Origin of the sequence: Streptomyces sp. NBC_00637 (genome assembly GCF_045161545.1) — a bacterium.
In the GTDB taxonomy this organism is placed as follows: domain Bacteria; phylum Actinomycetota; class Actinomycetes; order Streptomycetales; family Streptomycetaceae; genus Streptomyces.
This window is the reverse complement of record NZ_CP109046.1, coordinates 1,658,813-1,716,483: the sequence shown is the minus strand read 5'-3', so window position 1 is coordinate 1,716,483 and position 57,671 is coordinate 1,658,813. Positions and strand designations below refer to the sequence as shown.

At 74.3% G+C, this 57,671-nt stretch carries 34 protein-coding genes and 1 riboswitch (2 of these 35 running past the window's edge); of the genes, 15 read left to right on the top strand and 19 right to left on the bottom strand.

All coding sequences use genetic code 11. The features are described 5' to 3' along the window. From OG440_RS07320 to OG440_RS07310, 3 genes are all read right to left on the bottom strand, one after another. Window positions 1–41, bottom strand: the start of a protein-coding gene (locus OG440_RS07320) for a hypothetical protein (RefSeq protein WP_406006010.1). 796 nt of this gene lie to the left of the window's left edge; only the first 41 of its 837 coding nucleotides appear in the window; it begins with the start codon at window positions 39–41; its stop codon lies off the left edge, out of view. Further along, entirely contained in the window at window positions 41–1,303 is a 1,263-nt protein-coding gene (locus OG440_RS07315; RefSeq protein ID WP_406006009.1) for a VWA domain-containing protein, read from the bottom strand. Before OG440_RS07315 ends, OG440_RS07320 begins: the two co-directional genes overlap by 1 nt. 102 nt (window positions 1,304–1,405) lie before the next feature. Then, entirely contained in the window at window positions 1,406–2,932 is a 1,527-nt protein-coding gene (locus tag OG440_RS07310; RefSeq protein ID WP_406006008.1) for an IucA/IucC family protein, read from the bottom strand. 101 nt (window positions 2,933–3,033) lie between these two features. On the opposite strand from OG440_RS07310, the gene OG440_RS07305 reads away from it, so the two are divergent. Together OG440_RS07305 and OG440_RS07300 are read left to right on the top strand one after the other, a co-directional pair. Continuing rightward, on the top strand, window positions 3,034–4,587 hold the full coding sequence (locus OG440_RS07305; protein WP_406006007.1) for an IucA/IucC family protein: 1,554 nt from the start codon (window positions 3,034–3,036) through the stop codon (window positions 4,585–4,587). Window positions 4,588–4,692: 105 nt separating this feature from the next. After that, complete coding sequence (locus OG440_RS07300; protein ID WP_406006006.1) at window positions 4,693–6,195, top strand: amidohydrolase; 1,503 nt, start codon at window positions 4,693–4,695, stop codon at window positions 6,193–6,195. A 101-nt stretch (window positions 6,196–6,296) separates the two neighbouring features. Here the strand turns inward: OG440_RS07300 and OG440_RS07295 are convergent, their stop codons facing one another. Continuing rightward, on the bottom strand, window positions 6,297–7,604 hold the full coding sequence (locus OG440_RS07295; protein ID WP_406011288.1) for a lysine N(6)-hydroxylase/L-ornithine N(5)-oxygenase family protein: 1,308 nt from the start codon (window positions 7,602–7,604) through the stop codon (window positions 6,297–6,299). A 96-nt stretch (window positions 7,605–7,700) separates the two neighbouring features. Between OG440_RS07295 and OG440_RS07290 the strand changes: the two genes are divergently transcribed. Beyond that, the gene (locus OG440_RS07290; protein WP_406006005.1) at window positions 7,701–8,654 is read left to right on the top strand and encodes a methionyl-tRNA formyltransferase; all 954 of its coding nucleotides are present in this window, start codon (window positions 7,701–7,703) and stop codon (window positions 8,652–8,654) included. A gap of 96 nt (window positions 8,655–8,750) precedes the next feature. On the opposite strand, the gene OG440_RS07285 is transcribed toward OG440_RS07290, so the two are convergent. The 3 genes from OG440_RS07285 to OG440_RS07275 are packed head-to-tail and all read right to left on the bottom strand — an operon-like array spanning window position 8,751 to window position 11,879. Further along, window positions 8,751–9,731, bottom strand: coding sequence for an ABC transporter ATP-binding protein (locus OG440_RS07285; RefSeq protein ID WP_406006004.1), 981 nt, complete (start codon window positions 9,729–9,731; stop codon window positions 8,751–8,753). Between the two features lie 4 nt (window positions 9,732–9,735). Continuing rightward, the gene (locus OG440_RS07280; RefSeq protein ID WP_406006003.1) at window positions 9,736–10,857 is read right to left on the bottom strand and encodes a FecCD family ABC transporter permease; all 1,122 of its coding nucleotides are present in this window, start codon (window positions 10,855–10,857) and stop codon (window positions 9,736–9,738) included. After that, complete coding sequence (locus tag OG440_RS07275) at window positions 10,854–11,879, bottom strand: FecCD family ABC transporter permease (RefSeq protein WP_406006002.1); 1,026 nt, start codon at window positions 11,877–11,879, stop codon at window positions 10,854–10,856. Before OG440_RS07275 ends, OG440_RS07280 begins: the two co-directional genes overlap by 4 nt. Before the next feature lie 248 nt (window positions 11,880–12,127). On the opposite strand from OG440_RS07275, the gene OG440_RS07270 reads away from it, so the two are divergent. Both OG440_RS07270 and OG440_RS07265 read left to right on the top strand, forming a co-directional pair. Continuing rightward, complete coding sequence (locus OG440_RS07270) at window positions 12,128–34,363, top strand: non-ribosomal peptide synthase/polyketide synthase (protein ID WP_406006001.1); 22,236 nt, start codon at window positions 12,128–12,130, stop codon at window positions 34,361–34,363. Continuing rightward, on the top strand, window positions 34,360–34,563 hold the full coding sequence (locus OG440_RS07265; protein WP_406006000.1) for an MbtH family protein: 204 nt from the start codon (window positions 34,360–34,362) through the stop codon (window positions 34,561–34,563). The genes OG440_RS07270 and OG440_RS07265 overlap by 4 nt, the downstream gene beginning before the upstream one ends. A 69-nt stretch (window positions 34,564–34,632) precedes the next feature. On the opposite strand, the gene OG440_RS07260 is transcribed toward OG440_RS07265, so the two are convergent. The 3 genes from OG440_RS07260 to OG440_RS07250 all read right to left on the bottom strand — a co-directional run bounded on the left by OG440_RS07260 (window position 34,633) and on the right by OG440_RS07250 (window position 39,461). After that, a complete protein-coding gene (locus OG440_RS07260; protein ID WP_406005999.1) occupies window positions 34,633–35,703 on the bottom strand; it encodes an iron-siderophore ABC transporter substrate-binding protein in 1,071 nt (356 codons plus the stop codon). 132 nt (window positions 35,704–35,835) lie between these two features. Further along, window positions 35,836–37,641, bottom strand: coding sequence for an ABC transporter ATP-binding protein (locus OG440_RS07255; protein WP_406011287.1), 1,806 nt, complete (start codon window positions 37,639–37,641; stop codon window positions 35,836–35,838). Between the two features lie 59 nt (window positions 37,642–37,700). Beyond that, the gene (locus tag OG440_RS07250; RefSeq protein WP_406005998.1) at window positions 37,701–39,461 is read right to left on the bottom strand and encodes an ABC transporter ATP-binding protein; all 1,761 of its coding nucleotides are present in this window, start codon (window positions 39,459–39,461) and stop codon (window positions 37,701–37,703) included. Window positions 39,462–39,668: 207 nt separating this feature from the next. Between OG440_RS07250 and OG440_RS07245 the strand changes: the two genes are divergently transcribed. Further along, window positions 39,669–40,424, top strand: coding sequence for a cobalt-precorrin-6A reductase (locus OG440_RS07245; RefSeq protein WP_406005997.1), 756 nt, complete (start codon window positions 39,669–39,671; stop codon window positions 40,422–40,424). Between the two features lie 19 nt (window positions 40,425–40,443). Here the strand turns inward: OG440_RS07245 and OG440_RS07240 are convergent, their stop codons facing one another. From OG440_RS07240 to OG440_RS07230, 3 genes are read right to left on the bottom strand one after another with little or no spacing between them, the layout of a single operon-like run. Continuing rightward, window positions 40,444–41,292 (bottom strand): ABC transporter ATP-binding protein, encoded by an 849-nt coding sequence (locus tag OG440_RS07240; RefSeq protein WP_406005996.1) that lies wholly within the window; start codon window positions 41,290–41,292, stop codon window positions 40,444–40,446. After that, the gene (locus tag OG440_RS07235) at window positions 41,289–42,338 is read right to left on the bottom strand and encodes a FecCD family ABC transporter permease (protein ID WP_406005995.1); all 1,050 of its coding nucleotides are present in this window, start codon (window positions 42,336–42,338) and stop codon (window positions 41,289–41,291) included. The genes OG440_RS07240 and OG440_RS07235 overlap by 4 nt, the downstream gene beginning before the upstream one ends. Beyond that, window positions 42,335–43,429, bottom strand: a complete 1,095-nt coding sequence (locus OG440_RS07230) for an ABC transporter substrate-binding protein (protein WP_406005994.1) — start codon at window positions 43,427–43,429, stop codon at window positions 42,335–42,337. The genes OG440_RS07235 and OG440_RS07230 overlap by 4 nt, the downstream gene beginning before the upstream one ends. Before the next feature lie 60 nt (window positions 43,430–43,489). Continuing rightward, window positions 43,490–43,615, bottom strand: a riboswitch (cobalamin riboswitch). Window positions 43,616–43,773: 158 nt separating this feature from the next. Between OG440_RS07230 and OG440_RS07225 the strand changes: the two genes are divergently transcribed. Continuing rightward, the gene (locus tag OG440_RS07225; protein ID WP_406005993.1) at window positions 43,774–44,688 is read left to right on the top strand and encodes a HipA family kinase; all 915 of its coding nucleotides are present in this window, start codon (window positions 43,774–43,776) and stop codon (window positions 44,686–44,688) included. Continuing rightward, a complete protein-coding gene (locus OG440_RS07220) occupies window positions 44,685–44,972 on the top strand; it encodes a SelT/SelW/SelH family protein (protein ID WP_406005992.1) in 288 nt (95 codons plus the stop codon). The genes OG440_RS07225 and OG440_RS07220 overlap by 4 nt, the downstream gene beginning before the upstream one ends. 28 nt (window positions 44,973–45,000) lie before the next feature. On the opposite strand, the gene aceB is transcribed toward OG440_RS07220, so the two are convergent. After that, the gene (gene aceB / locus OG440_RS07215; RefSeq protein WP_406005991.1) at window positions 45,001–46,635 is read right to left on the bottom strand and encodes a malate synthase A; all 1,635 of its coding nucleotides are present in this window, start codon (window positions 46,633–46,635) and stop codon (window positions 45,001–45,003) included. Between the two features lie 183 nt (window positions 46,636–46,818). Then, a complete protein-coding gene (locus OG440_RS07210; RefSeq protein WP_406005990.1) occupies window positions 46,819–47,430 on the bottom strand; it encodes an NTP transferase domain-containing protein in 612 nt (203 codons plus the stop codon). A 218-nt stretch (window positions 47,431–47,648) separates the two neighbouring features. Here OG440_RS07210 and OG440_RS07205 point away from each other — a divergent pair, with 218 nt between their 5' ends. Further along, window positions 47,649–47,936 carry a DUF5955 family protein gene (locus tag OG440_RS07205; protein WP_406005989.1) on the top strand — a complete coding sequence of 96 codons (288 nt, stop codon included), beginning with the start codon at window positions 47,649–47,651 and terminating at the stop codon, window positions 47,934–47,936. A gap of 73 nt (window positions 47,937–48,009) precedes the next feature. Here OG440_RS07205 and OG440_RS07200 read toward each other — a convergent pair whose 3' ends face one another. After that, on the bottom strand, window positions 48,010–48,807 hold the full coding sequence (locus tag OG440_RS07200; RefSeq protein ID WP_406005988.1) for an IclR family transcriptional regulator: 798 nt from the start codon (window positions 48,805–48,807) through the stop codon (window positions 48,010–48,012). Window positions 48,808–49,075: 268 nt separating this feature from the next. Here OG440_RS07200 and allB point away from each other — a divergent pair, with 268 nt between their 5' ends. Then, complete coding sequence (gene allB / locus OG440_RS07195) at window positions 49,076–50,413, top strand: allantoinase AllB (protein WP_406005987.1); 1,338 nt, start codon at window positions 49,076–49,078, stop codon at window positions 50,411–50,413. 78 nt (window positions 50,414–50,491) lie between these two features. Then, on the top strand, window positions 50,492–51,607 hold the full coding sequence (alc, locus tag OG440_RS07190) for an allantoicase (protein ID WP_406005986.1): 1,116 nt from the start codon (window positions 50,492–50,494) through the stop codon (window positions 51,605–51,607). A gap of 99 nt (window positions 51,608–51,706) precedes the next feature. Here the strand turns inward: alc and OG440_RS07185 are convergent, their stop codons facing one another. After that, window positions 51,707–52,453 (bottom strand): SDR family oxidoreductase, encoded by a 747-nt coding sequence (locus OG440_RS07185; protein WP_406005985.1) that lies wholly within the window; start codon window positions 52,451–52,453, stop codon window positions 51,707–51,709. 159 nt (window positions 52,454–52,612) lie between these two features. On the opposite strand from OG440_RS07185, the gene OG440_RS07180 reads away from it, so the two are divergent. Next, complete coding sequence (locus OG440_RS07180) at window positions 52,613–53,443, top strand: AIM24 family protein (protein ID WP_406005984.1); 831 nt, start codon at window positions 52,613–52,615, stop codon at window positions 53,441–53,443. Window positions 53,444–53,593: 150 nt separating this feature from the next. Here OG440_RS07180 and OG440_RS07175 read toward each other — a convergent pair whose 3' ends face one another. Next, entirely contained in the window at window positions 53,594–53,980 is a 387-nt protein-coding gene (locus tag OG440_RS07175; RefSeq protein ID WP_406005983.1) for a ribonuclease domain-containing protein, read from the bottom strand. Between the two features lie 347 nt (window positions 53,981–54,327). Here OG440_RS07175 and OG440_RS07170 point away from each other — a divergent pair, with 347 nt between their 5' ends. Both OG440_RS07170 and OG440_RS07165 read left to right on the top strand, forming a co-directional pair. Next, window positions 54,328–55,602: a histidine kinase gene (locus OG440_RS07170; protein WP_406005982.1), complete on the top strand. Its 1,275-nt coding sequence runs from the start codon at window positions 54,328–54,330 to the stop codon at window positions 55,600–55,602. A gap of 85 nt (window positions 55,603–55,687) precedes the next feature. Further along, a complete protein-coding gene (locus tag OG440_RS07165) occupies window positions 55,688–56,368 on the top strand; it encodes a response regulator (RefSeq protein WP_406005981.1) in 681 nt (226 codons plus the stop codon). Window positions 56,369–56,409: 41 nt separating this feature from the next. Here the strand turns inward: OG440_RS07165 and OG440_RS07160 are convergent, their stop codons facing one another. After that, the gene (locus OG440_RS07160) at window positions 56,410–57,435 is read right to left on the bottom strand and encodes a Gfo/Idh/MocA family oxidoreductase (protein ID WP_406005980.1); all 1,026 of its coding nucleotides are present in this window, start codon (window positions 57,433–57,435) and stop codon (window positions 56,410–56,412) included. A 128-nt stretch (window positions 57,436–57,563) separates the two neighbouring features. On the opposite strand from OG440_RS07160, the gene OG440_RS07155 reads away from it, so the two are divergent. Further along, window positions 57,564–57,671, top strand: the beginning of a protein-coding gene (locus tag OG440_RS07155) for a GntR family transcriptional regulator (protein WP_406011286.1). The gene runs 630 nt beyond the window's last position; the window shows 108 of its 738 coding nt (coding positions 1–108); it begins with the start codon at window positions 57,564–57,566; its stop codon lies off the right edge, out of view.

Genomic DNA, 57,671 nt, shown 5'->3' with positions numbered 1-57,671 from the left:
AGCGCCAGCAGGGTGCTGCTCAACACACGTGTGATACGCATCAGTTGGTCCTCCAGACCGCGACCCGCCAGCGGGACACCCAGCCCCACAGCACACCCGCGAGGAAGCCGAACAGCACCAGGACGCCCAGCAGCCACCAGCCGCGTCCGAGGCCGAAGGAGGCCACATCGGTCGCCTGTGACGGACCGTCGACCACGTCCACGGTCAGCTCCAGCGGCATTCCCGGCGTGGTCTTGACGCCCGCCGCCGCCGAGTAGGAGTTGGTCACCTGCACGCACACCGTCTCGGCGGGAGCCTCGTCCTCGTCGCTCTCCGCCTTCGGGTAGCGCAGACCGGTCGAGATGACGTCGGTACGCCCGTTTCCGGCCGCCTCACCGCGCACGATCTCCCGGCCGTGCACCGTCACGGCGCGCAGCAGCACCCCGTAGTCGGGGTTCATGGTCCGGTCCGCCGACACGCTCACCGAGGCGCGCAGCTCCTGGCCCGGTTCGACGTCCACCTTGTACCAGCGCTCCTGGCCGAACTCCTCGCGGTCGGTGTACAGCCCGGACTTCAGGGCCGGGGCCGCGGAGCAGGAGGCCGCGCCCTCGGTGGCCACCGGCGTGACCACGGGGTCGGCGGCGCGGTCGACCAACTGGTTGACACGGTCGGTGAGTTCGTCGGTGTGCTCCACCGAGGTGTAGGTGCCGCCGGTCGCCTCGGCGATGCAGCTGAGCTGCTGACGCATCTTGACGTTGGGCACCAGGCCGAGCGTGTCGATCGTCAGGCCGATGCCCTTCGCCGCGATCTCCCGGGCCACCTCGCACGGGTCGAGCGGGGCGCAGGTGTCCTCGCCGTCGCTGATCAGTACGATGCGCTTGGAGCCGGTGCCGCCGTCGAGGTCGCCGGCCGCCTTCAGCAGGGCCGGGCCGATCGGCGTCCAGCCGGTCGGCGACAGGGTCGCCACCGCGGTCTTGGCCTCGGTCCGGTCCAGCGGGCCGACCGGATAGAGCTGCGCGGTGTCCTTGCAGCCCGTCTTCTGGTCGTCGCCCGGGTAGTTGGCGCCCAGGGTGCGGATGCCCAGGAGGACGTTCTCCGGGGTCGCGTCCAGCACCTCGTTGAACGCCTGCTTGGCCGCGGCCATCCGCGTCCCGCCGTCCATGTCCTTCGTCCGCATCGAACCGCTGACGTCGAGGACCAGGTCGACCTTGGGCGCGGTGGCGGTGGTCTCGTCGGCCACCGCCCCGGCCGGGAAGGCTATCCCCGCCGTGAGCGCGGCGAGCAGGGCGCAGACGCCCGCCGCCAGCCGTTGTGTTCTGATCATCGGCGGATCCTATTGATCAGAGGCGTCCGGCCACAAAACGGCGGCGGAACCGGTGTCGACATCGAGGCCGGACCCCGCCCCCGCCGCTGTCCCACCCCAGGGTCAACAAGCCTTGCCGGTCAGCGGGTTGGGCAGCAGGGCCCACTGGTCACCCGGTACCCCCGCCGACAGCCGCATCAGCGTCAGCGCCTTGGCCGGCAGCGGTTCGCCGCACAGCGCCGCGAGGTCCGGCGAGGGCGGGAGGTCCCGAACGGCCGTCTCCAGGGCCGCCCGCAGGGCCGGGCGGCTGCCCGCCGTCCCGGCCAGCGCGCCCGCGACCAGCGAGCCGAACAGCTTGCGCCGTAGCGCCGTCACGTCGTCCGTGCGGATCCGCTCGGGCAGTTCGTCCGGCAGTGCGACGCCGTGCCGGGCCAGCCGGGCCGGACTCACCCGGATGTCGGCCAGATCGCGGTAGACCAGCCGCAGCGGGGCGCCCGACGCCGACAGCACGACCAGCAGGTTCTGGCCGTGCGCCTCCAGCGCCACGCCCCGTTCCAGCAGGCCCAGCCCGACGGTGAGCGCCAGGCGCGCGAACTCCGCCAACCAGGCCGGTGAGGCGGGCAGTCGGGTACCGGCGAGGGCGGCGACCGGGACGACGTGTTCGCCCGGCGCCCCGAAGACCCGCGGCGACTCCCGGAGCACGGCCGCGAGATCGGGGGAGTTCGCGGTGGCCGCGCCCAGGGTGCGGGTCGTGTGCAGCAGGCCGTCCGTGTGCGGGGTCAGGGTCTGCGCGAACGCCGAGAGGGCGGCGGAGGAGGCGATGGACCCGACGGAGATGTCCCGTACGGAGGACGTCAGCCGGGTGCTCAGCGCGGTCTTGACGTGCGGACCGCCGGGAAGCGCGAGGGTGCGCAACGACATCAACGGATGTGCGGCGACCCCCTGTTCGCAGGAACGCCCGAGTACGTGCTCGGCCTGCCACGGATGCACCGGGATCACCAGCCGGGTCCCGTCCCGCAGCTCGCGCGGCCACTCGCCCGACACCAGGCACTCACCGGCGGGCACCGGCAGCAGCCCCAGCCGCACCGAGGGCCGGTGCTCGGGCCCGTACGCGAGCTGCTCGGCCACCGAGAAGCCGGGCCGCGAACGGCAGCCCGGATGGAAGGGATGCCCGTCGACCACCCGCTGCTCCCACTCCCAGTCGTGCGCGGGCCACGAGCCCGGATCGTCCAGCGAGGCGGATCCGGGCTCCTGTCCGGCCCGTGAAAGCGCCAACGACGAGACACTGTCGGCTAGTTCACCGGCGAAGTCCGCGCCGTGCGGCACCCCGAGCGCCGTCATCAGCCGGGCCGGATCGTCGTACGCCACGCGGTCCAGCCGTACCTCCGTCACATAGGCGGCGGTCGCGTACGGATCCGCGCGCGGGCCGTGCAGGCGGCGTCCGTCGCGCAGTCCCAGCAGGCTCTCCCCGCCGGACTCCGCGCGGTGCGCGATCCACGGCAGGGGTTCGTGGACGAGCGCCCGCCACAGCCGGGTCAGCACGGCCGCCCTCGCCCCGGGCAGCGCGGCCGTGAACCGCGGGCCGAGCGAGGGACGTACGGCGGCCAGTTCCGTGGCCGGCTCGGCCTCGGCGGTGGGGGGACGGTGCACGGGTGGGCTCCTGAGGGTGCGGGTACGACGTCACGTAGGGGCCGTGACGACGCGATAATGATCGTCTCCGCCCGGAAGAACCGTAGGGAACCAGGGAACCAGTGGATCGCGTGGACCTCATCCCCCCGCCCGCCGACGCCGAGGCGTCCGCCGACGGCGTCGCCGAGCGCGCCGACGCCTACGCGGCGGCGCCGCTGCTGAACTGTCTGCTGCGGGAGGTCGCCGAGCCGCTGCCGGGCCCGCCGGGCGGCGACGGCCGGTTCGTGTTCCGGCTGCCCGGCGACGGGTCGTCCGGCCGGTTGCTGCGCGTGCGCGGCGAGCGGCGGCCCGCCGAGCCCGAGGTGTACACGGCGGGCGCCTGGCACCGCCTCGGGCACGGCGGACTCGTCGAACTGGCCGCCGAGGCGCTGCGCGGGCACACCGGGCTGGACAACCACGAACTGCCCGCCGAGATGACCGACAGCCGGGACGTGGTGGCCGCGATGCTCAGCGCACGCGCGCGAGCCACCCCGCCGCCCGGCCCCTATCTGCGCTCCGAGCAGTCGCTCCTCACCGGCCACCCGCACCATCCCGCCCCCAAGGCGCGCGGCGGCGGCCCGCCGGCCGGCTGGCTGCCGTACGCCCCGGAGGCCCACGCCCGCTTTCCGCTGGTCCTGCTGGGGCTGCGCGAGGACGCGGTCGTCGAGGAGGGCGACACCCGCGCGCTCGACTCCCTCGGTACGGCCCCGCCCGGCTACCGGCTGCTGCCCGCCCACCCCTGGCAGCTCGACCTGGCCGCACCGGAGCTCGCCCCGGCCTTCGCCGACGGCCGGCTGGTCCGGCTCGGCGCGACCGGCTTCGACGTCTGGCCGACGGCCGCCGTGCGGACGGTCTACGCACCTGAGCGGGACCTGTGCCTGAAGTTCAGCCTCGACGTCCGCATCACCAACGACATCCGCCGGCTGTGGCGACACGACCTGCTGAAACTGCGCCGGACCGACGAGGCGGTGGTGCGGGCCTTCGCCGCGGGCGGCGGCCGCGCGGCCGGCGGCCCGGCGGTCTGGCTGAGCGACCGCGGCTACCGCACCGCCGCGTTCGCCTTCGAGGCGCTCGCCGTCCTGGTCCGCGACGGGCTGGCGGGCGCGCTGCCGCCCGGCGCCACCCCGCTGCTCGCCGCGGGACTCGTCGAGGGCTTCGACGGCAGCCCGCTGGCCACCACGGCGGACCCGGCCGCCTGGTGGGGTGCCTACCTGGACGTCGTCGTCCCCCCGGCCCTGACCGCCTTCGCCGACCACGGGGTCGTCCTCGAGGCCCATCTGCAGAACACGCTGATCGCCGTGGACGCCCACGGCATCCCCGTGCGGGCGCTGTTCCGGGACGCCGAGGGCGTGAAGCTGCTGCCGGACGTGGAGCGGGCGGCCGGCTGGGAACGGCTGGTGTACTGCCTGGTCGTGAACCATCTGTGGGAGGCCGCGGCGGCGCTCGCCGAGTGCCACCCCGGCTTCGATCCCTGGCTCGCCGTCCGCCGTGAACTGGACCGCCACGGCCTTCCCGAGGCCGCCGCCCTGCTGACGGCACCCACCCTGCCCGGCAAGACGAACCTGTTGCTGCGCTGGACGGGCGCGGACGGCGCCGACGCCCGCTACCTGCCGCTGCCCAACCCGCTCGTCCGGTGACGCCGGCCCGGGGGCGGAAGCGCGATCACGAGATAAGGTAAGCCTAACTTGATCGGGCGGGGGGTTCCGGGTGCGGAGCCGTTCCCGTCGCACAGGGAGGCTCATATGGCGGACCACGCGAGCGCCCCGCTGACGCTCGACCGGGTGCGGCTCGGCGCCGGCGGGCCGCTCACCCGGCTGCGGATCGCGGACGGCAGGATCACCCATGTCGTCGCTACGGCCGAGACCGGGGTACGGGCGGTGCGGACCGGGGTCGAACGGGTCCTCGACCTCGACGGGCGGGTGCTGCTGCCCGGCCTCTGGGACGCCCACGTCCACATGGCGGAGTGGGCGAGCGCCCGGCACCGCCTGGACCTGGCCGGGACCGGCTCCGCGCGGGCCGTGGCCGACCTGGTGCGCGAACGCGGCGACGCGGAGCCCGACGGCACGGTGCTCTTCGGGTACGGCTTCCGGGACGGGCTGTGGCCCGACGCCCCGCACAAGCGTCTCCTCGACGCGGTCCTGCCCGACCGGCCGGTCGCCCTGGTCAGCGCCGATCTGCACGCCGCATGGCTGAACTCCGCCTGTCTCGCCCTCGTCGGCCGGGGCGACCACGCCACCGGCCTGGTCAGGGAGACCGAGTGCCACGAGGTCCTGTCCGCGCTTCCCAAGGCGCCGGCCGAGGTCGTCGACGGCTGGATCGCGGACGCCTGCCGGGCCGCGGCGGCGCGCGGGGTCACCGGTGTCATCGACTTCCAGTTCGGCGACACGGTCGCGGACTGGGAACGCCGCGCGGCCGCGTTCCGGCCGGCCGTGCGGGTGGCGGCCGCGATCTACCCGAGCCGCCTGGACGCGGCAGTGAAGCGCGGACTGCGCACCGGGGACGAGGTCGGCGCGCCCGGCGGCCTGGTGCGGGTGGGACCGCTGAAGCTCTTCACCGACGGCTCGCTCAACACCCGCACCGCGCTGTGCCGCGACCCCTATCCGGGGCTGGAGGGGACGGACGGCTCGCACGGCATCGAGGAGACGGCGCCGCACGAGCTGGTGCGGCTCATGCGCCGGGCCGCCGCGCACGGAGTCGTGCCCGCGGTGCACGCCATCGGCGACCACGCCAACACGCTGGCCCTGGACGCCTTCGAGGCGGTGCGCTGCCGGGGCCGCATCGAACACGCGCAGCTGCTGAGCCCCGAGGACGTCCCGAGGTTCGCGCGGCTGGGCGTCACGGCGGGCGTGCAGCCCCGGCACGCCACGGACGACCGTGACGTGGCGGACCGGCACTGGGCGGGACGCACCGGACGCGCCTTCGCCTACGCCGATCTGCTCGCCGCCGGCGCCCGTCTGGAGTTCGGTTCCGACGCCCCGGTCTCGCCGCTCGACCCCTGGCTCGCCCTCGCGTCGGCCGTCAGCCGTACCGATGACGAACGCCCCGCCTGGCACCCGGAGCAGCGCCTGTCCGTGCGGGACGCGCTGGTCGCGTCGGCCCGCGGACGCCGGCTCATCCGGGTCGGCGACCCGGCCGACCTGGTGGTCGTGGACGTGGACCCTTCGGAGGCCGGCCCCGACGCCCTGCGGGCGATGCCCGTGCACGCCACGATGACGGACGGCCGCTGGACCCACGGGCCGTACTGAGCCGGACGGCGGCGGCGGCCCGGGAGCGCGCCGCCCGCCGGCGGAGCGGACCCCGGATCCGGAAGGGACCGTACCCTGCGGACCCGGGGCGTTCGCACGGGTCAGACCGCCTGCCTCGCGGCCAGCACGGAGCGGTGGATCTCGTCCGCCCGGACGGCGACCGTCGACAGCAGGGTGCTGGTCAGCCCGTGGGTGTGCTCGGTCCCGCCCTGGAGGTAGAGGCCTGCCGTCACCTCCGGCACGGTCTCCACCCGGTGGTCCCGGCTCACGCGGACCGCGTCCCCGTCGTCGCGGAGGCAGAGCTTCGCCGCCTCGCCGAGCAGCGACGCCAGATCTCGCGGCCGGTATCCGGTGGCGAGCACCAGCACGTCGGCGCAGAGCACCTGCCGCTCACCGGTGGGCAGGAACTCCACGGCGACCTCCAGTCCGCCGTCGGCGCCGCGGTCCACGGAGCGCACCCGGGAGACGTTGAGGAAGCGCAGCCGCTCCCGGCCCGCGACCTTCTCCCGGTACGAGGTGGCGTACAGGGCCTCGATCAACTCCATGTCGACCACCGAGTAGTTGGTGGAGCGGTGGTAGTCGATCAGCGACTGCTTGACCTCGGAGGGGGCCGAGAAGTAGACGTCGACCGCCTCCGGGTCGAAGATGCGGTTGGCGAACGGGCTGTCGTCGGCCGGGGTGTAGCCGTACTTGGCGAAGACCGAGCACACCTCTGCCTCGGGGAAGGTGCGGTGCAGGTAGTCCACCGCCTCGGCGGCGCTCTGCCCGGCGCCGAGCACCACGGCCCGCCGCACCGGGACACCCGCCTCGCCCAGTCGCGTGGCGCGCGGGATCAACTCGCTGTTGTGCCAGACACGTTCGGCGAGCTCCAGACCCGGAGGCACATGCGGCTCCAGCCCCATGGCCACGCTGACGTTGCGGGTCCTGTGGGTCACGGTCTCTCCCGCACCCGTGGTGTCGCGGCAGGTGACGTCGAAGAAGGCCACCTCCGCGTCGTCGCCGCGCACCGGCACCACGGAGACCACCTCGCTGCCGTACGAGACCAGGTGGGAGACCCGCGCCGCGGCCCACTCGAAGTACTCGTGAAACTCCATCCGCAGCGGGAAGAGGGTTTTCTGGTTCAGGAAGTCGATCAGTCTGCCCCGCTCGCGCAGGAAGCACAGGAAGCTGTAGTCGCTGGTCGGGTTGCGCAGGGTGACGAGGTCCTTGAGGAAGGACACCTGCATCGTGGCGTCGTCGATGAGCATGCCCCGGTGCCAGCCGAAGCGCGGCTGGCGCTCCAGGAACAGGGCGTTGAGGCGGCGCTCTGCCGGAAGGTCTGAGTTGTGCTCCTCAACCGCTATGGAAAGAGCGAGATTTGATGGACCGAATCCGATTCCGATGACGTCGTGTACGACGTCGGCACCCATGAGCGGTGACTTCACCTTGGCATCGCCTCCTCAGGCAGGCCCATGCTAGATAAGGTAAGGCTTACCTTGCAATGAGTCGTTGAAGGGGAGGACGTCATGCGGGTCGTCATGCTCGGCTACCAGACCTGGGGTCACCGCACGCTGCAGGCGCTGCTGGACTCCGACCACGAGGTGGCCCTCGTCGTCACCCATCCGAAGAGCGAGCACGCCTACGAGAAGATATGGGACGACAACGTCGCCGAACTCGCGGAGAAGAACGACGTCCCCGTGCTGCTGCGCAACCGTCCCGACGACGCCGAACTCCTGGCCGCGGTGGCGGACGCCCGGCCGGACATCATCGTCGCCAACAACTGGCGGACCTGGCTGCCCCCGGAGCTGTTCGACCTGCCGCCGCACGGCACCCTCAACATCCACGACTCGCTGCTGCCGTCGTACGCGGGGTTCTCGCCGATCATCTGGGCGCTCCTCAACGGCGAGGAGCGCGTCGGCGTCACCGCGCACCGCATGAACACCGAACTCGACGCAGGGGACGTCCTGGTGCAGCGTTCGGTGCCGGTGGGGCCCACCGACACGGCGACCGACCTGTTCCACCGGACCGTCGACCTCATCGCCCCCCTCGTGCGCGAGTCGCTCGACCTGATCGCCTCCGGCCGGGACGCCGGCCGGTGGGTGCCGCAGGACCGGGCCCGGGCCAGCTTCTTCCACAAGCGGTCGGCGGAGGACAGCCGCATCGACTGGAGCTGGCCCGCGGAACGCCTGGAACGGCTCGTGCGGGCCCAGTCGGACCCGTACCCGAACGCGTACGCCTTCCACCGCGGCCGGCGGCTGAGGATCGTCTCGGCGGCCGTGTCGCAGGGGTGCTACGGCGGCACCCCCGGCCGGATCTTCATCCGGGAGGGGGACGGCGTCGTCGTGGTGGCGGGAGCCGATTCCTGGTCGGGCCGCGCCCGGGGTCTCCTCGTACGGCGGGTACGCACCGACGACGGCACCGAGTACGCGGCCGGCGACTACTTCCGCACCATGGGCGGGTATCTGACGTCCCGCCCGTGAGCGTCCGAAGGGAAACGTAGGCGGGAAAGGGGACGGGGACGGGCACGGCTGCTCCGGACCGGACCCCGGGCCCGCGTGACGGGGGCCGGCGCCGGGTCAGTCGACGATCGCCGCCGGCCGCGTCCCGCCGGCCCTGACCCCGTCGTCCTGGTGGTGCCTGCCCAGCGGGATGACCAGCGGGGTCCCGCTGACCGGGTCGGGGGTGATCCGGCAGCGCAGGGCGAAGACGTCCTCGACGGTGGCCTCGGTGACCACCTCGGCGGGCGTGCCCTCGGCGACGATCCGGCCCGCCTTCATGGCGATGACGTGATCGGCGTACCGGCACGCCTGGTTGAGGTCGTGCAGCACCATCACCACGGTGCGTCCCTCGCGCCGGTTGAGGTCCGTGATCAGGTCCAGCACGTCGATCTGGTGGGCGAGGTCGAGATAGGTGGTCGGCTCGTCCAGGAGCAGCAGGGGGGTGCCCTGGGCGACGGCCATCGCGATCCACGCGCGCTGCCGCTGGCCGCCGGAGAGCTCGTCGACGGGCCGGTCGGCGAGGTCGGTCAGCCCGGTTGCCGCCAGCGCCCCGTGCACGGCCTCCTCGTCCGCCGCGGACCACTGCCGCCACCAGGTCTGGTGCGGTGAACGGCCCCTGCCCACCAGGTCGAAGACGGTCAGCCCCTCCGGCGCCACCGGCGTCTGCGGCAGGATGCCGAGGGTGCGCGCGAGCTCGCGGCCCGGCACGGACCGCAGGGCGACGCCGTCCAGTTCGACGACGCCCCGCCGCGGTGCCAGCAGCCGGGCCAGCGCGCGCAACAGGGTCGACTTGCCGCAGGCGTTGGCCCCGACGATGGCGGTGATCCGGCCGGTCGGCACGGCGAGGTCCAGATCCTCCACCACCGACCGTCCGTCGTAGGCGAGATGCAGGCCCCGGGCCCGCAACCGGGGCTCCGTGGACGGCGGACGGGCGGTGACCGGGCCCGCCGTGTCGGCGTGGGCGGCCGTGTCGGTGGCGGCCGGGCGCGGGACGGCCGCGCCGGGCTTCGGCGCGGACGGCCGTGGGGTGCGCGGGGCGCGCGGGTCGGTGGTCGACATGGGATCAGCCTCCAGAGCCCGCGCGGTTGGCGCGGATGAGCAGCCACAGCAGGACCGGCGCGCCGAGGGCGCCGGTGACGATCCCGACCGGCAGTTCCGTCCCCGGGACCGCCTCGCGGGCGAGGAGATCCGAGCCGAGGACGACCAGTGCGCCGGTGAGACCGGAGACGACGGGCGGCGGCGACGCGGTGCCCGCCAGCCGCTGGGCGATCTGCGGGCAGGCCAGGGCCACGAAGGCCACCGGACCGGCCGCCGCCGTGCCGAAGGCGACCAGCCCCACCCCGGCCAGCAACAGCGCCAGCCGGACGGACTGGACGGGCGTGCCGAGCCCCGCGGCCACGTCGTCGCCGAGTTGGAGGGTGCGCATCCAGCGGCCCATCGCCAGGGTGACCGGCAGGAGCACGGCCAAGGCGAGGGCCAGCGAGTCCACCTGGTCCCAGGTCCGGCCGTTGAGGTTGCCGACCAGCCAGCCGATGGCCTCCTCCGCCTGGAACCGGCTGCCGCGCGCCACCAGGAAGTCGGTGGCGCTGGTGCAGATCCAGGACACGCCGATGCCGACCAGGATGATGCGGTATCCGGTGGTCCCGCCCTTCCACGCCAGCGCGTACACGAGCAGCGCGGTCGCCAGCGCGCCCAGCAGCCCCAGCGTCGACAGTCCGATGCCGCCGGGCAGGCCGAGGACCACGGCCGCCACCACGGCCGTTCCGGCGCCCTCGGTCAGCCCGATCATGTCGGGGCTGGCCAGCGGGTTGCGGGTCATCGTCTGGAACACGGCCCCCGAGACGCCGAACGCGAGGCCGACCAGCAGCCCGGTCAGGGCGCGCGGCAGCCGCAGATCCCGGACGACGACGACCGTGCCGGGGTCGCCAGCGCCGCCCAGCGCCCTGACGACGTCGGTGAGGGGCACGGGGTAGTCGCCGAGGGTGAGGCCCCAGCAGAACAGCAGGGACGCGCCCGCCGCGACCAGCACCCCGGTCAGTACCAGGCGCGGGCGCAGCACGCCGGACACCGGGGGGAAGGCCAGCCGGAACGGCCGCACGCGCGGCGCGGAACGCGCGGGGACGGCGGGGGACGTGTGGACGGCCGGTGTGGCCTGCGGGGCCGGGGACTGTGCGGGCACGCTCACACCTCCGCGAGCTTACGGCGGCGGACCAGGGCGATGAAGAACGGGCCGCCGAGGAAGGCGACGAGGACGCCGGCCTGGATCTCGGTGGGCCGGGCCAGCGTCCGGCCCAGGATGTCCGCGGACAGCAGCAGTACGGGCGCGAGGGCGGCCGACAGCGGCAGCAGCCAGCGGTGGTCGGGGCCGAGGCCGGCGTACTGGGCGAGGACGCGCGCGATGTGCGGGACGACCAGGCCGAGGAAGACCACGGGACCGATGACGGCGACCGAGGCGCCCGTCAGCAGCATCACCGCGGTGACGCCCTGGAGGCGGACCAGGCCGAGCCGCCGGCCCAGCGAGGCGGCCACGTCGTCGCCGAGGGCCATGCTGTTGAGGGCGGGCGCGCAGGACAGGGCGAGGACGGCGCCGACCGCCAGGAAGGGCGCGATGCGCAGCAGTTCGCCGGAGTCCCGGTCGGCCAGCGAGCCGGCCGACCAGAAGCGGTAGCGGTCCAGGGCGTCCTGGTCGGTCAGCACCACGGCACTGGTGAGCGACGACAGCAGCGAGGTGACGGCGACCCCGGCGAGCGCGAGCTTGACGGGCGTGGCCCCGGAACGGCCCAGCCGGCCCAGGCAGAAGACCAGGACGCTCGCGGCGAGAGCCCCGGCGAACGCGAACCACACGTAGCCGTAGAGCGATCCGACCCCGAACACCGCGACCGCCAGCACGATCGCGAAGGACGCCCCCGCGCTGACGCCGAGGATGCCCGGGTCCGCGAGGGGGTTGCGGGTGAGGGCCTGCATCAGCGCGCCGGACAGGCCGAGCGCGGCGCCCGTCGTCAGGCCCAGCAGGGTGCGGGGCACCCGCACCGACCAGACGACGTTGTCGACGAGGCGGCTGGGCGGACGGCCCAGGACCGCGCGGACGACCTGGTCGAGCGGAACGTTCAGCGCGCCCAGCGCCACGGACAGCAGGGACAGGGCGATGAGGAGGGCGACGACGAGGGTCACCAGCACCGCGGTGCGAAGCCTTCTGCCTGAAGCCACGTGCCGTTCTCCCTGTCGCGGTCCCGGGTGTCGCCGGGGTGCGTTCGGCCCATCGTCCGTCGCGCAGACCCCTGTTGCGGACCGCCGGACGATCCTGTCAGCAGGTTAGGTGAGCATAACCTCAGCCGCGGTGAGGGGGTACGGGCTTCGCTCGGGGGTCTATCAAGTTAGGCAATGCTTACCTTACTATTCGACCGGTCGCGGCTCCGCTGAGTCGTTCCACACCGCACCGGGAGGCACGGGCAGCTGTGTCGGGCAACAGGCGTTCTTCTGCACAGGCGACGGCGACGGACTACTGGCGGGGGCGGTTCGCCGAACCGGCCCCGCAACCCGCGCTGCCACTGGACTTTCCGCACCCGTCCCGCCAGGAGGGGACGGCGCCACGCGCCCTGCGCACGGCCGCACCGGCGGCGATGGCGCCGGAGACGGCCCGACTCGCGGCATTCGTGGCCCTGTTGCACCGCTACGGCGGCGCGGCGGCGACCGGGACGGCGGTGGCGCACGAAGGGCTGCCGCTGCGCGTGGCGGTGGACGGCGACACCCCGTTCGCCGAACTGTGCGCACGGGTCGCTGCCGCGCACGAGGAGGCCGCGGCCCACCGGCTGCCGACCGCCGAGCTGCTGGATCTCCTCGCCCCCGAACCCTTCCGCGGCGGCGGGCTGTTGTGCGCCACGGGCTTCGGCGGCGCGCCCTGGGACGAGGGCGGCCCGCTGGACCTCGCCCTGACCGTGACCGACGCGCGGGTGTCGGCGGAATACCGGACCGACCTCTTCGCACCCGCCACCGTCGACCGGATCCTCGGCCACTACCGCACGCTCCTCGCCGACGCCGTCGCCCGTCCGGCCACCCCGGTCGCCGACCTGGAACTCCTCGACGGGGCGGAACGGCACCGGATCCTGCGCGACTGGAACGACACCGCGCACGACGTGCCCGCGCTCACCTGGCCGCGGATGTTCGCCGACCAGGTCGCCGCCCGCCCGCACGAGGTGGCCCTCGTCCACGAGGACGTCCGCCTCACCTACGCCGAACTCGACGCCCGCGCCGCCCGGTTGGCGCACGCCCTGGTGGCCCGGGGCGCCGGCCCGGAGACCGTGGTCGCCCTCGCCGTGCCCCGCTCGGCCGACATGATCGTCGCGGAGGTCGCCGTCCTGAAGGCGGGCGCGGCCTATCTGCCCGTCGACACCGACTACCCGGCCGACCGCATCGCCTACATGCTCGCCGACGCCCGGCCGGTCTGCCTCGTCACCACCGCCGAGATGCTGCCCGACCTCCCGCCCGACATCGAGCCCTTGGTCCTCGACGCCCCGGACACCCTCGCCGAACTGGCCGCCCACCCCACGCAGGGCCCGTCGGCCGCCGACGGGCTGACGGCAGCGCACGCCGCCTACGTGATCTACACCTCGGGTTCCACCGGCCGTCCCAAGGGCACCGTGCTCTCCCACGCGGGCGTGGCCAAGCTGGTCGCCACCCAGCGGGAGCGCTTCGGGATCGGCCCGCACAGCCGGGTCCTCCAGTTCGCCTCGCCCGGCTTCGACGTGGCGTTCTGGGACCTGTGCCTCGGACTGCTGTCCGGCGGCCGGCTGGTCGTCGTGCCCGCCGACCGCCGGGTGCCCGGCGCGCCGCTCGCCGACTACGCGAACGAGCACGGCGTCACCTTCATGATCCTGCCGCCCGCCCTGCTCGCGGCGATGCCCGACGACGTGCGACTCCCGCCGCGGGCCACCCTGCTGGCCGGCACGGAGCGGGTCTCGCCCGAACTGGTCGGCCGCTACGCGCGCGGCCGGATGATGTTCAACGCCTACGGCCCGACCGAGGCCACCACCAACTCCACGCTGGGCCTGTGCGATCCGGACACCCCGCCCGGCACCATCGTGCCGATCGGCGTGCCCGACCCCGGCACCCGCGCCTACGTCCTCGACGACCGGCTGGGGCCGGTGCCCGCCGGTGTCACGGGAGAGCTCTACCTCGCCGGGGCCGGACTGGCCCGCGGCTATCTGGGCCGCCCCGCGCTGACCGCCGAACGCTTCGTCGCCGCCCCCGACGAACTCGCCGCCGCACCCGGCGACCGGCTCTACCGCACCGGCGACCTGGTGCGCTGGAAGGCCGACGGACGACTGGAGTTCCACGGCCGCGTCGACAGCCAGGTCAAGATCCGCGGCTTCCGCGTCGAGCCCGGCGAGATCGAGTCCGTCCTGCGCTCCCACCCGGCCGTCGACCAGGCGGCGGTCGTCGTCCGCGAGGACCGCCCCGGCGAACGGCGCCTCGCCGCCTATGTCGTGCCCTCGCTGGACGCCGGACCGCACGCGGACGCCGAGGCCGGCGTCGCCGACTGGAAGGACCTGCACGAACTGCTGTACTCCGCGGCGGGTTCGGAGGGCTTCGAGGAGAACTTCGCCGGCTGGAACAGCATGTACGACGGGCTGCCCATCCCCCTCGCCGACATGCGCGAGTGGCGGGCGGCGACCCTCGACCGGATCCGCGCCCTGCGGCCCCGGCGCGTCCTGGAGATCGGCGTCGGCTCCGGCCTGCTGCTGTCCCGGCTCGCCCCGGACTGCGAGACGTACTGGGGCACCGACCTGTCCGAGGAGGCCGTACGGGCCCTGGACGCCCAGGTGTCCGCCGTCCCCGGCCTCGCCGACCGGGTCACCCTGCTGGCCCGGCCCGCGCACGACCTCACCGGACTGCCCGAGGGCCACTTCGACACGATCGTCGTCAACTCCGTCGTCCAGTACTTCCCCGGCGGCGACTACCTCACCGGTGTGCTGCGCGCCGCCGCCACGCTGCTCGCGCCCGGCGGCGCCCTCTTCGTCGGCGACGTCCGCAACCTGCGGCTGCTGCGCACCCTGAGCGCGGCCGTCGAGAGCGGCCGGGTGCGGGACGAGGGGGAGGAGGCGGGCGACAAGGAGGCCCTGCGCGCCGCCGTCGACCGGGCGCTGGCCTGGGAGGGCGAACTCCTCGTCGATCCCGACTACTTCACCACCCTCGACGGCCTCGGCGCCGACATCCGGATCAAGCGCGGCACGCATCCCAACGAACTCACCCGCTACCGCTACGACGTGGTGCTGCGACCGCGGGCCGACCGGTTGGAGGAGGTGCCCGAGTCGCCCTGGTCCGCCCTCGGTTCGCTACCCGCCCTCGACGCCCTGCTCGCCGGGCACCCGGGCCGGCTGCGGGTCACCGGCATCCCCAACGCCCGGCTCGCCGACGACCTGGCCGCCCTCGACGCCCTGCGGGACAGCAGCAGACCGGCCGACGCCACCCACGGAGTGGACCCCGAGTCCCTGCACGAGGCCGCCGCCCGGCACGGCTACGAGGCGGCGCTCACCTGGAACGGCGACGCCGAGGACGGCAGCCTGGACGCCGTGTTCGCGCCCGCCGGCGACGACCTCGCCGTCCGGTACCGCGCCGGCGGCGGCCGCCTGCTCACCAACCGGCCGGCACCGTTCCGCAACGTCACCGCGCTGATGACGGCCCTGCGTCGGCATGCCGCCGCGTACCTGCCCGACTACATGGTCCCGGCCGCCTTCGTCCCGCTGGACCGGCTGCCGGTCACCCCCAGCGGCAAGCTCGACGCCGCCGCCCTGCCCCTGCCCGACCCGACCCGGACCGGCACCGGCCGGGCGCCCGGCACGGAACGTGAGCGGCTGCTGTGCGAGCTGTACGCACGGGCGTTGAAGGTGCCCTCGGTGGGCATCGACGACGACTTCTTCGCACTCGGCGGCGACAGCATCCTCGCCGTCCAGCTGCTGGTCCTGGCCCGCCGGGCCGGCCTGGAGCTGACCCCGCGCGACGTGTTCCGCCACCGTACGGTCGCGGAACTGGCCGGCGCTGCCCGCACCCCGGTGGCGGCCGACCCGGTGGACGACACCTCCTGGCAGCCAAGCGACGCCGAACTCGTCGCGCTCCAGGGCGAGTCCGCCGTCACCGTCGAGGAGACGCTGCCCCTCGGTCCGCTCCAGGAGGGCTTCTTCTTCCACGCCCTGATGGACGGGGCCGAACACGACACCTATGTCGTCCAGCAGGTCGTCGAGCTGTCCGGACCGGTCGACGCCGCCCCGCTGCGCCGGGCGGCGCAGCGGCTCCTCGACCGGCACGCCCCGCTGCGCGCCTGCTTCCGGCAGACGCCCGACGGCCGCCCCGTCCAGATCATCGCGTCCGGACTCGCCCTGCCCTGGCGCGAGGTCGACCTGGCCGCACAGGACGACCTCGCGGTCCGGCGCGCCCTCGCCGAGGCGGTCGCCGCCGACGAACGCGCCCACCGCTTCGACCTCGCCCGGCCGCCCCTGCTCCGCTGCGCGCTGATCCGCCTCGGCGAGGAGCACAGCCGACTGGTCCTGACGTTCCATCACATCGTGGCGGACGGCTGGTCGCTGCCGATCCTGCACCGCGAACTGCTCGCCCTGTACGGCGACGATCCGGCGCCGCTGCCCGAAGTCGCCCCGTATCGCGGCTATCTCCGCCGGATCGCCGGCGCCGACCGCGAAGCCGCCCGAGCGGCCTGGGGCGCCGCGCTCGCCGGGGTCGAGGAGCCCACCCGGCTGGTCGAGGCGCCCGCCCCCGCCGGACCGGTCGAGCCCGCGCAGATCCGCGTGGAGCTGTCCGAGCGCGTCACCGCCCGGCTCGCCGCCCGCGCCCGGGAGCGCGGCGTCACCCTCGGCACCCTCGTGCAGGGCGCGTGGGGACTGCTCCTCAGCCGCATGACGGGCCGTCAGGACGTGCTGTTCGGCACCACCGTGGCCGGACGGGACGCCGCCGTCGACGGCATCGAGTCGATGATCGGTCTGTTCATCAACACGCTGCCCACCCGGCTGCGCTGGACGCGGGACGACACCCTGGGCGCTCTCCTCGACCGGCTCCAGGAGGAGCAGAGCGCGCTGCTCGACCACCAGCACCTCGGCCTCGCGGACATCCAGCGGGCCGCCGGGCACACCGGGGGCGGCGAACTCTTCGACACACTCGTGGTGTTCGAGAACTATCCCGGCGGCGAGGGGGCCCCGGGCATCACCGATCCCACCGGCGCGATCGCCGTCACCGGGCACGCCTTCCACGACGCCGTGCACTACCCCCTGGCCCTCGTCGTCAAGCCCGGCCGCCGTCTCGACCTGCGGTTGAAGCATCACGCCGGCCGCCTGGACGCCGACGCCGCGCGGTCCCTCGCCGACCGGCTCACCCTCGTCCTGAACGCCCTGGCCGACGACCTCGCCGTCCGGGTCGCCGACCTCGGACTGCTCACCGCGCGCGAGCTGGCCGGCGCCCACCCGAGGGGGGAGTCCCGGCCGGTCCCGGACACCACACTCGCCGCCGCGTTCGCCGCGCGGGCGGCGCGCACCCCGGACGCCACCGCCGTCGTCTTCGACGGCACGGTCACCCTCAGCTATGCCGAACTGGACGCACGAGCCGAGGAGTTGGCCGGTCGGCTGCGCTCCCGGGGCGCGGGCCGCGAACGGTTCGTCGCGGTCGCGGTACCGCGCTCGGCCGAGCTGATGGTGGCGCTGCTGGCCGTCCTGAAGTCGGGCGCCGCCTATCTGCCCCTGGACCTCGACCACCCGGCCGAGCGGCTGGCGTACATGCTGGCCGACTCGGGGGCGACCATGGTCGTCACCACGGCACGGGACGCGGCGCGGCTGCCGGCGGCCGAGGGCCTCGACGTCATCGACGTCGGCGCCGTCGAGGTGAGCGCCACGACCGGCACGGACCCGGCCGCGGGCGGCGTCCGGCCGGCCGACCCCGTGGACCCGGCCCGCCCCGACGACCCCGCCTACCTCATCTACACCTCGGGCTCCACCGGCCGGCCCAAGGGCGTCGTCGTCACCCACCGCGCCATCGTCAACCGGCTGGCCTGGATGCAGGGCGCGTACGGCCTCGGCCCCGACGACCGGGTGCTCCAGAAGACGCCCGCCGGCTTCGACGTGAGCGTCTGGGAGTTCTTCTGGGCGCTGTGCGAGGGCGCCGCCGTCGTCCTCGCCGCGCCGGACGGCCACCGCGACCCCGCCTACCTGGCCCGCCTGATCCACGCCGAGGGGGTCACGACGACGCACTTCGTGCCGTCGATGCTGGCGGCGTTCCTCGCGTCCGAAGAGGTCACCGCCGACCCCGCGTGGGCGGGCAGCCTGCGCCGCGTGTTCAGCAGCGGCGAGGCGCTGTCCGGAGCGGCGGCCCGCCGCTGGCACGACCTCACCGGGGTGCCGCTGCACAACCTGTACGGCCCCACCGAGGCGGCCGTCGACGTGACGTACCACGCCTACGACGGCGCGTCCGACACCACCGTGCCCCTCGGCCGCCCCGTGTGGAACACCGGCCTGCGCGTGCTCGACGCCTGCCTGCGCCCGGTCCCCGACGGGGTGCCCGGCGAGCTGTACCTGACCGGCGTCCAGCTGGCCCGCGGCTACCACCGGCGCCCCGCGCTCACCGCCGACCGGTTCGTCGCCGACCCGTACGCAGGCGAGCCCGGCTCCCGGATGTACCGCACCGGTGACCTGGTGCGCCGCCGGCCCGACGGGATCCTCGACTACCTCGGCCGCACCGACCGGCAGGTCAAGCTGCGCGGCAACCGGATCGAACCCGGCGAGATAGAGGCGGCGCTGACCCGCCACCCGGCCGTGGCCCGGGGCGCGGTCGTCGTCCGCGACCGGCGTCTGGTCGCCTACGCGGTCCCGGTGGCCGGCGCCACCGTCGACGTCGCCGAGCTGCGCGCCGCCCTCGCGGACGCGCTGCCCGCACCCCTGGTCCCGGAGGCCTACGTCCTCCTGGCCGACCTCCCGCTCACCCCCAGCGGCAAGCTCGACCAGGCCGCGCTGCCCGCCCCCGAGGCCGGGCGTGCCGCCCGCCGGGAGCCCGCCACACCGCTGGAACGCCGACTCACCGAGATCTTCGCGGCCGTCCTCGGCATCGCCGACGCCGGCCCCGACGACGACTTCTTCCAGCTCGGCGGCGACAGCATCAGTTCCATCGGCGTCGCCGGCCGGGCCCGGGCCGCCGGTCTCGGCCTCAGCCCGCGCGACGTGTTCACCCACCGCACCCCGGCGGCCCTGGCGGCGGCCGCGGTCGCGACGGCGGCCCCCGAAGCCGGCCGGGCCCCCGCGGCCCCCTTCACCCTCACCGACGCCGAACACGCCCGCGTCCGCGCCCTGGCCGCCCCGGCGGCGGTCGCCGACGTCTGGCCGCTGGCCCCCCTCCAGGAGGGCCTGTTCTTCCACTCGGCGTACGACGAGGGCGCGCTCGACGTCTACACCGTCCACGAGACCTTCGACTTCGCCGGCCGGCTCGACACCGTACGGCTGCGCGCCGCCGTACGCACCCTCCTCGCCCGTAACCCGGGGCTGCGGGCCGGCTTCACCAGCGAGGGCCTCGACCGGCCGGTGCAGTTCATCGTCGAGGACCCGGGAATCCCGCTGGAGGAGGTCGACCTCTCCCACCTCCCCGCGGCCGAACAGGACGCGAGGCTCGCTGAGTTGACCGACGCCGAGCGCGACCGGCGGTTCGACCTCTCGGCGCCCCCGCTGTTCCGGCTGCTCCTGCTGCGCCTGGGCGCGCGGCGCGGCGACCGGCTCGTCATCGGGCGTCATCTGATCCTCTGGGACGGCTGGTCGGCCTGGCTGTTCCTCGACGAACTGTTCGCCCTCTACGCGTCGGGCGGCGACGCCGGCGCTCTGCCGGCCCCCGGCAGCTACCGCGACTACCTGAGCTGGCTGGAGCGGCAGGACGACACGGCCGCCACGGCCGCCTGGCGCACCGCCCTGGCCGGTCTCGACGAGCCCACGCTGCTGGCCCCGGCCGCGGCCGACGGCCTCGAACCGGTCATCCCCGACCAGCTCGACCTGCGCCTGCCCGCCGAGCTCGGCGACCGGCTGCGGGAGGCGGGCCGCGACCACGGGCTGACCCTGAACACGCTCCTCAACGCGGCCTGGGGGCTCACCCTCGCCTCCGCCACCGGGCGCCCCGACGTGGTGTTCGGCACCACCGTGGCCGGCCGGCCCAGCGAGGTCCCGGACGTCGGCGACATCATCGGCCTCTTCCTCAACACGGTTCCCACCCGCATCGTCCTCGACCCCGCCGAGCCGGTCCTCGCCCTGCTCCGCCGCATCCAGGGCGAACGCCTCGACCTCATGCCGTACGAGCACCTCGGGCTCGGGGTGCTCCAGGCCGAGACCGGACACCGCAAGCTCTTCGACACGCTGTTCGTGCTGCGCAACAACGACACCGAGGAACGGCTGGCGGACCTGCGCACCCGGCACGGCGCCACGGCCGTCGCCAACGTCGACGCCACCCACTATCCGGCCAACCTCGTCGTCACCCCGGGCCGCCGGATCGCCGTCACCCTCACCCACCGCCCCGACCTCGTCCCCGCCGACCGGGCGCGCTCCCTGCTCGACCGGTTCGCGCTGCTGCTCGACCGCCTGAGCGCCGACCTCACGGTCCCCGTCGGTTCCCTCGACCCGCTGCTGCCCGCCGAACGCGCGGCGCTGCGCGCCCGGTCGGCGGCGAGCCGGGTGCCCGACCCCGAGGACACCGTCGCCGACCTGCTGGCCGCGCAGGCCGCACGCACCCCGCACGAGCGAGCCCTCGTCTTCGGCGAGCGCACCCTGACGTACGCCGAACTCGACGCGGCCGTCAACCGCATGGCCGGGCTGCTCATCGACCGGGGCGCGGGCCCCGAGCGGGTGGTCGCCCTCGGTCTGCCGCGCTCGCTCGACATGGTGGTCGCGCTCTTCGCGGTGCTGCGCACCGGCGCCGCCTACCTGCCGCTGGAGCTGGACCATCCGGCCGACCGGCTGTCCCTGATGCTGGCCGACGCCCGCCCGCTGCTGCTGCTCACCACCGCGGCCGTCTCCGCCACGCTGGACGGCGACATGACCCGGGTTTTGCTCGACGACCCAGGCACCGAGCGGGAGTTGGCGCAGCGGTCGGACGCTGCCGTCCGGTTCCGCTTCAGCCTCGAACACCCGGCGTACGTCATCTACACCTCCGGCTCCACCGGCCGCCCCAAGGGCGTCGTCACCCCCTACCGGGGTCTGACGAACATGCAGCTCAACCACCAGAAGGAGATCTTCGCCCCGGCCATCGCCTCGGCCGGCGGGCGGCGGCTGCGCATCGCGCACACCGTGTCCTTCGCCTTCGACATGTCGTGGGAGGAACTGCTCTGGCTGGTCGAGGGCCACGAAGTGCACGTGTGCGACGAGGAGTTGCGCCGTGACGCCGAGGCGCTCGTCGCCTACTGCGAGCGGCACCGCGTCGACGTCGTCAACGTCACCCCCACTTACGCCCGGCTGCTGATCGAACAGGGACTGCTGACGGGCCATGTCCCGCCGCTCGTGCTGCTGGGCGGCGAGGCCGTCCCCGAGACGGTGTGGACGGCCCTGCGCGACACCGAGGGGACGTACGGCTACAACCTGTACGGGCCGACCGAGTACACCATCAACACCCTCGGCGGCGGCACCCTCGACAGCGCCACGCCCACCGTCGGCCGCCCGATCCGCGGCACCCGCGCCCACCTCCTCGACGCCTGGCTGCGCCCGGTGCCCGACGGCGTCCCCGGCGAGCTGTACATCGCCGGGATCGGCCTGGCCCGGGGCTATCTGGACCGGCCCGCGCTGACCGCCGAACGCTTCGTCGCCGACCCGTTCGGTGAGCCCGGGACGCGCATGTACCGCACCGGCGACCTGGTGCGCCGGGGCCCCGACGGCAACCTCGACTTCCTCGGCCGCACCGACGACCAGGTCAAGATCCGCGGCTACCGCATCGAACCCGGCGAGATCGAGACCGCCCTCAGCCGCCATCCGCTGGTCGCCCAGGCCGCCGTCGTGGTCCGCGACGAACGCCTCGTCGGCTATGTCGTGCCCTCCGGCGCCGACTCCGCGGAGCGCTCCGCTGCCGAGGCCGCCCAGGTCGGCGAGTGGCAGGAGATCTACTCCGACGAGTACGAGGAGATCGGGACCGCCGTCTTCACCGAGCGGTACGACGGCTGGGACAGCTCCTACGACGGCCGGCCCATCCCGTTCGAGGAGATGCACGAGTGGCGCGAGGCCACCCTCGCCCGCATCGACTCCCTGCGCCCCCGCCGGATCCTGGAGATCGGCGTCGGTTCCGGCCTGCTGCTGTCCCGGCTCGCCCCGGACGCCGAGGCCTACTGGGCCACCGACTTCGCCGCCCCCGTCATCCGCAAGATCGGTGAGGAGGTGCGGCGCGACCCCGCCCTGGCCGCCAAGGTCGAACTGCGCTGTCGGCCGGCCGAGGACCTGAGCGGCCTGCCGACCGGCTACTTCGACACGATCGTCATCAACTCCGTCGTCCAGTACTTCCCGAGCATCGACCACCTCACCGCCGTCCTGCGCGGCGCCATGGACCTGCTCGCGCCCGGCGGCGCCCTGTTCGTCGGCGACGTCCGCAACCTGCGCCTGGCCCGCACCTTCCACACGGAGATCCAGCGCGCCCGCGGCACCGCCGAGGCCGACCTGGCGGCGGCGGTGGAGCGCGGCCTGCGGCTGGAGAAGGAACTCCTCGTCGACCCCGACTTCTTCACCACCCTCGGATACGGGGTCGACCTGCGCACCAAGCGCGGCCACCACCACAACGAGCTGACCCGGCACCGCTACGACGTCGTCCTGTACGCCGGCGAGCCGGACGTGCGGCTGGACGCTGTGCCGGTCGTCGACTGGGCCACGGCCGACACCGTCGGCGAACTCGTGCGCGGGGACCGGTCCGGCCCCGAGAGCATCGGCGCCCTGCTCGACGGCAACCGGTCCGTGACCGGCGGCGCCGGCCGGCACCCGCGCGACGAACGGCCCGCGGGCCTTCGACTGACCGGCGTGCCCGACGGCCGTACCTCCGAGGCGGGCGTCGACCCCGAGCAGCTGCACCGGCTCGGCGCGGCCGCCGGTTACCGGGTCCTGACCACCTGGTCGACGCTGCCCGGCACGTTCGACGCGGTGTTCCTGGCCTCCGACGCCTCGCCCACCTCCTCGCTCGCCGCCGCCCCGCGTCTCACCGGCGGGCTGTTCCGTGCCGGCGGCGGCACCCACCCCTACGCCAACGACCCCACGGCCGCCCGTGAGGCGAGCGCCCTGGTGCGCCGCCTGCGGGAGGACCTGGGCCGCGAACTGCCCGACTACATGGTCCCGGCCGCCTTCGTCACCGTCGACGGCCTGCCGATGAACGCCAACGGCAAGCTCGATGTGCGCGCCCTGCCCGACGCCGAGCCCGCCGTCGCCCTCGGCGGCGGACGCGGCCCGCGCACCCCCCGGGAGGAGGTGCTGTGCCGGCTGTTCGCGGAGGTGCTGGGGCTGCCCGAGGTCGGCGCCGAGGACAATTTCTTCGACCTCGGCGGACACTCGCTGCTCGCCACCCGGCTGGTCAGCCGCGCCCGCACCGAACTGGGCGCCGAACTCGCCATCCGTGACCTCTTCGAGGCGCCCACCCCGGCGCTGCTCGCGGCCCGCGCGGACGGGGCGAAGCCGGCCCGTCCGGCGGTCACGCCCGTCGCCGACCGGCCCGCCCGTGTCCCGCTGTCGGCCGCCCAGCGGCGGCTCCTGCTGGTGGAACAGATCACCGGCACCGGCGTCGCCTACAACTTCCCGCTGGTCTTCCGCCTGCGCGGCGGCCTCGACACCGAGGCCCTGGCCGCCGCCCTGCGGGACGTCGCCGGGCGCCACGAGGCGCTGCGGACGGTCTTCCCGCTGCACGAGGGCGAGCCCTACCAGCGGATCGTCCCGGCCACCGAGGCGGTGCCCGCCTGCACGGTGAGCGACTGCGCCGAGGACGCGCTGCCCGCCCTGATCGAGGCCGCCCAGCGCCGTCCGTTCGACCTCACCACCGAACTCCCGCTGCGCTGCGAGGTGTTCCGGCTGGAGCCGGACGACCACGTGGTAGCCGTCGTCCTGCACCACATCACGACCGACGAGTGGTCCGACCGCCCCTTCCTCGCCGACCTCACCGCCGCCTACGCGGCCCGCCGCGAGGGGCGGCCGCCCGGGTGGGCGCCGCTGCCGGTGCAGTACGCCGACTACACCCTCTGGCAGGACGACCTGCTCGCCCGGACCGGTGAGAGCCAGCTCGCCCACTGGACGGACGCCCTGCGCGGCCTGCCCGAGGAACTCGCCCTGCCGGCCGACCGGCCGCGTCCGGCCGAGCCGTCCGGCCGCGGCGGCACGGTCCGCCTGGAGCTGCCCTCCGCCACCGGCCACGCCCTGCGCGACCTGGCGGGAGCCACCAGGACCAGCATGTTCATGCTGTTCCAGGCCGCCACCGCGGCGCTGCTGCACCGCCTCGGGGCGGGCGACGACATCCCGCTCGGCGCGCCCATCGCGGGCCGTACCGACGAGGCGCTCGGCGAGCTGGTCGGCTTCTTCGTGAACACCCTGGTCCTGCGCACCGACCTGGCGGGCGACGATGTGACGTTCCGGCAGCTGCTGGGCCGGGTCCGGGAGTCGTCCCTGAAGGCGTTCGAGTACCAGGACCTGCCCTTCGACCGGGTCGTGGAGGCCGTCAACCCGCCCCGGACGGCCGGCCGCAACCCGCTCTTCCAGGTGATGCTGGGCTACCACCACCGCCCCGACGGCGACCCGGACGTGCTCGGCCTGCGGACCGAGTGGTTCGCCATGGACACCGGCATGGCCAAGTTCGACCTCCACTTCACCTTCGTCGACGAGACCGGCCACGACCGCGTCGTCCTGCTCCTGGAGTACGCGGCCGACCTCTTCGACCACGAGACGGCCGACCGGCTCGCCGGCCGTCTGGTGCGGCTGCTGGAAGACGTCGCGGCCGCGCCGGACCGAGCCGTACGCGATCTCCCGCTCCTGGAGGAACCCGAACGCGCCCTGGTGCTGGGGGAGTGGAACGCCACCACGCACCCCGTCCCGTCCACCACCCTGCCCGCCCTCTTCGCCGCCCAGGCGGCGCGCACCCCGAACGCCACGGCCCTCGTCTTCGAGGGGCGGCGGCTGACCTACGCGGAGCTGGACGCCAGGGTGGAGCGGACCGCACGCGTGCTGGCCGGGCTGGGCGCGGGCCCCGAGCGGACCGTGGCCGTCGCCCTCCCGCGCTCGCCCGACCTGGTCGTCGCCCTGCTCGCCGTCCACCGCGCGGGCGCCGCCTACCTGCCGCTCGACCCGGACTACCCGGAGGAACGCCTCGCGCTCATGGTCGAGGACGCCCGCCCGGTGTACGTGATCCGCGACGGCCTGCCGACCGGCCCCGAGGTGGATCCGCCCGCCGCCCCCGGTCCGGCGCACCCCGCCTACGTCATCTACACCTCGGGCTCCACCGGCCGGCCCAAGGGCGTGGTCGTCCCGCACGAGGGCATCGTCAACCGGCTCCTGTGGATGCAGCACACCTACGGTCTGACGGCGGCCGACCGCGTCCTGCAGAAGACGCCGTCCAGCTTCGACGTGTCGGTGTGGGAGTTCTTCTGGCCTCTGATCACCGGCGCCGCCCTGGTGCTCGCCCGGCCCGAGGGCCACCGCGACCCGGCCTACCTGGCCCGGCTGATCCGTGAACAGGACGTCACCACCGTCCACTTCGTGCCGTCCATGCTCCAGCTGTTCCTGGAGGAACCCGCCGCCGCGCGGTGCACCGGCCTGCGCCGGGTGATGTGCAGCGGCGAGGCCCTGCCCGTCGGCCTCGCCCACCGCTTCCACGACGTCCTGACGGCGGAGCTGCACAACCTCTACGGGCCGACCGAGGCGTCCGTCGACGTGACGGCCGTCGAGATCGGACCCGACGCGCCGCGCGTGCCGATCGGCCGCCCGGTGTGGAACACCCGGGTGTACGTGCTCGACGCCGGACTGCGCCCGGTGCCGCCCGGCGTCCCCGGCGAGCTGTACCTCGCGGGCGTCCAGCTCGCCCGCGGCTACCTCGACCGGGCCGCGCTCACGGCGGAGCGGTTCGTCGCCGACCCGTACGGGGCGCCCGGCACCCGCATGTACCGTACGGGCGACCTGGCCCGGTGGGCGGCCGACGGGACGGTCGAGTACCTGGGCCGCACCGACGACCAGGTGAAGGTGCGCGGCTTCCGCGTCGAACCCGGCGAGATCGAGGGCGTCCTGACCCGGCACCCGGCCCTCGCGCACGCCGTCGTCGTGGTCCGTGACCAGCGGCTCGTGGCCTATGTGATCCCGGACCGGGACGCCGGACCGGTGGACGCGACGGCGCTGCGCGCCCACACCGCCGCCGGACTCCCCGCGCACATGGTGCCCGCGGCCTTCGTCCCGCTCGACACGCTGCCCCTCAGCCCCAACGGCAAGCTCGACCGGCGGGCCCTGCTCGCACCCGACTTCACCTCCGCGGGAGCGGCGGGCGCTCCGCCGCGCGGCCCGCGCGAGGAGATCCTCGGCGCACTCTTCGCCGACGTCCTCGGCGTCGACCGGGTCGGCGGCGACGACGACTTCTTCGCCCTCGGCGGACACTCCCTGCTCGCCATGCGCCTGGTCAGCCGGGTCCGCACGGTCCTCGGCGCCGACATCACCGTCCGCAGCGTCTTCGAGGCGCCCACCCCCGCGCTGCTCGCCGCACGGCTCGACGACCGGGCCGGCGGACTGCCCGCCCTCGTCCCAGCCGCCCGGCCCGAACGGCTCCCGCTGTCCTTCGCCCAGCAACGGCTCTGGCTGCTGCACCGCATCGACGGGCCGGGAGCCACGTACACCATCCCGGCGGCCTGGCGGCTGACCGGCACGCTCGACCCGCAGGCGCTGGCCGCCGCGCTGAACGACGTCGCGGTGCGCCACGAGAGCCTGCGCACGGTCTTTCCCGAGCACGACGGCAGGGCCCACCAGGTCGTGCTCGACCCGTCCCGCGTCACGGTCCCCGTCCACCACAGCCGGGTCACCGAGAGCGAACTGCCCGGCCGGCTCGCCGCGGCCACGGCGCAGGGCTTCGCACTCGACCGCGAACTCCCGCTGCGCGCCCATGTGTTCGCTCTGGGCCCGGAGGAACACGTCCTGCTGCTGGTGCTGCACCACATCGCCGGCGACCAGTGGTCCGACGGCCCCCTGTGGCGTGACCTGGCCACCGCCTACGAGGCCCGCCGCGCAGGACACCGGCCCGGCTGGGCGCCGCTGCCGGTGCAGTACGCCGACTACGCCCTCTGGCACCGCGAGGCGCTCGGCGACGCCGACGCGCCGGACAGCCGCCTCTCCCGCCAGCTCACCTACTGGCGCGGCACGCTCGCCGGCCTGCCGGACGAACTCGCGCTGCCCGCCGACCGGCCGCGGCCGCGGGAGGGCAGTCACCGCGGCGGCGCCGTCGGGCTGACGGTCGACGCCGCGCGCACCCGGGCGCTGCGGGCGCTGGCCCGCCGCCACGGGGTCAGCATGTTCATGGTCGTCCAGGCCGCCGTCGCCGCGCTCCTGCACCGGCTCGGCGCCGGGGACGACATCCCGCTGGGCGCGCCGATCTCGGGGCGCTCCGACGAACACCTCGAAGGCCTGGTCGGCTTCTTCGTGAACACCCTCGTGCTGCGCACCGACCTGTCCGGCGACCCCACCTTCACCGACCTGCTCGCCCGCGTCCGGGAGACCGACCTCGCCGCCTACGAACACCAGGACCTGCCCTTCGAACGCCTGGTGGAGGCCCTCAACCCGACCCGCTCCCTGGCCCGGCACCCGCTGTTCCAGGTGATGGTCGTACACCTCGAGAACGCCGGCGCGACTCCCGCGCTGCCGGGCCTGACCGCCCGCCGCGAACCGCTCGGCCGGCAGGGCGCCAAGTTCGACCTCGGCTTCGACTTCGTCGAACAGGGCGACGACGCCGGCATCCGGGGCTGGATCGAGTACAGCGCCGACCTCTTCGACGAGTCCACCGCCGAACTCCTCGCCCGGCGGCTCGCCTCGCTGCTGGAACAGATCGCCGCCGACCCCGGCCGCCGCGTGGGCACCCTCGACGTGCTGGGCGACGACGAACGCGCCCTCGTCCTCACCGGATGGAACGACACCGCGCGGCCCGTCCCCGGCCTCACCCTGCCGGAGCTGTTCCGCGCCCAGGCCGCCCGCACCCCGGAGGCGACCGCCGTCGTCTTCGAGGACACCGCCCTCACCTACGCCGAACTCGACCTGCGGGTCGAGCGTCTCGCCCACACCCTCGTCGCGCACGGGGCACGGGCCGAGGCCACCGTGGCCGTCGCCCTGCCGCGCTCCCTCGCCCTCGTGACCGCCCTGCTCGCGGTCCACCGCGCGGGCGCCGCCTACCTGCCCCTCGACACCGGCCACCCGGCCGAACGGCTCGCGTACACGCTCACCGACGCCCGCCCGGTCTGCCTGGTCACCGCCGACGGGGTCACCCTCCCCGACAGCGGTGTGCCCGCCCTCACGGTGGACGCCGACGGCGCTCCCGACCGCCCGGCACACGCCCCCCTGCCCACCGGGTACGACCCCCGTCACCCCGCCTACGTCATCTACACCTCCGGCTCCACCGGCCGCCCCAAGGGTGTGACGGTGCCCCACGAGGGCATCGCCAACCGGCTCCTGTGGATGCAGGACACCTACCGCCTCGACGGCGGCGACCGGGTCCTGCAGAAGACCCCGGCCGGGTTCGACGTCTCGGTGTGGGAGTTCTTCTGGCCGCTCGTCGCCGGCGCCACCCTGGTGCTCGCCCGCCCCGAGGGCCACCAGGACCCGGCCTACCTCGCCGACCTGATACAGCGCCGGCACATCACCACGGCCCACTTCGTGCCGTCGATGCTGCGTGCCTTCCTCGACGAGCCGACCGCCGCCGGGTGCACCGGACTGCGCCAGGTGATGTGCAGCGGTGAGGCGCTGCCCGTCGCCCTGGCCGCCCGCTTCCACCGGCTGCTGCCGGGCAGCCGGCTGCACAACCTGTACGGCCCGACGGAGGCGTCCGTCGACGTCACCGCCCACGAGGTGTCCGCCGACCCGGCCACCGTGCCGATCGGCCGCCCGGTGTGGAACACCCGTGCCTACGTCCTGGACGCCGCGCTGCGCCCGGTCCCGCCCGGCGTGGCCGGCGAACTGTACCTGGCGGGCGTCCAGTTGGCCCGCGGCTACCTCGGCCGACCCGGCCTGACCGCCGAGCGGTTCGTCGCCGACCCGTACGCCGACCGGCCCGGCACCCGGATGTACCGCACCGGGGACCTGGCCCGCTGGACCCGCGACGGCGCCCTGGAGTACCTCGGGCGCACCGACGACCAGATCAAGCTGCGCGGCTTCCGGATCGAGCTCGGCGAGATCGAGACCGTCCTCGCGGAGCACCCGGCCGTCGACCACGCCACCGTCGTCCGGCGCGACGCGCACCTGGTCGCGTACGTCATCCCGGCCGGGGACGGCTCCCCGGTGAACGCGACGGCACTGCGCGCCCACGCCGCCGCCGTGCTGCCCGACCACATGGTCCCGGCCGCCGTCGTCACCCTCGATGCCCTTCCGCTCACCCCCAACGGCAAACTGGACCGCCGCGCGCTGCCCGCCCCCGACTTCGCCGCCGAGGTGACCGGCACCCGGCCGCGCACGCCGCTGGAGGAGACCCTCGGCGCGCTCGTCGCGGACGTCCTCGGCCTCGAACGGGTGGGCGTCGAGGACGACTTCTTCTCCCTCGGCGGCGACAGCATCGTCGCCATGCAGCTGGTCGCCCGCGCCCGCGCCGCCGGGCTCGCCCTCAGCCCGCGTGACGTGTTCCGGCACAAGTCCGTCGCGGGACTGGCCGCCGTGGCCGCCACCGCCGACCCCGCCACCGCCGGCGGGGGCCACGACGACGCCCCCCTGCTCGACCTCACCGACGAGGAGCGCGCCGAACTCGCCGTCCTGCCCGCCGGGACGGAGGTCCTGCCCGTCTCCCCGCTCCAGGCCGGCCTGCTCTTCCACGCCGCCCTCGACTCCGGCGAGGAGGGGCCCGACGTGTACACCGTCCAGGTCTCCTACGAGCTGGAAGGACCGCTGGACGCCGACCGGCTGCGCGCCGCCGGACAGGCGGTGCTCGACGCGCACGAGAACCTGCGCAGCGGTTTCCGGCACCTGTCCTCCGGGCGGCCCGTCGCCGTCGTGCCGCGCACCGCCGTACTGCCCTGGCGGCAGCTCGACGTGAGCGACGATCCACCGCGGTGGACCCGGCTGCTCGGTCAGGAGCGCCGCCGCTTCGACCCCGAACGCCCGCCGCTGCTAAGGCTGTTGCTGGCCCGGCTCGGACCGGACCGGCACCGGCTCGTGCTCTCGCACCAGCACCTCCTGCTGGACGGCTGGTCGCTGCCGCTGCTCACCGCCGAGCTGTGGGCGCGCTACGAGGGCCGCCCGCCGGCCGAGCCCGCCCCGTACCGCGAGCATCTGCGGCTGCTGGCCGCCCAGGACCCGGCCGCCTCGGCCGCGGCGTGGGCCGAGGCCCTCGGGGGCCTGGCCGAACCCACCCGGCTCGCGCCCGCCGACGCCGACCGGACCGCCGCCGTGCCGCGCACCCACACCGTCCACCTGGACGCCGCCCGCACGGCGGAGCTGGAGGCGTTCGCCCGGAGCCGGGGCGTCACCCTCAACACCCTCGTCCAGGCCGCCTGGGGTGTCCTGCTCGGCCGGCTCACCGGACGCGAGGACGTGGTGTTCGGCGCGACCGTCGCCGGCCGCTCGCCCGAGCTGCCCGGGGCCGAGTCGATGATCGGCCTGTTCATCAACACCGTGCCGGTCCGGGTACGGGTCCGTCCGAGGGAGAGTACGGGCGAGCTGCTCGCCCGGCTCCAGGACGAGCAGTCCCGGCTCATCGCCCATCAGCACCTCGGTCTCGCCGACATCCAGCGGGCCGCCGGACTCGGCGAACTCTTCGACACCCTGGTGGTGTTCGAGTCGTACCCGGTGACCGAGACGGACGAGGAAGGCACCGGACCGCGCGTCACGGTCCGCGATCACGAGGATTCCACCCACTATCCGTTCGCGTGGGCCGTCGAGCCCGCCGAACGGCTGCGGCTGACCGCCGAGTTCCGCCCCGAGCTGTTCACCCCGGCCACCGTACGGCGGATCACGGACGCCCTGACCACCCTGCTCACCGGCATGGCGGCCGACCCCGACCGCCCGGTCGGGCGGCTCGACCTGCTCGGCCCCGCCGACCGGCACACCGTCCTGCGGACCTGGAACGACACCGCGCTGCCCGCGCCGGCGGACGAGCGGCCGGGCACCGTGCCCGAGCTGTTCGCCGCCCAGGTCGCCGCCTCCCCGGACGAGGTCGCCGTCGCCGACGGCTCGGTGACCTGGACATTCGCCGAACTCGACGCCCGCACCGACCGGTTGGCCCGGATCCTCGCCGGTCACGGCGTCGGCCCCGAGCGGATCGTGGCGCTCGCCCTGCCCCGCACCGCCGAGCACATCGCCGCGATCCTCGCCGTGATGAAGGCGGGCGCCGCCTATCTGCCCCTCGACCCCGGCCTGCCCGGGTCCCGGCTCACCGGCATGCTCGACGACGCCCGCCCGGTCCTGGTCCTGGCCGCCGAGGAGACCGCCCGCACGCTGCCCGCCACCGACGTCCCGCTGCTGCTCCTCGACCCCGCGACCGACTCCTCGGGCGACGCCCCGTCCGATCCCGCGACCGACTCCTCGGCCGACGCCCCGTCCGATCCCGCAGCCGACGCCGCGTCCGGCTCCTCGGCCGCCGTACCGGCCGACGCCCTGCCGGAGGCGGACCCGGCCGCCCCCGCCCCCGACCACCCGGCCTACGTCATCTACACCTCCGGTTCGACGGGCCGTCCCAAGGGGGTCGTCGTCACCCAGCGCGGGATCGCCCACCTCTTCCACAGCCACCGTCACGACCTGCACGAAGTGGCCCGGCGCCGCACCGGACGCCGGCACCTGCGCGTGGGGCACGCCTGGTCCTTCGCCTTCGACGCCTCCTGGCAGCCGCAGCTGTGGCTGCTGGACGGGCACGCCCTGCACATCGCGGACGACGACACCCGCCGCGACCCCGAACTCCTCACCGCCTTCGTCCGCGACCACGGCATCGACTTCATCGAGGTCACCCCGTCACTGCTCGCCCAGATGGCGGACAGCGGGCTGATCACCCCCGAGGGCGACTGCCCGCTCTCCGTGGTCGGCTTCGGCGGCGAGGCCGTACCCCCGGCGCTGTGGGCACGGCTGGCCGCGCTGCCGGACACCGAGGCGTTCAACCTGTACGGCCCCACCGAGGCCACCGTCGACGCCCTCGTCGGCCGGGTCCGCGACAGCGCGAGCCCGGTCGTCGGACGCCCCGTCCACCACTCCCGCGCCTATGTGCTGGACACCGCGCTGCGCCCGGTGCCGCCCGGCGTCACCGGCGAGCTGTACCTGTCGGGACCGGGCCTGGCCCGCGGCTACCTCGGCCGACCGGACCTGACCGCCGAACGCTTCGTGGCCGACCCCTTCGGGGCGCCCGGCGCGCGCATGTACCGCACCGGCGACCTGGCCCGCTGGACCGAGGACGGTTTGCTGGAGTTCGCCGGCCGCACCGACGACCAGGTCAAGATCCGCGGCTACCGGGTCGAACTCGCCGAGATCGAGGCCGCGCTGGACACCCACCCGGGCGTCGCGCAGTCCGTCGTCGTGGCCCGCGAACACCGGCCCGGCGTACGGCAGCTCATCGCGTACGCCGTCGTCCCGGACGGTACACGGGACCCGGCCGGCCTGCGCGCCCACGCCGCCGCCGCGCTGCCCGACTACATGGTTCCGGCCGCCGTGGTGGTCCTGGACCGGCTGCCGCTGCTGTCCAACGGCAAGCTCGACCGGGCCGCCCTGCCCGCCCCGGACTTCACCGCCGCGGGCGGCGGCCGGGCCCCGGGGACCGACGCCGAGCGCACCCTGCGCGACCTGTTCGCGGACGCCCTCGGGCTGCCCGCCGAGGCGGTCGGCACGGACGACGACTTCTTCTCCTTCGGCGGCGACAGCATCATCGCCATGCAACTCGTCGCGCGGGCCAGGGCCCGTGGCCTGCGGGTCACCCCCCGCCAGGTCTTCCGGCACCGCACCGTCGCCGCGCTGGCCGCCGTCGCGGTCCCGCTCGGCGCCGGCGAACGGCTCGCCGCCCACGACGACGGCACGGGCACCGTCCCCCTCACCCCGATCATGCGCGCCCTGCTCGAACGCGGCGGTCCGCTCGCCGCCTACCACCAGGCGGCCCTGCTCCGCACCCCCGCCGACCTGACCGGACCCGGACTGCTGGCCGTGCTCGGGGCGCTCGCCGCCCGGCACGACATGCTCCGCGCCCGGCTCGTGCGCGACCCGGAGTGGGCCCTGTGGGTTCCGCCGGCCGAGGACACCGACGTCGCCACCTGGCTCACCCGGGCCGACGTGCGCGGCGCGGACGAGGCCGGACTGCGCGCCGCCGTCTCCGCCCACGCCGGGACGGCACGGGCCGGCCTCGACCCGGACGGCGGGGCGATGGTGCGCGCGGTCTGGTTCGACGCGGGACCCGGGCAGCCCGGCCGGCTGCTGATCCTCGTCCACCACCTGGTGGTCGACGGCGTCTCCTGGCGTGTCCTGCTGCCCGACCTCGCCACCGCCTGGGCCGCCGTCAGCACCGGACGAACCCCTGAACTGCCGCCCGTGGAGCTGTCGTTCGCCCGCTGGTCACGGCTGCTCGGGACCCGGGCGGGCGATCCGGCGGCCGAGGACGAGCTGCCCTGGTGGACGGCCGCACTCGCCGAGGGCGCCGGCCTCCCCCTGACGCGGCCCCTGGACCCCGACCGGGACACGGTCGCCACCACCGGCCACCTCTCCCTGACGCTGCCCGCCGACCTGACCGGCCCCCTGCTGAGCCGGGTCCCGGCCGTCTTCGGCGCCACCGTCAACGACGTCCTGCTCACCGCGTTCGCCCTCGCCGTGGGCGACTGGCGGGCCCGGACCCCGGGCGCGAGCGGTCCGGGCGGTCCCGTCCTCGTCGACCTGGAGGGCCACGGCCGCGAGGAGGAACTCGCGGGCGACGCCGACCTGTCCCGTACGGTCGGCTGGTTCACCAGCGTCGTCCCGGTACGGCTCGACCCGGGCGACGCCGACCCGGCGGACGCCTTCGCGGGCGGCCCCGCGCTGGACGAGGCCCTGGCCCGGATCCGCGCCCACCTCGCTGCCCTGCCCGCGTCCGGCATCGGCCACGGCCTGCTGCGCCACCTCAACCCCCGGACCGGCCCCGGACTGGCCCGGCTCGGCGAGCCGCAGATCGAGTTCAACTACATGGGCCGCTTCGAGCGCCCGGAGGCCGCCGACTGGTCCTACGCCCCCGAGGAGGACGCCGCCGACCTCGACGCCGACCCGGGTATGCCGATGTCCCACGCCCTCACCCTCAACGCCCTCACCGAGGACCGCCCCGGGGGGCCGGAACTGAGCGCCCACTGGGCGTACGCGGCCGGACTCCTCACCGAGGACGCCGTACGGGACCTGGCACGGACCTGGTTCCGGGCACTGGAGGCACTGGTACGGCGGGCGACCGCGACCCGCCCCTGGCCACGACCGCACCGCCATGGCGGCACAGCCACAGCCACAGCCGCGGCGACGGCGACGACGATCACGACCACGGATCAGACCAGAGAGACAGGGACCCCGACATGAGCAACCCGTTCGAGAACCCCGACGGCGTCTACTCCGTCCTCGTCAACGACGAGGGCCAGTACAGCCTGTGGCCCGACTTCGTGGACGTCCCGGCCGGCTGGACCGTCGCGCACGGCCCGGCCGCCCGCCAGGAGTGCCTGGACCACATCGAGGCCAACTGGACCGACCTGCGGCCCAGGAGCCTCGTCGACGGGTCCTGAACCCGGGACGGCATGACGGAGGGGGCGGGCCCGCGCGGGCCCGCCCCCTCCGTCATGCCGTGGGACCGGTCAGGACGCCGGCTGCTCCACCTTCGTCGCCGTCTTGCCGTCCACCGCCGCCGCGAGCTGCGGTACCAGGCGGTCGAGGACGTAGGGCAGGCTCAGCACGGTCGACAGCGACACCGCGTTGCCGTAGTCGCCGGTCTCCTGGATGAAGACCTCACGGCCCTCCTTCACCACGTCCAGGTCGGCGTAGATCTTGTCGCCGTGCAGCTTGGCGACCGCCGCGGTGAGGTCCGGCACGATCCACACGTCGACGTCCTGGTCGAGCAGGTCGAAGCGCTCCTTGCTGATGTTGGCGCCGAACGTGTCGCCGATCACCTTGTCGAGGTCCTTCGGCAGCGAGAAGCCGAGGCCGGACAGGATCCGGGAGCGGGTGTCCTGGCTGCCGTAGACGAACGTGCCCTCGTACGGGGTCGCCATGACGGCCGTGGCCCCCGCGAAGGCCGGGTTGGCCTTCTTGGCCGCCGCGAACCTGCCCTCGACGCCCGACACGAGCGTCTTGGCCTCGGTCTCCTTGCCCAGCGCCTTGCCGATCTCCTCGGTCTGCTGCTGCCACGGCACGCCGTAGTCGTTGTACGCCTTCGGCTGGGCGACCACGGGCGCGAACTTCGACAGGCTCTCGTACTGGGCCTTGGTCAGTCCCGAGTACACGGCGAGGATGAGATCCGGCTTCAGGGCGGCGATCTTCTCCGCCTGCGGGCCGGTACCGGTGTCGGTGAGGACGGTCGGCGCCGCCGCACCGCCCAGCTTGTCCCGGGCCCACGGGCCGACGGCGCCCTTGTAGCCGCCGAGCCACTCGGTCGTGCCGACCGGCACCTTGCCCAGCGCGAGGACGGCGTCCTGGTCGGTGAGGCCGACGGTGACGATCCGCTGCGGCTCGGACTCGATCGTCGTACTGCCGTACTTGTGGTCGAGGGTGACGGGGAACGCGCCGGCGGCGGACGAGGAGTCCGTGCCCTTCGCGTCGGAGGACGGGGAACCGGAGTCGGAGTCGCCGCAGCCGACCGCCGCCACGGCGAGCAGGACTACGGAGGCGAGCAGGCCGGACAGCCGTGAGGCTCTGGTGGCGCGGGGCATCGGATGATCCTTCTGTTCGTCGCGGTGCGTTCGGCGGGGGGTGGCCGGTTCCGGGGCGGGGGGAAGGCGCGGAGGGGATGGGGAGGGGAGGAAGACGGGAGAGGGAAAGGCGGGCGGGTGTTGTCGTGGTCGTCAGGGGCCGTCCGGGGTGGGGGAGCGGCTGCCGGACCAGGCGTGCCACAGGGTGGCGTACGCGCCGCCGGCGGTGAGCAGTTCGTCGTGCGTGCCGCTCTCCACGACCCGGCCGTCGCCGAGGACGACCACCCGGTCGGCGGTGGCGGCCTGGCTGAGCCGGTGCGCCACGACCAGCGCCGTGCGGCCCCGCAGGGCCTGTTCGGCGGCCTCGTCGAGCTGGCGGGCGCCCGAACTGCCCGCCTCCGCGGTCGCCTCGTCGAGGACCACGACCGGCGGGTCGGCCAACAGCAGGCGGGCCAGCGCGAGTTGCTGGGCGCGGTCGGCGGTGAGCCGGTGTCCGCCGTCGCCGACGACCGTCTCCAGTCCCTCCGGCAGTGCCTCGGCCCAGCCGAGGGCGCCCACCGTGGCCAGCGCCTCCCGCAGCTCCTCGTCGTCCGCCCCGGGGCGGGCCAGTCGCAGGTCGTCGGCGAGCGGTCCGGCGAAGACGTGCACCTCCTGCGTGACGAGCCCCACCAGGCGGCCGGACTCGTCCGGTGCGACGCCGCCGATGTCGATGCGGCCGCTCCCCGGCCGGTGCAGTCCCGCCACCAGCTTCGCGAGCGTGGTCTTGCCCGCCCCGGTGGTGCCGACCAGCGCGACCCGTTCCTTGGGCCGGATCTCCAGGTCGACCCCGTGCAGTACCGGACGGCCGGCCACATACGCGTGGGAGACGGCTGTCAGTGTCACCGACGGGGCGCCGGCGGCCGTCGAACGGTCGTCCGCGGCTTCGGCGAACGCGGGCGCCGGTTCGTCCACCACCCCGACCAGCCGGGCCAGTCCCGCCGTCGCCGACTGGGCGTCGTCCAGCAGCACGAGCGCGGTGTTCACCGGCCCGAACAGGCTGTGGAAGTACAGCGCGGCGGCCGTGGCGGTGCCGACCGAGGCGGAATGGGAGCGCACCAGCAGGAACCCGGTGACCAGGACGGCGCCGAGGCCCGCGTACTCGGCGATGTGCAGACGGCTGTAGAAGCGCAGCACCAACTGCACCCCGCGCATCGTCAGTTCCACCGACGCCCGCGAGCGGTCGGTGACCCGCCGGGTGTGCCCGGCCTGAAGCCGGTACGCCCGGACGGTCCGCGCCCCTCCTATGGTGTCCAGCAGTTGCTGCTGCTGGGCCCCGGTGGCGATGCGCTCCTTGGCGTACAGGGGCACGGCGTTGCGCACGTACCACCGCGCGGTGTGCGCCTGTACGGGCAGGGCGACGAGTGCGGCGAGCAGGAACCGCCAGTCCAGCAGGGCGAGGGCGCCCAGGGTCAGCACGATCGACAGCGCCGAGCGCGCCAGTTCGGGCAGGGCGCCGCGCACCGCGTCGGCGACCCGCGAGACGTCCCGGGTGACCCGGGCGTTGAGGTCTCCGGAGCCCGCCTTCTCCAGCCGCTCCAGCGGCAGCGAGAGCGCACGCTCCACGAACAGTTCGCGCAGCCGGGCGAGTACGGTCTCGCCGAGCCGGGACACCAGCGACATGCCCAGCGCGGTCGTGACGCCCTGGACCACGGCGACCCCGGCCAGCGCGACGACCGGCAGGGTGAGCGCGTCGGGGGACCGCCGCTCGGTGACCACGTCGACGATGTGGCCCAGCAGGGGCTGGGTGAGCAGCCCGACGGAGGTGGCGAGCACCATCAGTCCGAACCCGGCCCAGGCCGTCCCCCGGTGCGGCCGCACCAGCTCACGCACCGCGGCCCGGGTACGGGACGCACTCGCCGTCGGCAGCAGAGCCCGGTCGGCTTCCGTCCTGACGCCCGCCGCAGGGGCGTCGTCCCCCAGGCGGGGCTCCGCCTGCCCGGCTTCCGCCTGTCCCGCCTCCGCCCGCTCCGGTGGTGTCGTCACGTCAGCACCGCCGTCCGGTAGATCGCGTCGGCCCGTACGAGTTCCGCGTGGGTGCCCTCGGCCCCGATCCGGCCGCCGTCGAGGAGGACCACCCGGTCGGCGACGGCGAGCAGGGCCGGGCTGTTGGTCACCACGACCGTGGTGCGGCCGCGCCGGAGCTCGCGCAGCCCCTCGGCGACGCGTGCCTCGGTGACCGCGTCCACGGCCGTCGTCGGGTCGTGCACGACCAGGACGGGCGCCCCGGCCCGCAGTGCGCGGGCCAGCAGGACGCGTTGACGCTGACCGCCCGACAGGGACCGGCCGCCCTCGCCGACACCGGTCGCGACGCCGTGCGGCAGGGAACGGGCCACCTCGTCGGCGTGGGCGGCGGCCATGGCGCGTTCCGTCCGGGGATCCGTCGCCCCGTCCCGAGCCTCTTGCGCCGTCCCGTCCCGCGGCCCGTCCGCTGCCGGGCCGCTCCACGGCTCCGTCCCCGGCGCCACGTTCGCGGCCAGCGAGCCGTCGAACAGCACGGCGTCATGGGCGGCCACCAGCACGGCCGCCCGCAGTTCGGCCGGATCGAGCCGGGTCAACGGCACGCCGTCCAGTTCGACCGACCCGGACTCCGGGTCGGTCTCCCGGCCCAGGCAGCGCAACAGGGCCTCGGCCGAGGCCGGATCCGTCACGGCGATCCCGGTCAGCCGTCCGGCCGGCACGTCGAGGTCGACACCGTCGGTTCCGCCGAGCCGCACCCCGCGCAGTCGCAGCTCCCCGCGCACCGGGTCCGGCACCGGATCCCCGCCGCCCACCACGGCGGGTGCCGCGGCGAGGACCTCCGCGACCCGGGCGGCCGAGGCCCGGCCCTGCGCCAGTTCGGCGTTGACCCAGGCGAACGTCTCCAACGGCCCCAGCAGGAACAGCGCGAGACCCACCGCGGACACCAACTGCCCCAGGGTGAGCGAGCCTTCGAGCGCGAGTCGTCCGCCGACGAGCGCTATCAGCGCGATGAAGCCGCCGGTCAGGGCCAGGACGAGTCCCGTCTGCCAGGACTCGGCGCGGGCCGCGCGCAGGGTGGCCGCGAGGGAGGCCCGGCTGGTCCGGCGGTACCGCTCGACGGCCGCCTGCTGAGCGCCCAGTCCCTTCAGCACCCGAAGCCCGGCCACCAGGTCGGCGGCCACTCCCGAGGCGTGCGCGGCCCGGTCCTGCTCGGCCTCGCTGCGACGCTCCAGCGGCTTGCTCAGCAGATGTCCCAGCCACAGCAGCACCGGCGTGCCGAGCAGCACGATCAGTCCGAGCGGCACGGACGTCAGCAGCAGCCACACGGCGCTGACGGTGATGCCCGCCACCGCCCATATCCCGCTCATCAAGGCCATGTTGACCGCGCCGACGCGCTTGGCGTCCTCGGTGGCGACGTTAGCCAGCTCGCCGGGCAGCCGTCCCTCCTCGGCTCCGCCGCGGGCGTCGAGCACCCGGCGCACGATCGCCAGGCGGAGGGTGTGCGCGGCCTCTTCGGCACCGCGTTCACCGGCCCGCGCGCCCAGCCGGAAACTCCACGACAGCGCCACGTACATGACGGCCAGGACGGCCAGCCAGAGGGCGAGCCGCCCGGCGTCCTGCCCGGCCACGGCCTGGTCGATGACGACACCGATGAGCACCGGTACCAGGGCTTCCCCCAGTTGGTGCACACACCCGAGTGCCGCCCCGAGGCCGACGCGCCGCGCCTGGCCCCTGACCGAGCGCCTCAGGACGGCCCGCCCCGGCTGTTCCCCTGATCTCACCAGCCACCCTCCGGAAACCGGTCAACTTAGGCAAGGCTACTCTAAGTAGAGCCGCGTGAGTCAATGCCCTGTCGGCCGCCGCGCCGCGCGGAGCACTCCCGGACGCGACACCGGTCCGGCCGGGCCGGCGCCCGTGTGCTTCAGTGAAGCGCCGCGGCCGACCGGGCCGCGCCGCTCGGACCTCGCATCCGGAAGGGACCCGACCTCGTGCACGTACTGATCCTGGGCGGGACCACCGAGGCCCGCCGCCTCGCCGAACTCCTGGCGGCCGACGCCGTGCCCGGACTGCGCGTGACGACCTCCCTGGCCGGACGGGTGGCCGCGCCCCGGCTGCCGCCCGGCGAGGTGCGCGTGGGCGGCTTCGGCGGGGCCGAGGGACTGGCGGCGTGGCTGGGCGAGCGGCGGGTCGACGCGCTCGTCGACGCCACCCACCCCTTCGCCTCGGTCATCGGCCGCAACGCGGCGCGGGCCGCGGCCGACGCCCGGGTGCCGCTCCTCGCGCTGCGCCGCCCGGGCTGGGTCCCGGTGGCGGGCGACGTCTGGCACGAGGCCGGTTCCCTGGCGGAGGCCGCCGGGCTGCTGCCCTCGCTCGGCCGGCGGGTGTTCCTCACCACCGGGCGCCTGGGGCTGGCCGCCTTCGCCGACCTGGACGACCTGTGGTTCCTCGTACGGTCCGTCGACCCGCCCGAGGCGCCGGTCCCGTCCCGCATGGAGGTGGTGCTCGACCGCGGGCCCTTCACGCTCGCCGGGGAGCGCGAACTGCTGCGCCGGCACCGCGTCGACGTCGTCGTGACCAAGGACAGCGGGGGAGCGGCCACCGCCCCGAAACTGACCGCCGCCCGCGCGGCGGGGCTGCCCGTGGTCGTGGTGCGCAGACCGCCGGTCCCCGCGGGCGTCCGGGTCGTGGCCGAGCCGGAACAGGCCCTGGAATGGCTCAGGGGCACGGAACGGCGGCGAGGGTAGGAACCCGGCCGACGCCGCGTCAGAGGGACGGTACGGCGCCCAGGAAGCGGATGTGCGGGCGGCCGTCGGGGCCGTCGGCGGTGACGGCGGCCCGGACGCCGTAGACGTCGGCGACGAGGGCCTCGGTGAGGACCTCGTACGGGCTGCCGCAGGCCACCACGCGACCCTCCTTGAGGACGACGAGCCGGTCGCAGTACATCGCGGCCAGGTTGAGGTCGTGCAGCGCGACGACGCTGGTGACGCGGAGTTCGGTGATCAGGGCCAGCAGGGCGAGCTGGTGCCGGACGTCCAGGTGGTTGGTGGGCTCGTCCAGGAGGAGCTCGCGGGGTTCCTGGGCGAGGGCGCGGGCGATCTGGACGCGCTGGCGTTCGCCCCCGGAGAGGGAGTGCCAGGGCCGGTGGGCCTTGTCGGCGAGCCCGGTACGGGCCAGCGCGGCGCGGACGGCCTCCTCGTCGGCGGCGGAGGCCGGGGCCCAGGCGCGCCGGTGCGGGATCCTGCCCAGCCGTACGACGTCGAGGACGCTCAACGCGAGCTGGGTGTCGCTCTGTTGCTCGACGACGGCGACGCGCCGGGCGAGGGCGCGGCGGCTCATCCGGGGCAGCGGGCACGCGTCGAGGGTGACGACGCCGGAGTCCGGGGCGAGCACGCCGGCGAGCAGGCGCAGCAGGGTGGACTTGCCCGAGCCGTTCGGGCCGAGCAGGCCGGTGACGGCGCCGGGGCGGGGCGTCAGACTGACCCCGTCGAGTATCAGGGTGCCGCCGGCGGCGCGGGTGACCCTATCGGCACGCAGCCCCTCAAGGCCGGGGGTCCCGGAGCCGGTCGACTTGGAACCGGCCGACTCGGAACCTGCCGCCTCGGGGCCGGTCATCGGGTGCCCTTCGCGCGGTACAGGACGGCGACGAACGCCGGGACGCCGATGAGGGAGGTCACCACGCCCACCGGCACCTCCTGCGGGGCGAGCGCGGTGCGGGCGAGGGTGTCGACCCAGACCAGGAACACCGCGCCGGTCAGGGCGGTGGCGGGCAGCAGCCGGGTGTGGCCGGGGCCGGTGAGGGCGCGGGCGGCGTGCGGGAGGACCAGGCCGACGAAGCCGATCGCCCCGGCCGAACTCACCAGGGTGGCGGTGAGCAGCGCGGTGGTGCACAGCAGCACCAGCCGGGTGCGGGCCACGGAGACGCCGAGGGAGAGGGCCGCGTCCTGCCCGAAGGCGAACGCGTCCAGCGTCGTGGCGTGGCCCAGACAGACCACCAGCGCCACGACCAGCGCGGCCGCGCCGACGCTCACGTCCGTCCAGTCGGCGCCGCTGAGCGAGCCGAGCAGCCAGAACAGGATGCCGCGGGTCGTCTCCGCGTCGGCGGCCGTCATCACCACGAAGGAGGTCAGCGCGGAGAACAGCTGCATGGCGGCGACTCCGGCGAGGACCACCCGGTCCGTGGTGCCGCCGAGGGTGTGGCTGAGCAGCAGCACCAGCGCGAAGGAGACCAGCGCGCCGAGGAAGGCGCCACCGGAGACCGACAGAAGGCCGCCGCCCGCGCCGAGGACGACGACCAGCACCGCGCCGGTCGAGGCGCCGGAGGAGACCCCGAGGACGAAGGGGTCGGCGAGCGGGTTGCGCAGCAGGGACTGCATCACGGCCCCGCAGACCGCCAGGCCGGCGCCGCACACCGCGGCGAGCAGCGTGCGCGGCAGCCGCAGGTTCCACACGATGCCGTCCCGCAGCGGTGTCAACTCGGCCTGTCCCCACCCGAGATGGGCGGCGACCGCGGACCACACGTCACCGACGGCGATGTCCGCGGGACCGATGGTGATGGCCACGGCGACCGAGGCGCACAGCGACGCGAGACCGGACGCCCACAGCAGCGCGCGGCGCGGTCCGCCGACGGCCGCCGCCGTGGACGCCGGTGCGCCGGTCATTTCGCGAGGCCGTGAGCGCGCAGCGCCGCCGCCACCCGCTCGATGCCCTCGACGGTCCTGATGGTCGGGTTCATGGACTGTCCGGACACCAGCACGTACCGCTTCTCGCGCACCGCGCTCATGTTCCTGGTGACCGGGTTCGACTCCAGGAACGCGATCTTCCCGGCCGCGCTCTCCGCCGTCTGCCGGCGCCGGGTCAGGTCGCCGAGGACGAGGAGGTCGGGGTCGCGGTCGGCGACGGTCTCCCAGTCGACCTGGGGCCACTCCTCCTCGGTGTCGTCGAAGGCGTTCTTCGCGCCGAGCTCGTGCGTGACGATGCCCGGAGCGCCGCAGCAGCCCGCGGCATACGGCGACTGGGAGTTGGCGAACCAGTACATGAGGGTCACGCCCCGGGCGTCGAGGCCGGCGGTGGCCTCGGCCACCCGCTTCCTCAGTTCGGCGACGAGCCGCTCGCCGCGCTCGCGGACGCCGAAGACCTCGGCCAGGTCGCGGACTTCGCCATAGACCGCGTCCAAGGTCAGCGGCTCGGTGCGGACGCCGTCGCCGTCGCCGCTGTTGTCCTTGCCGACGCAGTCGGAGGGGGAGAGGTAGGTGGGTACGCCGAGTTTCTCGAACTCCTCGCGGGGCGCGACCCCGCCCTTGCCGAGGGTGGAGGCGAACGAGGCGGCGACGAAGTCGGGTTCGGTGTCCAGCACCGTCTCGAAGGAGGGGGCGTTGTCGGCGAGGCGCCTCACCTTCGCGTTCGCCTTCTCCAGGCCCTCGGCCACCGGGTCGGTCCAGGTGGCCGTGCCCACCATGCGGTCGGCCAGCCCGAGGGAGAGCATGATCTCGGTCGTGCCCTGGTCGAGGGAGACGGCCCGCCGCGGCGGACCGTCGACCGCGACCCGCTGCCCGCAGTTGTCGAGAACGACCGGACGGCCGGCGGCCTCGCTCCCGCCCGCCGAAGCGGAGGTGCCCGCCGGACCGGCCGCCGGACCGGTGGAGCCGCAGCCCGTCAGCAGCAGGGCACCGGCCAGGAACAGGACGGCGGGACGGGCGGGGCGGACGGCACGTGCGAACGGCACAGGGTTCCTTCGGCGTCGAGGGCTCATGCGCGAAGCCCGGTCGTACGGTGCTCCCCCCGGCCGTCCTGCGGCAGCGGGGGCGCCAGCAGGTCTTCGGACTCGGGGTCACCCGGACGAGGCGCCTTCCCGGACCGCGTACGCCGTCCAGTGGCCGATACCCCGCCCGTCGCCCTCACCGCTGCGCGTCAGCTCCGGATTCGCACCGGATTCCCTGACCCGTGCACACCTGCGTGCGCACATGGGTTCGACTGGCCTTGGCAAGCTACCACACGCCACCCGGGCCGCCCGCGGGCCGTTTCGTACGGGGATCGGACCTCTCGCCGACCGTCACGCCTGGTTACTATGCTCACCCGGGCCAGAGGGAGGCAGGCATGTTGACCGAGGTCACAGCGACCCGCTACCTCGCTCCGCTGCGAGCGGGCGGCTCGGTGCCCGCCGTCGTCGAGGCCGACGACCTGGGCACCTACGTCGTGAAGTTCACGGGCTCCGCGCAGGGCCGCAAGGCGCTCGTCGCCGAGGTGATCGTCGGCGAGCTGGCGCGTGCGCTCGGGCTGCGCTTTCCCGAACTGGTCCTGGTCCACTTCGACCCGGCGATCGCGGCGGACGAACCGCACCAGGAGGTACGGGACCTGCACGCCGCGAGCGCGGGACTCAACCTCGGGATGGACTTCCTGCCGGGCGCGGCGGACTTCACGCCGGAGGTCGCGGAGGCCTTCCCGGTGGAGCCGCTGGAGGCGGGGCGGATCGTCTGGCTGGACGCCCTGACGGTGAACGTCGACCGGACGGTCCACAGCTCCAACCTGATGGTCTGGCCGACGTTCGGCACCGTCCCGCCGCGGCTGTGGCTCATCGACCACGGCGCCGCCCTCGTCTTCCACCACCGCTGGGACGGCGCCGACCCCGGGAAGCCCTACGACTTCCGTCACCACGCCCTCGGCCGCAATGCCCCGGACACCCGGGCGGCCGACGCCGAGCTGGCGCCCCGGGTGACCGAGGAGCTGCTGCGCCGGATCGTGGCGGAGGTACCGGACGCCTGGCTGGCCGGCGAAGCGGGGTTCGCGACCCCGGACGCGGTCCGCGAGGCGTATGTGCGCCACCTCCACGCGCGCGTGCGGGCCTCCGCGGCCTGGCTGCCCACCGACTTCCCCGACCCGCGGGAACTCGCCGCCGACGAGGCCCGGCGCGCGGCGCGAACACGGCAAGGACGGCCCGACTGGCTCAAGCGGGTCCCCGACCTGCACGGCAGGCCGGCCGCGGAACAGGATTGGTCGGTGCACCTCGGATGAGCGGATCGAGTGACGCGAGCGCGCGGGTCGAGATCGAGTACTGCACCCAGTGCCGTTGGCTGCCGCGCGCGGCCTGGCTGGCGCAGGAGCTGCTCACGACCTTCGAGGCCGAGCTGACGGAACTCGCCCTGAAGCCCGGCACGGGCGGCGTCTTCGTCGTGCGGGTGAACGACGAGGTGGTCTGGGACCGCCGCGAACAGGGTTTCCCGGAGCCCACGGCGGTGAAGAAGCTCGTACGCGACCGAGTGGCCCCGGGGAAGTCCCTGGGCCACTCGGAGAGATGAGCGTGCGGGTCGGTGCCGGTGCCGGTGCTCAGCCCCTCAGCTGCTCGTAGGCGGGCAGGGTGAGGAAGTCCGCGTAGTCCTCGTCGAGGGCGACCGTCAGCAGCAGGTCGTGCGCCTGCTGCCAGTGGCCGGCCGCGAAGGCCTCCTCGCCGATCTCCGCGCGGATCGCCGCCAGTTCCCGGGCCGCCACCTCGCGGGCCAGCTCCGGCGTGGCCTTCACCGTGGTCCCGTCGTGCTCGAACTCCACTCCGGCGTTGATCCACTGCCAGATCTGCGAGCGGGAGATCTCGGCGGTGGCCGCGTCCTCCATCAGGTTGAAGATGGCGACCGCGCCCAGGCCGCGCAGCCAGGCCTCGATGTAACGGATGCCGACCTGCACGGCGTTGACCAGGCCCGGGTACGTCGGCCTCGCCTCCAGGGAGTCGACGGCGATCAGGTCGGCCGCCTTGACGTCGACGTCCTCGCGCAGCCGGTCCTTCTGGTTCGGCCGGTCGCCGAGCACGGCGTCGAAGGAGGCCATGGCGATCGGCACCAGGTCCGGGTGGGCCACCCACGACCCGTCGAAACCGTCCTTCGCCTCACGGTCCTTGTCCGCCTTGACCTTCTCGAAGGCGATCTTGTTGACCTCCTCGTCGCGGCGGGACGGGATGAAGGCCGCCATCCCGCCGATGGCGTGCGCGCCGCGCTTGTGGCAGGTGCGCACGAGGAGTTCGGTGTACGCCCGCATGAACGGGGCGGTCATCGTCACCGCGTTGCGGTCCGGGAGGACGAACTTGGCGCCGCCGTCACGGAAGTTCTTCACGATGGAGAAGAGATAGTCCCAGCGGCCGGCGTTCAACCCGGAGGCGTGGTCGCGGAGTTCGTAGAGGATCTCGTCCATCTCGTACGCGGCCGTGATCGTCTCGATGAGCACGGTGGCGCGGACGGTGCCCTGCGGGATGCCGACATGGTCCTGCGCGAAGACGAACACCTCGTTCCAGAGGCGGGCCTCCAGGTGCGACTCCGTCTTCGGGAGGTAGAAGTACGGGCCCTTGCCGAGGTCGAGCAGACGCCGGGCGTTGTGGAAGAAGTAGAGCCCGAAGTCGACGAGTGCGCCCGGGACCTGACGGCCTTCGGCGTCGACGAGGTGACGCTCGTTCAGGTGCCAGCCGCGCGGGCGCATGACGACCGTGGCGAGCTCGCCCTCGTCCTTCAGGGCGTACGACTTGCCCGACCCGGGATCCGTGAAGTCGATGCGGCGGGTGTAGGCGTCGGCCAGGTTGATCTGACCGAGGACCACGTTCTCCCAGGTGGGCGCCGAGGCGTCCTCGAAGTCCGCGAGCCAGACCCGGGCGCCTGAGTTGAGGGCGTTGATGGTCATCTTGCGGTCGGTGGGACCGGTGATCTCGACCCGGCGGTCGTCCAGCGCCGCGGGGGAGGGGGCCACCCGCCAGGAGTCGTCGGCGCGGATCGCGGCGGTCTCCGGGAGGAAGTCCAGGGTGGAGGTGCGGGCGATCTCGGCGCGGCGCTCCGCGCGCCGGGCGAGGAGTTCGTCCCGGCGCGGGGTGAACCGCCGGTGCAGTTCGGCCACGAAGGCGAGCGCCGCCTCGGTGAGGACCTCCTCCTGCCGGGGGAGGGGCTCGGCGTCGACGATGGCCAGCGGGGACGGCGCTGGTGCGGACATGAGCGGTCACTTCCTTCAGCGGTGGCACCGGGTGCCAGTCGAACCGGGTACGGCGGGCGGGGTCCCGGGCGGACCGAGCCCTTCTGATCAGTGGATACTAGTTTCCTCATCGTGGAACTTCAATGATTTGTTGATGTCGAGACTCTCCGCGTCGAGGCAAGGTGGCGCACCGTGCCAGGTCCCTCACTCGAGGTGCGCGAGATCCTGCGGGGTGTCGATGTCGAAGGGGCGGGCCACGTCCGCGCACTCGACGAGGGTGATCGCCTCCTCGTGCTCCCCGAGATAGGCGCGTGCCCCCCGATCGCCGGTGGCGGTCGCCGCCACGCCCGCCCAGTGGGCGGCCCCCAGCAGGACGGGATGGCCCCGTACGCCGTCGTAGGCGGCGCAGACCAGCGAGGACTCACCCTCGCACGCGGCCAGCACCCGGGCCACGGCCCGCGGCCCGATGCCGGGCTGGTCGACGAGCAGGACCAGCGCGGCGCGCGTCCCGGTCCCGGCGAGCGAGCCGAGCCCGGCCCGCAGCGACGTACCCATGCCCTGCTCCCACTCCGGGTTCGGTACCAGCACGCACCCGTCGAGCCGCGCCCGCTCGCGTACGGCGTCGGCGGCGGCCCCGAGCACCACGTGAACCCGCGCGCAGCCTGCCGTACGCAGCACCTCCACCGCGTGTTCGACGAGCGGCCGCCCCCGGTGTTCGAGCAGCGCCTTGGGGCGTCCGCCTAGCCGGCGGCCCCCGCCGGCCGCGAGCAGCAGACCGGCCACCTGGTGCGCGGCGGGGTCTTCCTTTTGCGTCATGCGTCCTGCATACCTGACGTGGCGTCGGCCGTGCGGTTTCGTGGGGCTGAATTTCGGTCCGCGCAGTGGCGCGCGCCGCATCGGGTGGCGTTTACTGACCCGCGCGTCCTCCGGTGCCCGGCCGGCACGGGAGGGGCTGCGGGGCGGGTGGGCGCGCACGCGCGCTCAGCGGAGCGCGCGGGGGGAGAGCTGTGTTGCGAAGCTTGAGGCAGAGGGCAGTGACCGGCAGCTACGAGGATCCGAGGGTGGCGGGACTGCGGACCGCGGTGTCCCGGCTGCGCCGGGAGCTCGCCACGTATCCGGTCGAGTTCCCGGACCGCGCGATCGCCGAGGACGAACTCGCCGCGCTCGCCGCCATGGTGACCCACGGCATCCCCGAAGTCCCCCGGTTACGCCGTTCCTTGCTGCTGATCGCGGGCGCGATCGGCTCGGTGAGCGCATTGGCCCGGAGTCTGTCGGAGGTGCGCCAGGCCGTGGAACTGTTCGGGCGCGCGCCGGGACGCTGAGGTCCGGCGGTCACGGCGACACGGCGGACGCGCGCGCCCTCCCGCCCTCGCCGCGTGATCCGGCCGGCAGGTCTCAGACCGCCGGCCCGGAACTCGTCAGCGCCTGCGAGAGTTCCACCGCGACCTGCCGCAGCACGGGCACGATCTTCTCCGTGGCCGCCTCCGTGACGCGGCCCGCCGGGCCGGAGATGGAGATGGCCGCCGGGGTCGGGGAGTCCGGCACCGGCACCGCCAGGCAGCGCACGCCGATCTCCTGCTCGTTGTCGTCGACCGCGTAGCCGGTGTTCCGTACGTCCGTCAGGGCCGCGAGGAAGCCGTCGGGGGTGGTGAGCGTCTTGTCCGTGGCGGCGGGCATGCCGGTGCGGGCGAGCAGGGCGCGCACCTCGTCGTCCGGGAACCCCGCGAGCAGCGCCTTGCCGACGCCGGTGGAGTGCGGCAGGACACGGCGGCCGACCTCGGTGAACATCCGCATCGAGTGCTTGGACGGCACCTGCGCCACGTACACGATCTCGTCACCGTCGAGCAGCGCCATGTTGGCCGTCTCGCCGGTCTCCTCGACCAGGCGGGCCAGGTACGGGCGGGCCCAGGTGCCCAGCAGCCGGGCGGCGGACTCGCCGAGCCGGATCAGCCGGGGGCCCAGCGCGTAGCGCCGGTTGGGCTGCTGACGGACGTAACCGCAGACCACCAGCGTGCGCATCAGGCGGTGGATGGTGGGCAGGGGCAGCCCGCTGCTCGCGGACAGCTCGCTCAGGCCGACCTCGCCGCCCGCGTCCGCCATCCGCTCGAGGAGATCGAAGGCGCGCTCGAGGGACTGGACCCCGCCGCCGGCGGACTTGGCGGAGTCGGTGGTGCTGGCGCTGGACGTCGGCACGGCGCGTTCCTTTCGAAACTGGCGGAAGGGCTGAAGCCTACCCGGCGGTCGGTTGACTCCTCGCTTGCGCGTCACTAGATTCTGCTGGTCGGAATCTTAATTCCGACATGTGGAAAAGTCCAGAGCGCCGGGGGTGGGTGCACTCTAGGGGGAGCGTGCCCTTGACGGCGTGGGGGCGGGAGGGAAGACTCCTTCAACAGAACGTTGAATTCCGTTACGCGGAAGTTTCTCCCGCGTCACCGGATGAGAACGGAAGAGAGGGGTCCGGGTGTCCGACGCTGAACTGGTGCTGCGCTCGACGCGCGTCATCACTCCCGAAGGGTCACGGCCCGCCGCGGTCGCGGTCGCCGGCGGCCGGATCACGGCGGTACTGCCGTACGACGCCCCCGTTCCCGAGGGGGCCCGGCTGGAGGACTTCGGCGACGACGTCCTGCTGCCCGGCCTGGTCGACACCCATGTGCACGTCAACGATCCCGGCCGTACCCACTGGGAGGGCTTCTGGACCGCCACGCGCGCGGCGGCGGCCGGCGGCATCACCACCCTCGTCGACATGCCCCTCAACTCGCTGCCGCCGACCACCACGGTCGACCACCTCCGGGTCAAGCGGGAGGTCGCCGCCGACAAGGCGCATGTCGACGTCGGCTTCTGGGGCGGCGCCCTGCCCGACAACGTCAAGGACCTGCGCCCGCTGCACGAGGCCGGCGTCTTCGGCTTCAAGGCGTTCCTCTCCCCGTCGGGCGTGGACGAGTTCCCGCACCTCGACCAGGACCGGCTCGCCCGCTCCCTCGCCGAGATCGCCGGATTCGACGGCCTGCTGATCGTGCACGCCGAGGACCCGCACCACCTCGACACCGCCCCGCAGCGGGGCGGCCCCAGGTACGCCGACTTCCTGGCCAGCCGTCCCCGCGACGCCGAGGACACCGCCATCGCGAACCTCGTCGCGCAGGCGAAACGCCTCCACGCGCGCGTGCACGTGCTGCACCTCTCCTCCGCCGACGCGCTGCCGCTGATCGCCGCCGCCAGGGCCGAGGGCGTGCGGGTCACGGCCGAGACCTGCCCGCACTATCTGACCCTGACCGCCGAGGAGGTCCCCGACGGCGCCAGCGAGTTCAAGTGCTGCCCGCCCATTCGCGAGTCCGCCAACCAGGACCTGCTCTGGCAAGCCCTGGCGGACGGCACGATCGACTGTGTGGTCACCGACCACTCCCCGTCCACGGCCGACCTCAAGACCGACGACTTCGCGACGGCGTGGGGCGGCATCTCGGGCCTCCAGCTGAGCCTGGCGGCGGTGTGGACCGAGGCCCGCCGGAGGGGTCACGACCTGGAGGACGTCGTCCGGTGGATGTCCGCCCGTACGGCCGACCTGGCGGGCCTCTCCCACAAGGGCGCGATCGAGGCGGGCCGCGACGCCGACTTCGCCGTCCTCGTCCCCGACGAGACCTTCACCGTCGACCCCGCGGCCCTCCAGCACCGCAACCGCGTCACGGCATACGCCGGCAGGACGCTGTCCGGCGTCGTGCGATCCACCTGGCTGCGCGGCCGGCGCATCTATTCCGACGGCGAGTTCACCGCACCCAAGGGCCGGCTCCTCGCCCGCACCCCCTGAGCCGAAGGGACGCCGGACCCCCTTCCGACTCCACCCGCACCCGCACCGGCCCCCTCCCGAAAGGCAGACCTGATCACCGTGACGGCGACACAGAGCTTCACCGGCGACGCGAACCCCTACGGCGGCGGCGACCCGTACGCGGACTACCGCACCGCCGACTTCCCCTTCACCCGGTACGCCGACCTCGCCGACCGGCGGCTCGGGGCCGCGGTCGTCGCCGCCAACGACGAGTTCTTCGCCCAGCGCGAGAACCTGCTGGTGCCCGGACCCGCCGAGTTCGACCCGGAGCACTTCGGGCACAAGGGCAAGGTCATGGACGGCTGGGAGACCCGCCGCCGCCGCGGCGCCTCCGCCGACCACCCCTGGCCGACCGCCGAGGACCACGACTGGGCGCTCGTCCGCCTCGGCGCGCCCGGGGTGATCCGGGGCATCGTCGTCGACACGGCGCACTTCCGCGGCAACTACCCGCAGGCGGTCTCGGTCGAGGGCGCCTCGGTGCCCGGCTCGCCGTCCGCCGAGGAGCTCCTCGGCGACCATGTGAAGTGGACGACGCTGGTCCCGCGCACGCCGGTCGGCGGCCACGCGGCCAACGGTTTCCCGGTGTCCGTGGAGCAGCGCTTCACCCACCTGCGGGTCAACCAGCACCCCGACGGGGGCATCGCCCGCCTGCGTGTGTACGGGGAGGTCGTGCCCGATCCCGCGTGGCTGAGCGTGCTCGGCACCTTCGACGTCGTCGCCCTGGAGAACGGCGGCCGCGCCGAGGACGCCTCCGACCTCTTCTACTCGCCGGCGAGCAACACCATCCAGCCGGGCCGCTCGCACAAGATGGACGACGGCTGGGAGACCCGCCGCCGCCGCGACCGGGGCAACGACTGGATCAGCTACCGCCTGGCGGCGCAGGCGCGGATCCGCGCCCTGGAGATCGACACGGCCTACCTGAAGGGCAACAGCGCCGGCTGGGCCTCGGTGTCGGTCAAGGACGGCGAGAGCGGCGCCTGGACGGAGATCCTCGCGCGCACCCGTCTCCAGCCCGACACCAACCACCGCTTCGTCCTGCCGGAGCCGGCGGTCGGCACGCACGCGCGCGTGGACATCTATCCCGACGGGGGCATCTCCCGCCTGCGGCTGTTCGGCTCCCTCACGGAGGCGGGCGCGGCGGCGCTGACGGCCCGCCACCAGGAGCTCGGCGGCTGAGCCGCCACCACGACCGCGAACACCCGGGCGAAGGGGCGCTCGCGAGGCGGTGACCCGTCGGCGTGCGGCGGGCCCGCGCCGCTCCGCGAGAGTGTCGTCCTAGGCCGCGTGCCCGCCGTCCACGGCGAACTCGGCGCCCGTGACGTACGCGGCCCCCGCCAGGTGCGCGACCGTCGCGGCCACCTCCCGCGCCGTGCCGAAGCGGCCCAGCGCGGTCATCGTCGCCTGGCCCGCCGCGTGCGGGCCGTCCGCCGGGTTCATGTCCGTGTCGATCGGGCCGGGATGGACGAGGTTCGCGGTGATCCCGCGCGGGCCCAGCTCCCGGGCGAGGGCCTTGGTCAGACCGATCAGGGCGGACTTGCTCATCGCGTACAGGGTCCCGCCGGGGCCGGGCACCCGCTGGGTCATGCAGGTGCCGATCGTGATGATCCGTCCGCCGTCCGTCATGCGCCCGGCGGCCGCCTGCGAGGCCAGGAACACGCCGCGCACGTTCACGGCGAGCACGCGGTCGACGTCGGAGAGGCCGAGCCCCTCCAGCGGGCCGAGGACGCCGACGCCCGCGTTGTTCACCAGCACGTCGAGTCCGCCCAGCATCCGGGCCGTGCGGTCCACCGCCCCGGCCGCCTCCGCGGGGTCCGCCGAGTCGGCGCGCAGCGCCACCGCCCGCCGCCCCAGCGCCTCCACGGCCGCCACGACGTCCCGCGCCGCCTCCTCGCCGTTCACGTAGGTCACCGCCACGTCCGCGCCCTCCCGGGCGAGCCGCAGCGCCGTGGCCGCTCCGATGCCGCGGCTGCCGCCGGTCACGAGGGCCACCTTGCCGTTCAGAATTTCGTCCGTCGTCGTCATGGGTCCATCCCAGCGGCCGGTGCCCCGCCCCGCTGGCGGCGAACGGACGTCGAGGTCCGGCCCTCCCACCGGTCCCGCGGGGGCCCGCACCGCCCCCGCACCGGCTACGCCGTCCGAGGAGACCGGAACTCTTTCCTCCGCCTCCCGCGTTCTCCTTCCGTGACCCTTCAGCAAGAGATCGTCGGCAACGCCATGCAGATGGCGGTCGTCAGCCTGCGGCCCGGGCAGACCGTGTACTGCGAGGCGGGCAAATTCCTCTTCAAGACGACGAACGTGACCATGGAGACCCGGCTGGGCGGCCCCTCCGGCGGGGGCGGCGCGGGCGGTGGGCAGGCGCAGGGCGGCCCGTCCGGCGGCGGCATGGGCGGCATGCTGCGCCAGGCCATGGCCACGGCCATGCAGGTCGGCCAGCGCGCGCTCGCGGGCGAGTCGCTCGCGTTCCAGTACTTCACCGCCCAGGGCGGTGACGGCACGGTCGGCTTCGCGGGCGTGCTCCCCGGCGAGATGCGCGCCCTGGAACTGGACGGCACGCGCGCGTGGTTCGCCGAGAAGGACGCGTTCGTCGCCGCGGAGTCGACCGTCGACTTCGGCATCGCCTTCCAGGGCGGCCGCACCGGCATGAAGGGCGGCGAGGGCTTCGTCCTGGAGAAGTTCACCGGTCGCGGCACGGTGATCATCGCGGGGGCGGGCAACTTCATCGACCTCGATCCGGCCGACTTCGGGGGCCGCGTCGAGGTCGACACCGGCTGCGTGGTCGCCTTCGAGGAGGGCATCCGCTACGGCGTCCAGCGTGTCGGCGGTCTCAACCGTCAGGGGGTCATGAACGCGGTGTTCGGCGGCGAGGGCCTGTCCCTGGCCACCCTGGAAGGCAGCGGCCGCGTCATCCTCCAGTCCCTGACCATCGAGAGTCTCGCCAACGCCCTGAGGAAGGCCCAGGGCGGCGACAAGCAGGGGCCGACCGGCGGACTGTTCTCGACGAACGCGGGCTGAGCCGACGAGCGCGGTGCCGCCGTGCGCCAGGAGCCGGCCGTCGGTGCGGCGACGCACGGCGGTCCGGCCGGTCGTGCCTCGCCCCGCGGCTGGAGACGTGGGGGGTCCGCGGGGCGAGGGTCTGGGGATCGGACGTGCGGACGGGGTCGCTCAGCAGCCGTAGTTGATCAGGTTGAAGGTGACGTAGTGGTCCGCGGTGTAGTAGTCCTCGGCGGACTTCTTCCCGGTCACCACCCGGCGCGCTCCGCGCGTCGAGGACCCCGGGGTCTTCACCGTGTACTCGTGGTAGTAGCCGGACGTCTGGCTGGGCAGGACGCCTTCCCGGTTCTGGAAGACGGCTCCGTCCTGCGAGTACGGGAAGGGCCCGCCCGCGTCGATGAGTTCGAGCGTGTCGTAGGCCTGGGAAGGCAGCTTCGTGTAGCAGACGCTGCCGACGGCGGCGTGGGCCGTGGTGGCGGAGACGGCGCCGCCGACGAGGAGGGCGGACAGAACGGCCGCCGACGTGACCGTACGAGTGATCCGTGGGGGGAATCTCATGGCTTCATGATGACGCGCGTAGACAGTGTCATGTCAATGACAAGGCAGCGGAATTCGCCTCGGGGCCCGAGAAGTTTTCACGGCGTTAACCGGCGCCGGACCGCGGCCGCTCAGCCCGGTCCGCCGTCCACCCGGGCGGCGAACAGGGCGAACGCCGGCACCATCGACGCGACGTTCGCGTCAGCGTCGTAGCCGTCGGGGAAGCCGAGGCGAGGACTGCGGAGCGGCGGTCCGGCCGCGCCGAAAGTAGGCGGCGCCGCGACGTGGGTCGGTCGTTCCCGGTCTTCGGTAGGGGATCGTCCCCGCAGGAAGGTGCGGCGGTCCCGCGCTGCGTAGATTTGCCGACCATGAGGGCAGACGACAGCACGGCACCGGCGGCGCCCGGCTTCACGGGACCCAGGTGGCTGCTGCCGTCCGCCCTGGCCGTGGAACTCGCCCCCGGGACGGCCCCCGGGACCGGACGTCCCGGCCGGCCGCTCCGGCGCACGGTGCGCGACTGGATCGTCGACCTCTCCTGCTTCCTCGTGGCCGTGGCGATCGGCCTGACGGTCGCGGACTCCTTTCCCGGCGAACGGGACCTCCCCGAGGTCGTCGCCGCGGCCGACCAGCTCCTGGGCGCCCTCGCCTGCGCGGCGGTCTGGCTGCGCCGCCGGTGGCCCCTCGGCCTGGCGATCGCGATGGTCCCCCTCGGCTTCCTGTCGACAACCTCCGCCGGGGCCTGCACGGTCGCCCTCTTCACCCTCGCGGTGCACCGGCCGTTCCGGTACGTGGCCTGGGTGGGCGGTGCCCAGGTCGCCCTGTTCCCGCTCCTGGCCTGGGTCCGCCCGGATCCCACCCTCGCGTACGCGCCCTCGGTGGCGTGGAGCGTGCTGTTCACCGTCACGGTCATCGGCTGGGGCATGTTCGTCCGGTCCAGGCGGCAGCTGATGCTGAGCCTGCGCGACCGCGCCCGGCGCGCCGAGACGGAGGCCCGGCTGCGCGCCGAGCAGGCGCAGCGGCTGGCCCGTGAGGACATCGCCCGGGAGATGCACGACGTGCTCGCGCACCGGCTGACCCTGCTCAGCGTGCACGCGGGCGCGCTGGAGTTCCGTCCGGACGCGCCCCGCGAGGAGATCGCGCGGGCTGCCGGCGTCATCCGCGAGAGCGCCCACGAGGCGCTCCAGGACCTACGGGAGATCATCGGCGTCCTGCGGGCCGGCGAACCCGACGACGGGGGCCGCCCCCAGCCGACGCTGGCCGCCCTGGACACGCTGGTCGCGGAGTCCCGCCAGGCCGGCATGAAGGTCACCCTCGACCAGCGCGTCACCGACGGCGCGGCCGTTCCCGCCTCGGTCGGCCGCACCGCCTACCGCATCGCCCAGGAGTGCCTCACCAACGCCCGTAAGCACGCCCCGGGCGCCGAGGTCGCGGTCACCGTCACCGGCGGCCCCGGCGACGGTCTCGACGTGTACGTGCGAAACCCGGCCCCCGTGGGCGACGTACCGCCCGTTCCCGGCTCCGGCCAGGGCCTGATCGGCCTGACCGAACGGGCCACCCTGACCGGGGGGCGGCTGGAGCACGGGGCATGGGGCGACGGAGGATTCGAGGTACGGGCGTGGCTGCCGTGGCCGGCGAGGCCTTGACGGGGGCGGGCCCCGGCCGCTCCGGCCGGCTCGTTCGTCGCGAACCGTGAACCCGCCCGCCGGCAACCGTGATTACGTGAGGTCCATGACTGCGATCAGAGTCCTCCTCGTCGACGACGATCCCCTGGTGCGGGCCGGCCTGGCTTTCATGATGGGGGGCGCCGACGACATCGAGATCGTCGGTGAGGCGGCCGACGGGAGCGAGGTCGAGGCGCTCGTGGAGCGCACCCGCCCCGACGTGGTCCTGATGGACATCCGGATGCCGGCCGTGGACGGGATCACCGCCACGGAACGGCTGCGCGCGAGCGAGGGCGCCCCGCACGTCGTGGTGCTGACCACCTTCCACGCCGACGAGCAGGTGTTGCGCGCGCTGCGCGCCGGTGCCGCCGGGTTCGTCCTCAAGGACACCCCGCCCGCCGAGATCCTCGACGCCGTGCGCCGGGTGGCGGCGGGTGACCCCGTCCTGTCGCCCGCGGTCACCCGGCAGCTGATGGATCACGCGGCCGGCGGCGCGGCCGACACCCGGCGCACGCACGCGCGCGTGCGCGTCGCGGCCCTCGGCGAGCGCGAACGCGAGGTGGCCGTCGCGGTCGGCCGGGGGCTGTCCAACGCGGACATCGCCGCCCGGCTGTTCATGAGCGTCCCCACCGTCAAGGCCCATGTCTCCCGCATCCTGGCCAAGTCGGGCCTCGACAACCGGGTGCAGATCGCCCTGCTCGCCTACGACGCGGGGCTCCTGGACGAGGGTGCCGACGGGCCCGGGTGACGGTCGGCTCCCGCCTCCCGGCGGGTTCCGGGGCGGCCCCGTCAGCCCGTCCCGGACGTGGTGGGGGTCGCCGGGATCTCCGCGAGCCACACGGCCCTGCGCTCTCGCCGGGACACCTCGCAGGCTTCGGCTATCCGGAGGGCCTCGAGCGCCTCGCGGCCGTCGCAGGGGTTGGCCCGGCCGCCCCGCACGACGTCCACGAAGGCGTTCAGCTCCGCCGTGTACGCGGGCTCGAACCGCTCCAGGAACCCCGTCCAGGGTTTGTCCGCGGCCGGTGGACCGGTGGGTTCGGTGGACGCGATCGGGGTGCGGTCGTCCAGGCCGACGACGATCTGGTCGAGCTCCCCGGCCAGCTCCATGCGGACGTCGTAGCCCGCCCCGTTCAGCCGCGTCGCCGTCGCCGTGGCGAGGGTGCCGTCGTCGAGGGTGAGGACCGCGGCCGCCGTGTCCACGTCCCCCGCCTCGCGGAACATCGCCGGCCCGGCGTCGGAACCGGCGGCGTACACCTCCGTCACCTCGCGGCCGGTCACCCAGCGCAGGCAGTCGAAGTCGTGCAGGAGCGCGTCCCGGTAGATCCCGCCAGACACCGGCAGCCAGTCGGCCGGCGGCGCCGACTGGTCGGAGGTCAGCGCCCGTACGGTGTGCAGCCGTCCTAGCCGTCCCGAACGCACCGCCTCCCGGGCCCCGGTGTACCCCGCGTCGAAGCGGCGCTGGAAGCCCATGTGAAGGATCGTTCCGGCGGTCTCGACCTCGGTGATCGCCTGTAACGTGCCCGCCAGATCGAGGGCGATCGGCTTCTCGCAGAAGACCGGAAGCCCGGAGCGTGCCGCCCGGCCGATGAGCTCGGCGTGGGCCGAGGTGGCCGTCGTGATCACCACGGCGTCCACGCCCCAGCGGAAGATCTCGTCCACCCCTGGGGCGGCCGTCTCGCCCAGCCGGTGCGCGAGCTCCTGGGCCCGCGCGTGGTCCGCGTCCGTCAGGATCAGGGATCCGACCTCGCGGTGACGGCTGAGTGTGTTCGCATGAATGGTGCCTATGCGGCCCGTCCCGATGACCCCGATGCGCATGAAACAAAAGTGACCTCGCGGCCGGGCGCTGTCAATGCGTATGTCCGGACAACCGAACTACACAACTTCCCGTCAACCGGTCCCGGAGCTACGCTCGGGCCGTGCCGAAACCAGGAGTGGACCCGACCGTGCAGCTGGAACTACGTGTGGACCGAAGTTCGCCGGTGCCGTTGTACTTCCAGCTCGCCCAGCAGCTGGAGGCCGCGATCGAGCACGGGACGCTCACCCCCGGCAGC

Excerpts from the sequence above, each read along its gene's own strand:
- OG440_RS07315 (WP_406006009.1), bottom strand. The coding sequence starts at position 1,303 with ATGATCAGAACACAACGGCTGGCGGCGGGCGTCTGCGCCCTGCTCGCC.
- OG440_RS07300 (WP_406006006.1), top strand. The coding sequence starts at position 4,693 with ATGGCGGACCACGCGAGCGCCCCGCTGACGCTCGACCGGGTGCGGCTC.
- OG440_RS07295 (WP_406011288.1), bottom strand. The coding sequence starts at position 7,604 with ATGGGTGCCGACGTCGTACACGACGTCATCGGAATCGGATTCGGTCCA.
- OG440_RS07290 (WP_406006005.1), top strand. The coding sequence starts at position 7,701 with ATGCGGGTCGTCATGCTCGGCTACCAGACCTGGGGTCACCGCACGCTG.
- OG440_RS07285 (WP_406006004.1), bottom strand. The coding sequence starts at position 9,731 with ATGTCGACCACCGACCCGCGCGCCCCGCGCACCCCACGGCCGTCCGCG.
- OG440_RS07265 (WP_406006000.1), top strand. The coding sequence starts at position 34,360 with ATGAGCAACCCGTTCGAGAACCCCGACGGCGTCTACTCCGTCCTCGTC.
- OG440_RS07260 (WP_406005999.1), bottom strand. The coding sequence starts at position 35,703 with ATGCCCCGCGCCACCAGAGCCTCACGGCTGTCCGGCCTGCTCGCCTCC.
- OG440_RS07240 (WP_406005996.1), bottom strand. The coding sequence starts at position 41,292 with ATGACCGGCCCCGAGGCGGCAGGTTCCGAGTCGGCCGGTTCCAAGTCG.
- OG440_RS07235 (WP_406005995.1), bottom strand. The coding sequence starts at position 42,338 with ATGACCGGCGCACCGGCGTCCACGGCGGCGGCCGTCGGCGGACCGCGC.
- OG440_RS07230 (WP_406005994.1), bottom strand. The coding sequence starts at position 43,429 with ATGAGCCCTCGACGCCGAAGGAACCCTGTGCCGTTCGCACGTGCCGTC.
- OG440_RS07225 (WP_406005993.1), top strand. The coding sequence starts at position 43,774 with ATGTTGACCGAGGTCACAGCGACCCGCTACCTCGCTCCGCTGCGAGCG.
- OG440_RS07220 (WP_406005992.1), top strand. The coding sequence starts at position 44,685 with ATGAGCGGATCGAGTGACGCGAGCGCGCGGGTCGAGATCGAGTACTGC.
- aceB (WP_406005991.1), bottom strand. The coding sequence starts at position 46,635 with ATGTCCGCACCAGCGCCGTCCCCGCTGGCCATCGTCGACGCCGAGCCC.
- OG440_RS07210 (WP_406005990.1), bottom strand. The coding sequence starts at position 47,430 with ATGACGCAAAAGGAAGACCCCGCCGCGCACCAGGTGGCCGGTCTGCTG.
- OG440_RS07185 (WP_406005985.1), bottom strand. The coding sequence starts at position 52,453 with ATGACGACGACGGACGAAATTCTGAACGGCAAGGTGGCCCTCGTGACC.
- OG440_RS07175 (WP_406005983.1), bottom strand. The coding sequence starts at position 53,980 with ATGAGATTCCCCCCACGGATCACTCGTACGGTCACGTCGGCGGCCGTT.
- OG440_RS07170 (WP_406005982.1), top strand. The coding sequence starts at position 54,328 with ATGAGGGCAGACGACAGCACGGCACCGGCGGCGCCCGGCTTCACGGGA.
- OG440_RS07165 (WP_406005981.1), top strand. The coding sequence starts at position 55,688 with ATGACTGCGATCAGAGTCCTCCTCGTCGACGACGATCCCCTGGTGCGG.
- OG440_RS07160 (WP_406005980.1), bottom strand. The coding sequence starts at position 57,435 with ATGCGCATCGGGGTCATCGGGACGGGCCGCATAGGCACCATTCATGCG.